General features: G+C 62.4%; 56 protein-coding genes, 1 other RNA gene and 1 pseudogene (1 of these 58 cut by a window edge). 35 read left to right on the top strand and 23 right to left on the bottom strand.

Annotated features, from left to right (window positions below):
• Nucleotides 1-63: 63 nt before the first annotated feature.
• Together AC1Q80_RS25045 and AC1Q80_RS25040 are read right to left on the bottom strand one after the other, a co-directional pair.
• The gene (locus tag AC1Q80_RS25045; RefSeq protein ID WP_077500688.1) at nt 64-888 is read right to left on the bottom strand and encodes a TIGR00282 family metallophosphoesterase; all 825 of its coding nucleotides are present in this window, start codon (nt 886-888) and stop codon (nt 64-66) included.
• Nucleotides 889-997: 109 nt separating this feature from the next.
• Nucleotides 998-1,570 carry a 5-formyltetrahydrofolate cyclo-ligase gene (locus tag AC1Q80_RS25040; protein ID WP_173423604.1) on the bottom strand — a complete coding sequence of 191 codons (573 nt, stop codon included), beginning with the start codon at nt 1,568-1,570 and terminating at the stop codon, nt 998-1,000.
• Nucleotides 1,571-1,928: 358 nt separating this feature from the next.
• Here AC1Q80_RS25040 and AC1Q80_RS25035 point away from each other — a divergent pair, with 358 nt between their 5' ends.
• Nucleotides 1,929-2,138 (top strand): helix-turn-helix domain-containing protein, encoded by a 210-nt coding sequence (locus AC1Q80_RS25035; protein ID WP_209791640.1) that lies wholly within the window; start codon nt 1,929-1,931, stop codon nt 2,136-2,138.
• Here the strand turns inward: AC1Q80_RS25035 and AC1Q80_RS25030 are convergent.
• Nucleotides 2,133-2,387, bottom strand: a complete 255-nt coding sequence (locus AC1Q80_RS25030) for a hypothetical protein (protein ID WP_173423605.1) — start codon at nt 2,385-2,387, stop codon at nt 2,133-2,135. The genes AC1Q80_RS25035 and AC1Q80_RS25030 overlap by 6 nt on opposite strands.
• A gap of 96 nt (nt 2,388-2,483) precedes the next feature.
• Here AC1Q80_RS25030 and AC1Q80_RS25025 point away from each other — a divergent pair, with 96 nt between their 5' ends.
• The gene (locus AC1Q80_RS25025; RefSeq protein WP_234903148.1) at nt 2,484-3,359 is read left to right on the top strand and encodes a LysR family transcriptional regulator; all 876 of its coding nucleotides are present in this window, start codon (nt 2,484-2,486) and stop codon (nt 3,357-3,359) included.
• A gap of 24 nt (nt 3,360-3,383) precedes the next feature.
• Here AC1Q80_RS25025 and ssrS read toward each other — a convergent pair.
• The 3 genes from ssrS to AC1Q80_RS25010 form a co-directional block, all read right to left on the bottom strand.
• Nucleotides 3,384-3,542: non-coding RNA, 6S RNA (gene ssrS, locus AC1Q80_RS25020), on the bottom strand.
• Nucleotides 3,543-3,597: 55 nt separating this feature from the next.
• Nucleotides 3,598-3,975, bottom strand: a complete 378-nt coding sequence (locus AC1Q80_RS25015; RefSeq protein WP_173423606.1) for a cell division protein ZapA — start codon at nt 3,973-3,975, stop codon at nt 3,598-3,600.
• Nucleotides 3,976-3,986: 11 nt separating this feature from the next.
• The gene (locus tag AC1Q80_RS25010) at nt 3,987-4,256 is read right to left on the bottom strand and encodes a DUF4164 domain-containing protein (RefSeq protein WP_053249644.1); all 270 of its coding nucleotides are present in this window, start codon (nt 4,254-4,256) and stop codon (nt 3,987-3,989) included.
• A 336-nt stretch (nt 4,257-4,592) separates the two neighbouring features.
• On the opposite strand from AC1Q80_RS25010, the gene tkt reads away from it, so the two are divergent.
• The 9 genes from tkt to AC1Q80_RS24965 all read left to right on the top strand — a co-directional run bounded on the left by tkt (nt 4,593) and on the right by AC1Q80_RS24965 (nt 13,611).
• Complete coding sequence (gene tkt / locus AC1Q80_RS25005) at nt 4,593-6,575, top strand: transketolase (RefSeq protein ID WP_492362174.1); 1,983 nt, start codon at nt 4,593-4,595, stop codon at nt 6,573-6,575.
• A 75-nt stretch (nt 6,576-6,650) separates the two neighbouring features.
• On the top strand, nt 6,651-7,661 hold the full coding sequence (gene gap / locus AC1Q80_RS25000) for a type I glyceraldehyde-3-phosphate dehydrogenase (protein WP_077500685.1): 1,011 nt from the start codon (nt 6,651-6,653) through the stop codon (nt 7,659-7,661).
• A gap of 5 nt (nt 7,662-7,666) precedes the next feature.
• Nucleotides 7,667-8,257, top strand: a complete 591-nt coding sequence (locus AC1Q80_RS24995) for a putative glycolipid-binding domain-containing protein (RefSeq protein WP_492362173.1) — start codon at nt 7,667-7,669, stop codon at nt 8,255-8,257.
• Nucleotides 8,257-9,456: a phosphoglycerate kinase gene (locus tag AC1Q80_RS24990; RefSeq protein ID WP_492362172.1), complete on the top strand. Its 1,200-nt coding sequence runs from the start codon at nt 8,257-8,259 to the stop codon at nt 9,454-9,456. Before AC1Q80_RS24995 ends, AC1Q80_RS24990 begins: the two co-directional genes overlap by 1 nt.
• A gap of 241 nt (nt 9,457-9,697) precedes the next feature.
• The gene (locus tag AC1Q80_RS24985; RefSeq protein ID WP_173423610.1) at nt 9,698-10,723 is read left to right on the top strand and encodes a class I fructose-bisphosphate aldolase; all 1,026 of its coding nucleotides are present in this window, start codon (nt 9,698-9,700) and stop codon (nt 10,721-10,723) included.
• Nucleotides 10,724-10,922: 199 nt separating this feature from the next.
• Complete coding sequence (locus tag AC1Q80_RS24980) at nt 10,923-11,858, top strand: PhzF family phenazine biosynthesis protein (RefSeq protein WP_492362171.1); 936 nt, start codon at nt 10,923-10,925, stop codon at nt 11,856-11,858.
• Nucleotides 11,859-11,958: 100 nt separating this feature from the next.
• The gene (locus AC1Q80_RS24975; protein WP_492362170.1) at nt 11,959-12,492 is read left to right on the top strand and encodes a MarR family winged helix-turn-helix transcriptional regulator; all 534 of its coding nucleotides are present in this window, start codon (nt 11,959-11,961) and stop codon (nt 12,490-12,492) included.
• Nucleotides 12,489-13,256 carry a DNA alkylation repair protein gene (locus AC1Q80_RS24970; protein ID WP_492362169.1) on the top strand — a complete coding sequence of 256 codons (768 nt, stop codon included), beginning with the start codon at nt 12,489-12,491 and terminating at the stop codon, nt 13,254-13,256. Before AC1Q80_RS24975 ends, AC1Q80_RS24970 begins: the two co-directional genes overlap by 4 nt.
• Nucleotides 13,257-13,266: 10 nt before the next feature.
• Nucleotides 13,267-13,611 (top strand): DUF6616 family protein, encoded by a 345-nt coding sequence (locus AC1Q80_RS24965; protein WP_173423613.1) that lies wholly within the window; start codon nt 13,267-13,269, stop codon nt 13,609-13,611.
• Between the two features lie 12 nt (nt 13,612-13,623).
• Here AC1Q80_RS24965 and AC1Q80_RS24960 read toward each other — a convergent pair whose 3' ends face one another.
• Together AC1Q80_RS24960 and AC1Q80_RS24955 are read right to left on the bottom strand one after the other, a co-directional pair.
• Nucleotides 13,624-14,127 carry a GrpB family protein gene (locus AC1Q80_RS24960; protein ID WP_492362168.1) on the bottom strand — a complete coding sequence of 168 codons (504 nt, stop codon included), beginning with the start codon at nt 14,125-14,127 and terminating at the stop codon, nt 13,624-13,626.
• Nucleotides 14,128-14,190: 63 nt separating this feature from the next.
• Entirely contained in the window at nt 14,191-14,739 is a 549-nt protein-coding gene (locus tag AC1Q80_RS24955; RefSeq protein ID WP_173423615.1) for a TetR/AcrR family transcriptional regulator, read from the bottom strand.
• 105 nt (nt 14,740-14,844) lie between these two features.
• On the opposite strand from AC1Q80_RS24955, the gene AC1Q80_RS24950 reads away from it, so the two are divergent.
• A complete protein-coding gene (locus AC1Q80_RS24950; RefSeq protein WP_492362167.1) occupies nt 14,845-16,353 on the top strand; it encodes a DHA2 family efflux MFS transporter permease subunit in 1,509 nt (502 codons plus the stop codon).
• Between the two features lie 108 nt (nt 16,354-16,461).
• On the opposite strand, the gene AC1Q80_RS24945 is transcribed toward AC1Q80_RS24950, so the two are convergent.
• The gene (locus AC1Q80_RS24945; protein ID WP_173423617.1) at nt 16,462-18,396 is read right to left on the bottom strand and encodes a TPR end-of-group domain-containing protein; all 1,935 of its coding nucleotides are present in this window, start codon (nt 18,394-18,396) and stop codon (nt 16,462-16,464) included.
• Between the two features lie 122 nt (nt 18,397-18,518).
• Nucleotides 18,519-18,674 (bottom strand): hypothetical protein, encoded by a 156-nt coding sequence (locus AC1Q80_RS24940; RefSeq protein WP_115419254.1) that lies wholly within the window; start codon nt 18,672-18,674, stop codon nt 18,519-18,521.
• A gap of 259 nt (nt 18,675-18,933) precedes the next feature.
• Between AC1Q80_RS24940 and AC1Q80_RS24935 the strand changes: the two genes are divergently transcribed.
• The 3 genes from AC1Q80_RS24935 (at nt 18,934) to rcdA (ending at nt 21,283) form a co-directional block, all read left to right on the top strand.
• Nucleotides 18,934-20,238, top strand: coding sequence for an MFS transporter (locus AC1Q80_RS24935; protein WP_173423618.1), 1,305 nt, complete (start codon nt 18,934-18,936; stop codon nt 20,236-20,238).
• Nucleotides 20,225-20,413: a DUF1192 domain-containing protein gene (locus tag AC1Q80_RS24930; protein WP_077500667.1), complete on the top strand. Its 189-nt coding sequence runs from the start codon at nt 20,225-20,227 to the stop codon at nt 20,411-20,413. Before AC1Q80_RS24935 ends, AC1Q80_RS24930 begins: the two co-directional genes overlap by 14 nt.
• Before the next feature lie 351 nt (nt 20,414-20,764).
• Nucleotides 20,765-21,283, top strand: a complete 519-nt coding sequence (gene rcdA / locus AC1Q80_RS24925) for a protease adaptor protein RcdA (protein WP_077500665.1) — start codon at nt 20,765-20,767, stop codon at nt 21,281-21,283.
• A gap of 190 nt (nt 21,284-21,473) precedes the next feature.
• On the opposite strand, the gene rpmE is transcribed toward rcdA, so the two are convergent.
• Nucleotides 21,474-21,695 (bottom strand): 50S ribosomal protein L31, encoded by a 222-nt coding sequence (gene rpmE, locus AC1Q80_RS24920; protein ID WP_053249635.1) that lies wholly within the window; start codon nt 21,693-21,695, stop codon nt 21,474-21,476.
• 209 nt (nt 21,696-21,904) lie between these two features.
• On the opposite strand from rpmE, the gene AC1Q80_RS24915 reads away from it, so the two are divergent.
• The gene (locus AC1Q80_RS24915) at nt 21,905-23,707 is read left to right on the top strand and encodes an ABC transporter transmembrane domain-containing protein (protein WP_492362166.1); all 1,803 of its coding nucleotides are present in this window, start codon (nt 21,905-21,907) and stop codon (nt 23,705-23,707) included.
• Nucleotides 23,708-23,839: 132 nt separating this feature from the next.
• Complete coding sequence (locus AC1Q80_RS24910) at nt 23,840-24,832, top strand: Bug family tripartite tricarboxylate transporter substrate binding protein (RefSeq protein ID WP_492362165.1); 993 nt, start codon at nt 23,840-23,842, stop codon at nt 24,830-24,832.
• 331 nt (nt 24,833-25,163) lie between these two features.
• Here the strand turns inward: AC1Q80_RS24910 and AC1Q80_RS24905 are convergent, their stop codons facing one another.
• The 6 genes from AC1Q80_RS24905 to AC1Q80_RS24880 form a co-directional block, all read right to left on the bottom strand.
• A complete protein-coding gene (locus AC1Q80_RS24905) occupies nt 25,164-26,813 on the bottom strand; it encodes an FAD-binding dehydrogenase (protein ID WP_492362164.1) in 1,650 nt (549 codons plus the stop codon).
• Nucleotides 26,814-27,005: 192 nt separating this feature from the next.
• Nucleotides 27,006-28,037: a peptidoglycan -binding protein gene (locus AC1Q80_RS24900; RefSeq protein ID WP_173423622.1), complete on the bottom strand. Its 1,032-nt coding sequence runs from the start codon at nt 28,035-28,037 to the stop codon at nt 27,006-27,008.
• 3 nt (nt 28,038-28,040) lie between these two features.
• The gene (locus tag AC1Q80_RS24895; RefSeq protein ID WP_173423623.1) at nt 28,041-29,144 is read right to left on the bottom strand and encodes a MotA/TolQ/ExbB proton channel family protein; all 1,104 of its coding nucleotides are present in this window, start codon (nt 29,142-29,144) and stop codon (nt 28,041-28,043) included.
• A 254-nt stretch (nt 29,145-29,398) separates the two neighbouring features.
• Nucleotides 29,399-30,199 carry an inositol monophosphatase family protein gene (locus AC1Q80_RS24890; RefSeq protein ID WP_492362163.1) on the bottom strand — a complete coding sequence of 267 codons (801 nt, stop codon included), beginning with the start codon at nt 30,197-30,199 and terminating at the stop codon, nt 29,399-29,401.
• Between the two features lie 275 nt (nt 30,200-30,474).
• On the bottom strand, nt 30,475-31,695 hold the full coding sequence (locus AC1Q80_RS24885) for a tetratricopeptide repeat protein (RefSeq protein WP_492362162.1): 1,221 nt from the start codon (nt 31,693-31,695) through the stop codon (nt 30,475-30,477).
• Between the two features lie 9 nt (nt 31,696-31,704).
• Nucleotides 31,705-32,358, bottom strand: a complete 654-nt coding sequence (locus AC1Q80_RS24880; protein WP_492362161.1) for a thiamine phosphate synthase — start codon at nt 32,356-32,358, stop codon at nt 31,705-31,707.
• Nucleotides 32,359-32,460: 102 nt separating this feature from the next.
• Here AC1Q80_RS24880 and AC1Q80_RS24875 point away from each other — a divergent pair, with 102 nt between their 5' ends.
• Complete coding sequence (locus AC1Q80_RS24875; RefSeq protein WP_492362160.1) at nt 32,461-33,240, top strand: sulfite exporter TauE/SafE family protein; 780 nt, start codon at nt 32,461-32,463, stop codon at nt 33,238-33,240.
• Between the two features lie 97 nt (nt 33,241-33,337).
• Complete coding sequence (locus tag AC1Q80_RS24870; RefSeq protein ID WP_077500648.1) at nt 33,338-33,598, top strand: ArsR/SmtB family transcription factor; 261 nt, start codon at nt 33,338-33,340, stop codon at nt 33,596-33,598.
• Between the two features lie 161 nt (nt 33,599-33,759).
• On the opposite strand, the gene AC1Q80_RS24865 is transcribed toward AC1Q80_RS24870, so the two are convergent.
• The gene (locus AC1Q80_RS24865; RefSeq protein WP_065780944.1) at nt 33,760-33,933 is read right to left on the bottom strand and encodes a YdcH family protein; all 174 of its coding nucleotides are present in this window, start codon (nt 33,931-33,933) and stop codon (nt 33,760-33,762) included.
• A gap of 212 nt (nt 33,934-34,145) precedes the next feature.
• Between AC1Q80_RS24865 and AC1Q80_RS24860 the strand changes: the two genes are divergently transcribed.
• The 6 genes from AC1Q80_RS24860 to AC1Q80_RS24835 all read left to right on the top strand — a co-directional run bounded on the left by AC1Q80_RS24860 (nt 34,146) and on the right by AC1Q80_RS24835 (nt 38,380).
• Nucleotides 34,146-34,349, top strand: a complete 204-nt coding sequence (locus tag AC1Q80_RS24860) for a YdcH family protein (RefSeq protein WP_077500646.1) — start codon at nt 34,146-34,148, stop codon at nt 34,347-34,349.
• A 53-nt stretch (nt 34,350-34,402) separates the two neighbouring features.
• A complete protein-coding gene (purE, locus tag AC1Q80_RS24855) occupies nt 34,403-34,867 on the top strand; it encodes a 5-(carboxyamino)imidazole ribonucleotide mutase (protein ID WP_038576471.1) in 465 nt (154 codons plus the stop codon).
• The gene (locus AC1Q80_RS24850; RefSeq protein ID WP_492362159.1) at nt 34,864-35,913 is read left to right on the top strand and encodes a 5-(carboxyamino)imidazole ribonucleotide synthase; all 1,050 of its coding nucleotides are present in this window, start codon (nt 34,864-34,866) and stop codon (nt 35,911-35,913) included. Before purE ends, AC1Q80_RS24850 begins: the two co-directional genes overlap by 4 nt.
• A gap of 176 nt (nt 35,914-36,089) precedes the next feature.
• A complete protein-coding gene (gene ykgO / locus AC1Q80_RS24845) occupies nt 36,090-36,215 on the top strand; it encodes a type B 50S ribosomal protein L36 (protein WP_053249625.1) in 126 nt (41 codons plus the stop codon).
• Between the two features lie 80 nt (nt 36,216-36,295).
• On the top strand, nt 36,296-36,910 hold the full coding sequence (locus AC1Q80_RS24840) for a tetratricopeptide repeat protein (protein ID WP_173423629.1): 615 nt from the start codon (nt 36,296-36,298) through the stop codon (nt 36,908-36,910).
• Nucleotides 36,911-37,363: 453 nt separating this feature from the next.
• Entirely contained in the window at nt 37,364-38,380 is a 1,017-nt protein-coding gene (locus AC1Q80_RS24835; protein ID WP_492362158.1) for an alpha/beta fold hydrolase, read from the top strand.
• On the opposite strand, the gene pyk is transcribed toward AC1Q80_RS24835, so the two are convergent.
• Together pyk and AC1Q80_RS24825 are read right to left on the bottom strand one after the other, a co-directional pair.
• On the bottom strand, nt 38,377-39,816 hold the full coding sequence (gene pyk / locus AC1Q80_RS24830) for a pyruvate kinase (RefSeq protein ID WP_492362157.1): 1,440 nt from the start codon (nt 39,814-39,816) through the stop codon (nt 38,377-38,379). The genes AC1Q80_RS24835 and pyk overlap by 4 nt on opposite strands.
• Nucleotides 39,816-40,196, bottom strand: a pseudogene (locus tag AC1Q80_RS24825) (DUF1036 domain-containing protein); the annotation flags it as partial. The pseudogene AC1Q80_RS24825 and the gene pyk, both read right to left, overlap by 1 nt.
• Nucleotides 40,197-40,484: 288 nt before the next feature.
• Here AC1Q80_RS24825 and AC1Q80_RS24820 point away from each other — a divergent pair.
• The 3 genes from AC1Q80_RS24820 (at nt 40,485) to AC1Q80_RS24810 (ending at nt 41,995) form a co-directional block, all read left to right on the top strand.
• A complete protein-coding gene (locus AC1Q80_RS24820) occupies nt 40,485-41,279 on the top strand; it encodes an N-formylglutamate amidohydrolase (RefSeq protein WP_492362156.1) in 795 nt (264 codons plus the stop codon).
• Between the two features lie 19 nt (nt 41,280-41,298).
• Nucleotides 41,299-41,604 (top strand): DUF1244 domain-containing protein, encoded by a 306-nt coding sequence (locus AC1Q80_RS24815; protein ID WP_492362155.1) that lies wholly within the window; start codon nt 41,299-41,301, stop codon nt 41,602-41,604.
• A gap of 124 nt (nt 41,605-41,728) precedes the next feature.
• Nucleotides 41,729-41,995: a DUF2312 domain-containing protein gene (locus tag AC1Q80_RS24810; protein ID WP_025424796.1), complete on the top strand. Its 267-nt coding sequence runs from the start codon at nt 41,729-41,731 to the stop codon at nt 41,993-41,995.
• A 77-nt stretch (nt 41,996-42,072) separates the two neighbouring features.
• Here the strand turns inward: AC1Q80_RS24810 and AC1Q80_RS24805 are convergent, their stop codons facing one another.
• Complete coding sequence (locus AC1Q80_RS24805; RefSeq protein ID WP_492362154.1) at nt 42,073-43,941, bottom strand: peptidoglycan L,D-endopeptidase MepK; 1,869 nt, start codon at nt 43,939-43,941, stop codon at nt 42,073-42,075.
• 180 nt (nt 43,942-44,121) lie between these two features.
• Nucleotides 44,122-45,663 carry a sigma-54-dependent transcriptional regulator gene (locus AC1Q80_RS24800; protein WP_173423635.1) on the bottom strand — a complete coding sequence of 514 codons (1,542 nt, stop codon included), beginning with the start codon at nt 45,661-45,663 and terminating at the stop codon, nt 44,122-44,124.
• Between the two features lie 187 nt (nt 45,664-45,850).
• Between AC1Q80_RS24800 and AC1Q80_RS24795 the strand changes: the two genes are divergently transcribed.
• From AC1Q80_RS24795 to AC1Q80_RS24785, 3 genes are read left to right on the top strand one after another with little or no spacing between them, the layout of a single operon-like run.
• The gene (locus AC1Q80_RS24795; RefSeq protein WP_173423636.1) at nt 45,851-47,710 is read left to right on the top strand and encodes a M3 family oligoendopeptidase; all 1,860 of its coding nucleotides are present in this window, start codon (nt 45,851-45,853) and stop codon (nt 47,708-47,710) included.
• 54 nt (nt 47,711-47,764) lie between these two features.
• Nucleotides 47,765-48,922: an aminodeoxychorismate synthase component I gene (locus AC1Q80_RS24790; RefSeq protein ID WP_492362153.1), complete on the top strand. Its 1,158-nt coding sequence runs from the start codon at nt 47,765-47,767 to the stop codon at nt 48,920-48,922.
• The gene (locus AC1Q80_RS24785) at nt 48,919-49,545 is read left to right on the top strand and encodes an aminotransferase class IV family protein (protein WP_492362152.1); all 627 of its coding nucleotides are present in this window, start codon (nt 48,919-48,921) and stop codon (nt 49,543-49,545) included. Before AC1Q80_RS24790 ends, AC1Q80_RS24785 begins: the two co-directional genes overlap by 4 nt.
• Here AC1Q80_RS24785 and AC1Q80_RS24780 read toward each other — a convergent pair.
• Nucleotides 49,510-50,460, bottom strand: coding sequence for a GGDEF domain-containing protein (locus AC1Q80_RS24780; RefSeq protein WP_492362151.1), 951 nt, complete (start codon nt 50,458-50,460; stop codon nt 49,510-49,512). The genes AC1Q80_RS24785 and AC1Q80_RS24780 overlap by 36 nt on opposite strands.
• Nucleotides 50,461-50,622: 162 nt before the next feature.
• Here AC1Q80_RS24780 and AC1Q80_RS24775 point away from each other — a divergent pair, with 162 nt between their 5' ends.
• The 4 genes from AC1Q80_RS24775 to AC1Q80_RS24760 all read left to right on the top strand — a co-directional run.
• The gene (locus AC1Q80_RS24775; protein WP_492362150.1) at nt 50,623-51,501 is read left to right on the top strand and encodes a heme-dependent oxidative N-demethylase family protein; all 879 of its coding nucleotides are present in this window, start codon (nt 50,623-50,625) and stop codon (nt 51,499-51,501) included.
• A 143-nt stretch (nt 51,502-51,644) separates the two neighbouring features.
• Nucleotides 51,645-53,096 carry a homospermidine synthase gene (locus AC1Q80_RS24770; protein WP_115419241.1) on the top strand — a complete coding sequence of 484 codons (1,452 nt, stop codon included), beginning with the start codon at nt 51,645-51,647 and terminating at the stop codon, nt 53,094-53,096.
• Between the two features lie 170 nt (nt 53,097-53,266).
• A complete protein-coding gene (omp10, locus tag AC1Q80_RS24765; RefSeq protein ID WP_173423641.1) occupies nt 53,267-53,635 on the top strand; it encodes an outer membrane lipoprotein Omp10 in 369 nt (122 codons plus the stop codon).
• Between the two features lie 231 nt (nt 53,636-53,866).
• On the top strand, nt 53,867-54,930 hold the 5' portion of the coding sequence (locus AC1Q80_RS24760; protein ID WP_209791592.1) for a bifunctional metallophosphatase/5'-nucleotidase. It continues 811 nt past the right edge of the window; the window shows 1,064 of its 1,875 coding nt (coding positions 1-1,064); its start codon is at nt 53,867-53,869; its stop codon lies beyond the right edge, outside the window.

Raw genomic sequence — 54,930 nt, 5'->3', positions numbered from 1 at the left:
CGCGCCTTGATCAGGCGCGGGAGAGAGGATCCGGCAGCGGGAAATCGTCAATCTGACGGTGGTTCAGGCCCAGAAATCCGGGATCGTCTCCGTCAGGCGCGGGCCGAGGCGGAGCGGCGCAATCTTTTCGGCAAGGCCGGTGCGGTCGGAAATTTCCACCCCGAGACCGCAGATGGTTGCCGGCCCGGACGCCGCCTCGAAGCGCCCCTTCGGCATCTTCGAAATGAAGCGGTTGAGCGGCTCTTCCTTGTCCATGCCGAGCGAGGAATCGTAGTCGCCGCACATGCCGGCATCACTCATATAGGCGGTGCCGCCATTGAGGATCTGGTGGTCGGCGGTCGGCACATGGGTGTGCGTGCCGACGACGAGGCTCGCCCGGCCATCGACGAAGTGGCCGAAGCACTGCTTCTCGCTGGTCGCTTCCGCATGGAAATCGAAAACGATGGCATCAGCCTGTTCGCCAAGCGGGCAAGCAGCGAGGATCGCCTCGGCCGACTTGAAGGGATCGTCGAGTTCGGGATGCATGAAGACCCGGCCCATCACATTGGCAACGAGCACGCGCGCGCCATTGCGGGCAAAGAACAGGTTCGATCCGCGTCCGGGCGTGCCCGCGGGGTAATTCGCCGGCCTCAGGAACTGGTCGTGCCGCTCGCAGAAGACGACCGCTTCCTTCTGGTCCCAGACATGGTTGCCGGTGGTGACGACATCGGCACCGGCATTGATCGTCTCTAAAAAGATATCCTCGGTGATGCCGAAACCGCCGGCGGCGTTCTCGCCATTGACGATGACGAAATCGAGCTTCAGGTCGCTGACCAGTCCCGGAAGGCGCTCCCAGACCGCCGTGCGGCCTGTCTTGCCAACCATATCTCCCAGAAACAAAAGCCTCATGCCCGTTCAATCCTACCAAGCCAGTTCGAGCAAAAGCGCGTGGCTGTCGAACTTGCGTAAAACAAAGTGATAGTGCGTCGCTGGCAATCCGGGGACCGCCTGGCACACTCTAGAAATGTCGAAAGCCGCTTTCCGTGAGGACGGCGTCTAGCGCGACGTCGTGCGGTTCAGCGGGCACTGATGCCACTTCCTGGCAGTCGAATGCAATCCCGATCAGCTTCGGCAGGTGGCCTTTGTTGCGCAGCTTGTCGATGGCGCGGTCGTAATAGCCGGCGCCGTAGCCGATGCGATGGCCGGTCGCGTCGAAGGCCGACAGCGGCACCAGCATGATATCCGGGTCGAGCTCCGGCGCGTCCGGTCCGGGTCCCGTCGTTCCGAAACCGGTCTCGATGACAGGCGCGCCGTTGAGCAGTTCGCGAAACACGATGGTCTTCTTGTCCATGATGACAGGCAGGCAAAGCCTTGCGCCGCGCTCCCGAAGACGCGCCAATAGCGGCCTGATGTCCACTTCGGAACGGATCGGCCAGAAACCGGAAACGATATGACCGGGATCGAGCGCAATGACGTCGCCGGCGTGATCGGCCATGGTCAGGCTCGCCTCGATGCGGATCTCCGGCGCCATCGCGTCGCGAAGCGCCAGTCTCTCCCGACGCAGGGCAGCTTTCAGATCCTTTGGTGACATCATTCCCCTCCGACAGACTGCGCGCGAACACTGGACCGGCGCCACATTCTTTTTCCCGAAATGAAACAGGACGCCGTTTTCGGATCGATTCCCGCATCGGCGCCTGTGGCATAGCGCGCTGCGGCCCTTAGCTCGAACCACGTCACCGCCTGTTTTGCAACAGTTTGCGACAGTCGAACGCGACGTTCCCGCAACGGCACAGAGTTAGGGTTCCGTTCATCATGGGCAACGGTTCCGCTTTCGCACATGCAAGGGCGCGTGCAAATACAAACATGATTTCAAATAATTAGCAGGAACTAATGCCCGCGTTCGATGTATGGACGCGCTCCTGCAGGCAGCAGTGGAAAAGCCGACGTCCATGAAGGACCAGATGAACGAACTCGAACCGTTGGAATTGCGTTGCCTGACGCTGGCCGCCCGCGGCCGCACGCGTCAGGACATGATGCGCGAGACCGATATTCCCCTCGACCGTATCGACAGGGCCTTGCAGGACGCCATGCGCAAGCTGCATGCGGGCAATCTCGCAGAAGCGATCTTTCGCGCCGCCCGGCTCGATATCATTTCATAGCAGCCAGTGTGAGCGGTAGACCGCATCCCGGCCCGCGAGTTCACGCCAGCCGGCATCCGCCCGAACATCATCGATCCCGGCATCGTGAATAACGAGCCCGGCATCGCGAAGCAGGTGCGGCTTGCCACGCGGGATCGCCGGTTGCGGCTCGACGGAAGCGGCTGCCAACAGCAGTCGACCCGTTGTTAGCAGACGACCGCGCAGCGTGACCTGAAGATCAGAGAAGAAGGCAAGAGCAAGAACGCTCATCGGGACAACCTTGGTGTCTATCGGTTGCGCCTATTGTCCTCGGACCGTTGACATCTGACAAACGAATTGCAAGCATGACTGCCATCAGAAACTCTGATGGTGAAAACAATGTCCGCTCCGCTCGACAGCGATCTCCTGAGAACCTTTCTCGCCGTTGCCGACGCCGGCAACCTGACACGGGCCGCCGACAGCATCGGCCGTACCCAATCCGCCGTCAGCATGCAGTTGAAGAAGCTCGAGGACATGCTCGGCGACCCCTTGTTCGAGCGTCACTCGCGCGGGGTGGTGCCGACAGCGCAGGGCTTGCGTCTCGTAGACAACGCCCGCCGGATCGTGGCCATGCTCGACGACACCGCGGCATCCATGCGCCTGCCGGCCCTCGCCGGCACGGTCAGGATCGGGATTTCCGAGGAATACATCAATTCCACCCTTCCGAAAGCGCTGGGCGCCTTCGCCGCCGTTCACCCCGGCGTCGAGGTGACCGTGCAGCAGGGCGTGTCGATGTCAAACGTCAATGCGCTGGCCGCTGGTGAAATCGACATCGCCGTGGTGTTCGAACCCGGCGGCCCGACGCGCAACGAGGTCCTCATGGTCGATCCCACGGTCTGGGTGACGTCGGACCAGCACGAAGCCCATCAACGCCGCCCGCTGCCGATCGCCACCTATACCTACCTGGCAGGCGGCTGGTGTGACGAGCTTGCGATGAAGGGCCTGAAGAAGCGCCGGATCGAGAGCCGGGTCGCCTATGCCAGCCGCACCAGCAATGGCCTGATCGCCGCCGTCGTCTCCGGCCTTGCCATCGCGCCGCTGTCGCGCAGCGCGATTCCCGCCGGCTGCCGCGAACTGACCGAAGACGACGGCTTCAGCGTCATCGACTTTTCCAACGTCGTGCTGCGCACCCGCCCCGGCCATCGCTCGCAGACGGTCGACGCCATGGCCGACGCCATCCGCAGCGCGTTTGCCACGGGGTGAGGCAGGCATGAAAGAGGGGAAGAGGTGCGATCCACACAACCGATGGATAGTTTACGATCCCGGGTGCCTACAAACGTAGGTGGGCGCCATATGTCCGGACCCACGAGCCCGGCCAGGGACAGCTCCCTTGAGATCGAGTATGGCCCCGGGGATTGTGTGTCCTGTCGGGAAGCGCAGACCGCATCCAATATATAGAGGCGATCCCTGCGTCGCGCCAGAGGCAGCCCGACGAAAGCGCTCAGTTTGTCGAAGAGGTTGCCCGGCCATTGAGCTTGGCCGCGATGGTGTGGATCTGCGAGGTGACTTCGGACAGCGCCGAAGCCAACAGTTCCTCGCTTCTTGCCTGGTCGGAGAGCGCGCCGTCGCGCCCTTGCTTGAGGCTGTCCACTTCGGATTCGAGCGCCTTCAGCCGGCGGTTCACTTCACTGAGTTCGTCCATGACCATAATGCCGGCCATCACGGTCAGCCTGAGATCGCCGATCTCGCCGAACTGGGTCTTCAAATGACCGACATACTGATCGAAGTTCGTGGCCAGTTCGATCAGATGATCTTCCTGTCCCTCTTCGCAGGCCATGCGATAGGCCTTGCCGTCGATCGATACTGTCACCTGCGCCATGTCGCTTAACCTCAGCGGTCGAGCACCGCTCGAATGGTTTCCATCGCCGTCACGAGGCGTCGGGAAACCTCGCGGTTGACCTCTTCAAGCCGGTTTGCCCGGAATTGGGATTGGTCGAGTTCCTGTGCCAGTCGCGACCGGTCCGTATTGACCCGCCGGACCTCGCCCTCGAACTCGCCGAGATCGCGTTCCCTGTCAAAACGGCTATCGATCGCGTTTTCCAGGGACTGAACCGCGTTCTTCAGTTCGTCGATCGCCGCTTTGACCGTCTTTGCCGGCATGTTTTTCGATACCTCGCCCGTGAGGCCGAATCGCCAGGATCCCGTCCGCCGCTTCGGCTCACTCCTTTTTAAACCTATTACGTAAATCTCAACAATGCCAACTACAGCAAAGCATTACGGAAGCTGTGGATGGATTGCATAGCCGGCTCATCCGGCCGCAGCGCAAAAACTGTGCTGCGACGCGATATCACCCCTTGAAAACCATGCTGCCAATGGCCGCGGAAGGCCTGTATTTGTTGACTCGCGCGGCGCAGATGCTATGTGTCTGCCGCTTCTTGCACGGTCTTTGGAGGATAGAGACCGTCCCCTGACCACCGAACTCAAAACGGAACAGTCATGATCTCTCGCGAAAAACACGACCGGATGGCGAATGCGATCCGTTTCCTCTCCATGGACGCCGTCGAGAAGGCAAATTCAGGTCACCCAGGCCTGCCCATGGGTGCGGCTGACATAGCGACAGTCCTCTTCACGCGCTTCCTCAGCTTCGACCCGAAGAACCCCGCCTGGCCGAACCGCGACCGCTTCGTGCTGTCGGCCGGCCACGGCTCGATGCTGCTTTATTCGCTGCTCTATTTGACGGGCTACGAAGACATCTCCATCGAAGAGATCAAGAATTTCCGCCAGCTCGGCGCCCGCACCGCCGGCCACCCGGAATACGGCCACGCGGCCGGTATCGAGACGACCACCGGTCCGCTCGGCCAGGGTATTGCCAATGCCGTCGGCATGGCGATCGCCGAGCGCAAGCTGCGCGACGAGTTCGGTTCCGACCTGATGGAGCACTATACTTATGTGCTCGCCGGTGACGGCTGCCTCATGGAAGGCATCAGCCAGGAAGCGATCTCGCTTGCCGGCCATCTCAAGCTCAACAAGCTGATCGTCTTCTGGGACGACAACAACATCTCGATCGACGGCCCGATCTCGATCGCCGACTCGACCGACCAGCACGCCCGCTTCCGCGCCTCCAACTGGAACACCATTGCCGTCGACGGCCATGATCCGGAAGCAATTGCCGCTGCGATCGAGCAGGCGCAGAAGTCCGACAAGCCGACGATGATCGCGGCTAAGACGACGATCGGCTTCGGCGCACCGAACAAGGCCGGCACGCACAAGGTTCACGGCTCGCCGCTCGGCGCCGAGGAAATCGCCGCCACCCGCAAGGCCCTTGGCTGGGAAGCGGAAGCTTTCGTCGTTCCGTCCGACGTGCTCGACGCCTGGCGCCTCGCCGGCCTGCGTTCGACCAAGACCCGCAAGGACTGGGAAGAACGCCTGGACAAGAGCGACGCCGAGAAGAAGGCGCAGTTCGTTCGCCGCTTCGCCGGTGAACTCGAAGGCCGCCTGTCGTCGGCAATCGACGACTACAAGAAGAAGCTCGCCGAGACCAAGCCGTCGCCGGCAACCCGCAAGGCTTCCGAGGACGCGCTTGAAGTCATCAACGGCGTTCTGGCCGAAACGATCGGCGGCTCGGCCGACCTGACCGGCTCGAACAACACCAAGACCAGCCAGACCAAGTCGATCACCCCGGACGATTTCTCCGGCCGCTACATCCACTGGGGTGTGCGCGAGCACGGCATGGCAGCCGCGATGAACGGCATGGCGCTGCACGGCGGCGTCATCCCCTACTCCGGCGGCTTCCTGATCTTCTCGGACTATTGCCGTCCGTCGATCCGGCTTGCGGCCCTGATGGGCATCCGCGTCATCCACGTGCTGACGCATGATTCCATCGGCCTTGGCGAAGACGGCCCGACCCACCAGCCGGTCGAGCACATGGCGGCGCTGCGCGCCATCCCGAACCTGCTGATGTTCCGTCCGGCCGACGCCACGGAGACGGCCGAGTGCTGGCAGCTGGCGCTTGAAAGCCACAACCGCCCGTCCGGCATCGCGCTCACCCGCCAGAACCTGATGGCCGTGCGCACCGAGTATGAGGAAGAAAACCTCTGCGCCCGCGGCGCCTACGACCTGATCTCGTCAAGCGACGCCAAGGTGACGATCTTCGCCACCGGCTCGGAAGTCGAAATCGCCGTCAAGGCTTGCCAGGCACTGACTGCCAAGGGCATCTCGACCCGCGTCGTCTCGGTTCCCTGCTTCGAACTCTTTGCCGAACAGAGCGAAGACTACCAGCAGGCGATCATCGGCAACTCGCCGGTCAAGATCGCCGTCGAAGCCGGCATCCGCCAGGGCTGGGATCATTTCATCGGTTCGGACGGCACCTTCATCGGCATGTCGTCGTTCGGTGCCTCCGGTCCCTACAAGGAACTCTACAAGCACTTCGGCATCACGCCCGAGGCGGTCATCGCCGCTGCGGAAGCCAAGCTTTCCTGATCAAGCCGCGGGGCGCGCTCGAAAGCGCGCCCCGCTTTTTTCCGACCATGCCATTCAGACAGGGAGAGACCCGATATGACAGTGAAAGTCGCCATTAACGGTTTTGGCCGCATCGGCCGCAACGTGCTGCGCGCCATCGTTGAATCCGGCCGCAAGGATATCGAAGTCGTTGCCATCAACGACCTCGGCCCGGTCGAGACCAACGCGCACCTCCTGCGCTTCGATTCGATCCACGGCCGTTTCCCGGCTGACGTGAAGGTCGAGGGCGATGCGATCATCATCAACGGCGGCAAGCCGATCAAGGTCACCGCGATCCGCAACCCGGCCGAACTGCCGCACAAGGAACTCGGCGTCGACGTCGCGATGGAATGCACCGGCATCTTCACTGCCCGCGACAAGGCTGCCTTGCATCTCGAAGCCGGCGCCAAGCGCGTCATCGTCTCGGCTCCGGCCGAAGGCGCTGACCTGACCGTTGTCTACGGCGTCAACCACGACAAGCTGACGAAGGATCACCTCGTCATCTCCAACGCCTCGTGCACGACCAACTGCCTTGCACCGGTTGCCAAGGTGCTGAACGATGTCATCGGCATCGACCACGGCATGATGACGACGATCCATTCCTACACCAACGACCAGCCGTCGCTCGACCAGATGCACAAGGATCTGTACCGCGCCCGCGCTGCTGCGCTCTCGATGATCCCGACCTCGACCGGTGCCGCCAAGGCCGTTGGCCTCGTCCTGCCGGAACTGAAGGGCAAGCTCGACGGCTTCGCCATGCGCGTTCCGACCCCGAACGTCTCGGTCGTCGACCTCAAGTTCGTCGCCAAGCGCGAAACCACCAAGGAAGAGATCAACGCTGCGATCAAGGCAGCCGCTGACGGCCCGCTCAAGGGCATCCTCGGTTACACGCTCGCTCCGAACGTCTCGATCGACTTCAACCACGACCCGCATTCCTCGGTCTTCCACATGGACCAGACCAAGGTGATGGAAGGCAAGTTCGTGTCGATTCTGACCTGGTACGACAACGAGTGGGGCTTCTCCAACCGCATGTCCGACACTGCGGTTGCGATCAGCAAGCTCATCTAACTCTGATGTTTCGCGCCCTTTCCCAAACGACGGTCCGCTGGCGTCCGCTGGAGGGGGAAGGGCTCGAACATCTGACGCTCACGTCAACAGATACAACCGACGGCGCGGTCATCCGCGCCGTTGGCGTTCTGATCGGCAGCCGCGGTGGCACCCCCTATGGCGTGCGCTACCGGATCGATTGCGACGCCGGATGGATCGTTCGAAAGCTCATGGTCGACACGACCGACGGACGGAGCCTGCATCTGCGCTCGGATCGTCCGGGCGAGTGGATGACCGCCAGAGGCCTGGCACTGCCCGAATTCGACGGCTGCATCGACATCGACCTTGCCGGAACGCCCTTCACCAACACGCTGCCGATCCGCCGCCTCGGTCTTGATCGCAAGGCCGACACCGTAAGGCTGAAAATGCTCTACGTGCCATTCGACACGTTCGAGCCTGTCGTGGACGGCCAGCACTATACCTGCCTCGAAGACTTCAGGCTCTATCGCTACGAGGCCGAGGACCGCAGCTTTGCCGCGGACCTGCCCGTGGACGAGGACGGCCTCGTCATCGACTACCCCACCCTTTTCCAAAGACTATCACCGGAGACGATCTGATGACTTTCAAGACCCTCGACGACCTGACCGACATTGCCGGCAAGCGCGTGCTTGTGCGTGTCGACCTCAACGTGCCGGTCAAGGACGGCGTGGTCACCGACGCGACCCGCATCGAACGCGTTGCACCGACGATCCGCGAACTGTCGGAAAAGGGCGCGAAGGTCATCCTGCTGGCGCATTTCGGCCGCCCGAAGGGTGAGCCGGTCGCCGAGATGTCGCTGAAGACCATTGCACCTGCTGTCGAAGACATTCTCGACCAGCGCGTGCACTTTGCCGCCGACTGCATCGGCGACAAGGCGGCCAACGCCATTGCCGAGATGAACGACGGCGACGTGCTGCTGCTTGAAAACACCCGCTTCCACAAGGCCGAAGAGAAGAACGAGCCCGAGTTCGTCAAGGCGCTTGCCGCCAATGGCGACATCTATGTCAACGACGCCTTCTCGGCCGCCCACCGCGCCCACGCCTCGACCGAGGGCCTTGCCCACCACTTGCCCGCCTATGCCGGCCGCACCATGCAGGCCGAGCTTGAGGCGCTGGAAAAGGGCCTCGGCCAGCCGAAGCGCCCCGTCGTTGCCATCGTCGGCGGCGCCAAGGTCTCGACCAAGATCGATCTGCTGCAGAACCTCGTCAAGAAGGTCGACGCGCTCGTCATCGGCGGTGGCATGGCCAACACCTTCATCGCCGCAAAGGGCATCAATGTCGGCAAGTCGCTGTGCGAACACGACCTTGCCGACACCGCCAAGGCGATCATCGCTGCCGCCGCTGAAGCCGGTTGCGCCATCGTCCTGCCGGAAGACGGCGTTGTCGCCCGCGAGTTCAAGGCCGGCGCTGACAACGAAGTGGTCGATGTGACGGCCATCCCGGCTGACGCGATGATGCTCGACGTCGGCCCGAAGTCGATTGCCGCGGTCAATGACTGGATCTCCAAGGCGGAAACGCTGGTTTGGAATGGCCCGCTCGGCGCCTTCGAAATCGCCCCCTTCGACAAGGCGACGGTCGCCGTTGCCAAGCATGCGGCCGCCCGTACGCGCCAGGGCTCGCTGGTATCGGTCGCCGGCGGCGGCGATACGGTTGCCGCCCTCAACCACGCCGAAGTCACCGAAGATTTCAGCTATGTCTCGACGGCCGGCGGCGCCTTCCTCGAGTGGATGGAAGGCAAGCCGCTGCCGGGCGTCGACATCCTCAAGCAGCAGAACTGAGCCAAGCACTCAGGCGCGCGGTTCACCCGCGCGCCTGAAAGCAGAAAAAACCAAGATATTTCAACCGATTAAAATAATTTAAATCGTTTCAGTCGCTTTTCCTGCCTTTTTCCCGGACAATTTCTCGCAGTTACTCGCGCCCTCGCTTGGGGCGTGGCGGTCGCTTGTGCGCCGTCGGTCCCGAAACTGTTTCAGTGGTCGCCCGATCCGTTGACGATCGGCGCCGTCTAGGGAGAAAAACATGAGCGAAAGACTGGAAGACATTGCCGTTGCCATGGTCGCCAACGGTCGCGGCCTGCTTGCCGCAGACGAGTCCACGGCGACAATCAAGAAGCGCTTCGATGGCATCGGGCTTGAATCGACCGAGACCTCGCGGCGGGACTATCGCGAGATGCTCGTTCGCGCCGACGAGGCGATGCGCAAGTATATTTCCGGCGTCATCCTCTACGAGGAAACCCTGTTCCAGAAGGCGGCTGACGGCACGCCGCTGGTCGACGTCATCCGCGCCGCTGGCTCTATTCCCGGCATCAAGGTCGATGCCGGCGCCAAGCCGATGACCAATTTTCCGGCCGAGACGATCACCGAGGGCCTCGACGGGCTGGCCCAGCGCCTAGCGAAATACCACGAAGCCGGTGCGCGCTTTGCCAAATGGCGCGGCGTGATTGCCATCTCGGACACCCTGCCGAGCCAGGGCGCCATCAGGGCAAATGCCCATGCGCTCGCGCGCTACGCCGCCCTATGCCAGGATGCCGGCATCGTTCCGATCGTCGAGCCTGAAGTGCTGATGGACGGTGCGCCCGGCGACCACTCGATCGACCGGTCCGAGGCCGTGACCGAATGGACGCTACGGCTCACCTTCGAGGCGCTCGCCGAGATGCGAGTGAAGCTCGAAGGCATGATCCTGAAGCCGAGCATGGTGATCGACGGCAAAAAGGCACGCAAGGCGTCCGTCGCCGAGGTGGCCGAACGCACGATCAAGGTGCTCCGACGCACGGTGCCATCGGCGGTGCCCGGCATCGCATTCCTTTCCGGCGGCCAGACGACGGAAGAGGCAACGGCCCATCTCTCGGCCATAAACGCGACCCACGATCTGCCCTGGAAACTCACCTTCTCCTACGGCCGTGCCCTGCAGCAGGAAGCGCTGTCCGCCTGGAACGGCAAGGCGGAAAACGTCGCCGCCGGCCAGCGTGCCTTCTCGCATCGCGCCGAAATGTGCAGCCTCGCTGCCAAGGGCAGCTGGAAGAAGGACCTTGAGAAGGCCGCCTGAGCGCGCTCGGCAGTCCGTCCAGTTCGGGCACAAGGGGCCGCTCGTCGGCCCCTTTTTCATGCTGCCCTCGTGGTCCGGAACAGAACTTGTCACCAAGACAAGTTGCCGTCTTTGCCGGCTTCGACACCTGCCTTAAGCCTTTCGCTCCAGGCCATCGGGCGGCACGGATCGCCGCCGTATCAAGTGGAAGCGAGCGCTCATGACGTCTTTTTCACCCGTGCACTCCGTCGACTATGTCACTGTCGACGTCTTCACCGCGGAACGTTTCGCCGGCAACCAGCTCGCGGTCATTCCTGACGCACGAGGTTTGAGCGATCAGCAGATGCAGGCGATCGCCACCGAGTTCGGCTACTCCGAAGTTACCTTCGTGCTGCCGCCGGAAGATCCTGAAAACACCGCACGGGTGCGCATCTTTACGCCGACGATGGAGATCCCCTTCGCCGGGCACCCGAATGTCGGCACCGCCTTCGTGCTTGGCCGGCAGGCGGAGATTTTCGGGCGTGTGCCTGGTGAGCAGCTGCGGTTCGAAGAACGGGCCGGGCTGGTCGAGGTGGCCCTGTCGCGGGAAGACGGCGCGGTGACCGGCGCTCGCATCGTCGTGCCGCGGCCCTTGAGCATCGGACCAACGATCGATGTCGAGACGATCGCTGCCTGCGCCATGGTCCCGCCCGATGCCGTCAGGACGGACAATCACACGCCGGTGCGTGTTTCCGTCGGCTTGCCCTTCGCCGTTGCCGAACTGAAGGATGTCGCTGCCCTGTCGGCGGCACGTCCCAACGTCACCGCATTCGAAGCGGCCAACAAGCGCTACAAGCCGGACGAAGACAGCTTCAGCCTGTTCCTCTATGCCCGCCCGAGTGACAATCCCTGGCGTCTTCGTGCCCGCATGTTCGCGCCGCTCGACAACGTCATCGAAGACCCGGCGACCGGCAGCGCCTCGGCCGCGCTCAGCGCCTATCTCGTCTCGCTGCTGCCCGATGACGCCATCGACGTCGACCTGACGATCGAGCAGGGCGTCGAAATGGGGCGCCGAAGCATCATCGAAGTCAGCGTCAGAAAACGCGGCGGCACTGTCGGCAGGACCAGCATCGCTGGCGCCTGCGTGACAGCGATGCGTGGTTCCATCGCACTTTAGCCAGCAGCAAGACTGGCGATCAGCGGCGCGAGCCAACCCTCCCGCGCTGATCGCAGAATTCGATTGACGTGTAATTAGGCGCCATACTATATGCTGCCTTATGGAAATTCTTGAGCAAAAACACATCGCCCTCCTCACCGAGGCCGAACGGCGCGGCGACGGCGCAACCGCCAATCTGCGTCTGTGCTTCGAAGTCATCGCCTTGGCGGCCGCGATCGACCGCGACTGCGCCGCGCGACTGGCACCCCACAATCTTTCCGAGGGAAAGTTTGTCCTGCTGTTCCTCCTGCACCAGATGGCCGAAGGTCTTTCGCCGCATGAGCTTGCCGACCGCGCCGGCGTCACCCGCGCCACCGTCACCGGGCTTCTCGACGGGCTGGAGCGAGACGGCTTTGTCACCCGGCAGCAGAGCAAGGACGATCGCCGCAAGGTGCTGGTCCGGCTGTCGCCGAAGGGCCAGGATGCGGCGCGCGAACTGTTCGACACCCATACGCGCTGGATCGCATCGCTGTTTGCCGGTTTCGATGAGAGCGACCGGCAGGCCTTGAGCGCCCTCCTCCAGCGCGCATGGCGAAATACCGACGGCGGACGAAAGGCAATGCAGCCGAAAGCCGAAAGCGAGATCACGCAATGAGCGCCGCCCCGCGGCGTATGGTGGACATCGACCCGCAGCGGCTCGCGCTGCTGAACGCGGGGTTGGTGGAAGCCTCGACGCTGACCGAATGCCTCGCAGTCGATTTTGAAACGTTGATGCGGGCGGCGGTTCCGGAGGTCGGCGACGGTGCTTTCACCGCCATCGGCGCTGCGGTCGGAAGCGGCATTTCCAAACGCATGGTGCTAGCCGCCGAACTGATCCGCGACCGGCTCGGTGACGGCGCCGTGTCGGGGCTACGGCAGCATCGCTCTGACACCGTTCGGGGCTGGGCCTGCTTCATGGTCGGCGCAAATCCTGCGCTCACGCTTGAAGATCGCCTCGCCGCAATCCGCCCGTTTGCCGACGATCCGCATTTCGGCGTTCGCGAATGGTCATGGATCGCCGTACGCCCGCAACTTGCCCAAGATATCGCAACCGCGATCACCCTTCTTGCCGGGTGGACGGGCTCGCCCTCCGATCGTCTGCGCCGATTCGCCAGCGAAGCAACGCGTCCGCGCGGGGTCTGGTGCAGCCACATCGCTTCGTTGAAACGAAATCCGGAAATGGCGCTTACCATTCTTGAACCGTTGAACGCGGATCCGTCGCGCTACGTGCAGGATTCGGTCGGAAACTGGCTGAATGACGCCGCCAAGGACCGCCCCGATTGGGTTCGTGACCTCTGTGCCTGCTGGCAACGGGAGCACGACAGCGTTGCGACTGCCCGAATCTGCAAGCGCGCCCTTCGATCACTCGATAGACCCTGAAAGAAGACGCATGCCTCATTATCTAAGCGAACTCTACACCCCGAAGCAGGCCTGGCTCGCCCTCGACCCAGCCGGCCGCCACAGGTTTTTCGAGGCCGTCGGCAGCGGTCTGGCTGACCTGTCGGACCTCGGGGTGGAGCCGATCGCCTTCGGCGAGGTTGATGCCGGTACGCTTCATGCCGCACCGCACGCCTATTTCGCCATCTGGCGGTTCTCGGATGAAGCCGCACTTCACGCGCTTGTCTCGGGCATCGCGGCATCCGGCTGGCACGACTATTTCGAGACGATCAATGCCGCTGGACGCGGGATCGACCTGCCTGGCCATCTTGGCCAGTTGGCTGCAGCCACCATCTAAAAAGCGCGGCGATCAACCCCGTTTGGCAAGCTCCACGACTTCGGCGATGAATTGCGTCTTGGCGGCGGTGTAGCTGTCTCCATCGAAGGGGAACTCGGCCGAAAGGCGTCGCTTCAACGCGGCGTAAGCAACCGCCATCTCACCGTTTTGACGCAACTGATCTCGAAAGATCAGGCGGCGGTGATGGGTATCGCTGAAAGGCGGGCAGAGATAGACGCGCTGCCCCGGTGAGCCCGTCTTGGCAAATGCCCAGACGCCATCGTCGTACCTGTTTCCCCGTGCGGCAAACCCGTCGGCAGCGAGGGCGGCGCTCCCGGCACCGATCGCTTCTGGACCGCACATCGTCACATCGATATCGATGACCGGCTTCGCGGCGAGCCCCGGAACCGCCGTGCTGCCGACATGGTCGATCGCGATGACCGCAAGGCCGAGCAGGCTCGCCAGATGCTTGGACATGGCGGCATAGGCTTGCGGCCACGCATCGTCATAGGCAACCACTTCGACCGGGGTCGGCATGCAATTCTCCCTTGCTTGCATCCCCGCAGCCGGCCGGATCTCGTGCGGCGTCCAAAGGCCCGGTCAGTCGGGTTCCTTCGGCACCAGGGCAACGATATCGGCAAAGATGTCCTGCCATTCCGCATCGTCCATTTCGGCGAAGCCGAAACTGCGCAACAAAAACGTACCTTCGGCGGCAAGAAACGCAAGGCGCGCCCGGCGCCCCGCGTCAGTCGACAGATCGAGGCTGTCGAGACGCCCGCGATACCACACGCGGTTCTGTTCCATATGATCTTCGCGCTGCAGAAGTGCCGCCATCATCCCGGATGTGCGGGCGTTCTCTGCCGTGTTCATGCGGGCCGTCACCTCCGCATGCGCGCGCATTGCCGTTACCGGATCGGTCGCGCCTCCGACTTCGTCCGCCACCGCGCTGTCGAATTCGTTGAACCGGCGTTCGATCATCGCATCGATCAGCCCATCCTTGTTGCCGAAGCAATATTGCACGCCACCCTTGGTGATGCCGGCCGCCTTGGCGACGGCGTCGATCGTCAGGCCGGCGGCACCGACGGCGCTCACCGTCGCCTCCGCCGCATCCAGCACCTTGTCGCGATCGATCGTCCGGCGTCGTCCCATTTCAGATTTCCTCTTTCAATTCCATACGTATGTATTTATATAGCGGCTCTGATGTCAACAAGGCCACAGGTACCGCAGGCAGCGGTTCGGCCACAGAGGTGTACCATGTCCCCGCATAATCGCTGGCTCATTCTGGCCATCGTGTCGAGCGCCCTGTTCCTGATCGTCGTCGATATGACCGTGCTCTACACGGCACTGCCCCGGCTCACCCACGATCTTGGCGCCTCCGCCTCGGAAAAACTCTGGATCGTCAATGCCTATGCACTGGTCGTTGCCGGCCTGCTGCCGGGGCTCGGCACGCTCGGCGACAGGCTCGGCCACAAGCGACCGTTCATTGCCGGCCTCGCCGTATTCGGCCTCGCCTCCCTGATCGCTGCCTATGCGCCGAACCCGTCGGTCCTGATCGCCGGCCGTGTGCTTTTGGCCGTCGGCGCCGCGCTGATGATGCCGGCGACGCTTTCGATCATCCGGTTGACCTTCACCGACGAGCGCGAGCGGGCGCTGGCGATCGGCATCTGGGCCGCGATCGCCTCGGGTGGTGCAGCAATCGGCCCGGTGCTCGGCGGCTTCCTGCTCGAATACTTCTGGTGGGGCTCGGTCTTTCTCATCAACGTACCGATCGTCGCCGTGGCGCTGCTGCTCGGCGTGGTCGTGCTTCCCGATAACAAGGGCAACAGGGACCACCCTTGGGACCCGCTCGGCTCCGTCCAGATCATGGTCGGCCTGGTCGGACTGGCCTATGCTATCAAGGAGATGAGCAAGCGCGAGCCATCGGCGCAGGCGGGGCTCATCGCCGCTGTGATCGGCGCCGTCGCGCTCTCCTTCTTCGTGCGCCGGCAGAGGCGCAGCGCGCACCCGATGATCGACTTCCGCCTGTTCCGCAACGCCGCCTTTTCGTCAGGCGTCGCCGCAGCCTTGGTGACATCCGGAGCGCTCGTCGGCGTCGAGCTCGTGCTCAGCCAACGGCTGCAGCTCGTTGCCGACTATTCGCCGCTTGAGGCAGGCATCTTCATCCTGCCGATCCCGCTTGCCGCCTTCGTCGCCGGCCCGCTCACAGGCATGATGCTGCCGCGTCTCGGCCCCGAGATGGTGCTGCGCACCGGCCTCATCACCGCGGCTGCCGGCCTCGGTGCGTTTCTGGCGGTGCACGGAGCCGGCATCCTCGGCCAGATCGTCAGCCTGGTGGTGCTCGGCCTCGGCGTTGGCGCGACGATGACGGCCGCCTCCAGCGCCATCATGTCCAACGCCCCACCGCAGCACGCCGGCATGGCCGCCTCCATCGAGGAGGTCTCCTTCGAACTCGGCGGCGCCATCGGGATTGCGGTGCTCGGCAGCGTCATGTCGGTGGTCTACACCGCCTTCGTCGTGCTTCCGGAAGGAGCGGGCATATCGGCGATCGCGCGCGACAGCCTGGATGAGGCTTTGATATTGGCGGAAAAACTATCGCCCGAGGCGGCTGAAAACCTCGTGGCGCTCGCCAGGGCGGCCTTCGAAAAGGCATTCGTCGCCGTTGTCCTGTTGGCAACCGGCCTGTTGGTCACGACCGGTGCGGGCATCTGGTGGTTCACGCGAGGCAAGTCACGGCAACCGGTTCAATCCTACCGCGGTCATTGATCCCTCCAGCGCCGCGCGTGAAAACTGACGCGCGACGCTGTGACACTCTCATTGCCCTGCATGATCTTACCTAGATCCATGCCGATTGAAGGCGTTAGGCAGCAGGGATCAGTGCTTGACTGCCTCGCATTGGGCGATCGCCTCCACCATGGCCTGGAAGCGCACATGGTGGCGAACCGCATCCAGATCGGAATCCTGCTTGAACCACAGCAGCTGGTAGCAGGAACTCTGCGGCAACAGGCTCTCGAGCATGTCGAGCGCCGTATCGACATCGCCGAGGATCGAATAGACGCAGGCCGTGTTGTAGCGCGCGACGATATCCTCCGGATCGATGGCGATCGCGCAGGCCGCCCATTCGCGCGCGCGGTCCGCCTCACCCATATGGGCAAGCGCCAGCGCGCCACGATGCGCAGGTCCGGAATTTTCCGGATGCGACTCCAGCGCCCGTTCCGCCCTGCTGATGCCGATCTTCGCCCAATGTCCGCGCTCGGTCTCCTGGCCGAGCGATTTATAGGCGCTCATCAGGTGGATCGGCGAAAGATAGTCGTCGGGCCGGATTTCCGCAGCCCGTTTGAAGAACTCGATGGCGGTCTCGAACTCGCCGCGCATGAAGAGAAAGCGGCCGTAGTGAAAGTTTGCCTCGTAGAGCTGCGGATCGAGCGCCAAGGCGCGTTCGAACTCGGCAACAGCCTCTTCGCTTTGCCCGTCCTGGTGCAGGACCAGGCCTCTAGAAGCATGGGCCTCGGCGAGATCAGGATCGAGCTCCAGTGCGCGCGCGCTCGTGCTTAAGATGCTTTCGAGCGGAAACTCGTGCTCATGCCAGTCACGAAGGGCGGATTCGCAATCGGCGATGCCGGCATAGGCACGGGCAAAATTCGGGTCGAGCTCGACGGCTTTCTGGAACATGCGTCGAGCAAGCAGCAGATAGGAGCGCGTCCAGGCATGCGAGAACCGCCGGCCGCGCAGATAGTAGGTATAGGCCTCGACACTCGTCGTCGGGTCCCGCTCGATCGCCTTTTTCTCTTCCGGCAAAAGCTTGATGCGCAGCTGATTGACGATGGCGTGGGTGATCTCGTCCTGAATGGCGAAGATGTCGGTGAGATCGCGATCGTAGCGGTCGGCCCACAAATGCGTACCGGTCAGCGCATCGATCAGCTGCCCGGTGATGCGAACCCGCCCGCCGGCCTTGCGCACACTGCCCTCGAGGATGAAGCGAACGCCGAGTTCCTGCGCCGCCGTTTTGACCCGCACCGACCGCCCCTTGTAGGTAAAGACCGTGTTGCGGGCGACCACATGGAGGCGCGAGATCTTCGACAGATCGGTGATGATGTCCTCGGTGATACCGTCGGAAAAATACTCCTGCTCCGGATCGTGGCTCATATTGGTGAAGGGTAAAACGGCGACGGACAGCCCATAACCGTCGTCGACGGTCACCGTATGGGTCCCGTTCACCACCTTGGCGATCTTGGTCGGCGCACCCAGCGCGACGGAATAGACGTGAACGCCGGCCGCGATATTCTTCAGTGCGTGCTGGCCCTTGTCGACAAAGCCGACATCCAGCCTGGAGCCGACATGGTCGCGCACCGAAGCAGACACGGCGATGCCGGAGGGTTCGGCCAGGCCCTCGAGCCGGGCTGCGACATTGACGCCGTCTCCGAAAATATCACCGTCTTCGACGATCACGTCGCCCAGGTGCACACCGATGCGCAGCTCGATGCGCTTCAGTTGCGGAACGTCTTCGTTGCGAATGAGCATGCCGCGCTGAATATCGACGGCGCAGGCCACCGCGTTCACGACGCTCGCGAACTCGACCAGAATGCCGTCGCCGGTCAGCTTTACGATCCGGCCTTTGTGCCGGCTGACCTTCGGGTCGACCAGCTCGTTTTTGTGCCGCTTCATGGCGGCCAGCGTACCGGTCTCGTCAGCACCTATAAGACGGCTGTAACCAACGACATCGGCAGCGAGGATGGCAGCAAGGCGGCGTTCCAAGTAACCCCCGAATTCATCTCCGTGATGAAACCGACAATCTAGCGCGTTCTTCATGATCTGTCCTGCGCACTTTTCCAGCTACTACTATTGATCGAGTAACGGCATAGCAGAGTAGATCGACCGGCACAGTTTCCAAGGGTACAACCGTGGCATCGCAGCGCTGGCGATTGAACCCGTCAGGGTCGAATAAGAACGGTGACCATCATCATGGCGATCGCGAAGACGGCGATCTTCCAGAAATCGCGGCGCTGCCTCAGACCCGGCAGGCCGATCGGCCAGATCAGCTGGATGGCCATCGCCAGAAGCAGAATGATCGCCAGCGCCTTTGACATATTCAGCCTATCCTCAGGGGAAGTTCCCCAACCCGGCGAAGCGTCACACCGCCGTCACCTTGTCGTCGCATCTAGCGCACGCTCGGTCGCGGCGCGCACCTGCTTTGATCCCGGAATTCGATACCGATTCTTGGGATGATGCATTAGAGGGCTATTGTTTCCGCCGCCGATTTGCAATGACCGGCGGGATAGAATCCGGCTGGCAATTCGGGGCACACCGCCCTAACTTGCTGACGGCAGAACGATTTTCGGATGGATGATGAGAAATAACCTGCTCCCCGTCGCCTCTCTCCTGCTGGGCACGCTGTTTCTCTTCCTGGGCAACGGCCTGCAGGGCCTGCTTCTGCCCGTCAGAGGCACGGCCGAAGGCTATCCCACCACCATCCTCGGCTTGATCGGCACCTCCTGGGCGGCCGGTTTCGTGCTTGGCTGCTTCTTCGCGCCTGCTGTCGTCAAACGCATCGGCCACGTGCGTGCCTTCAGCGTCTTTTCGTCGCTGATCGCCATCGTCGCGCTGATGACCGGTATCCTGATCGACCCCACCTGGTGGCTGATCCTGCGTGCGCTCACCGGCTTTGCCACCGCCGGCACCTCGATGATCATCGAAAGCTGGCTCAACGAACGCGCCACCAATGAGAGCCGCGGCGTCATCTTTTCCCTTTACATCGCCATCACGCTCTTCGGCGTCGTCGGCGGCCAGATGATGATCCCGTTCGGTGATACCTCCACCAGCACTCTCTTCATGATCTGCGGCATTCTCTATTGCGTCGCGATGCTGCCGACCCTTTTGTCGAAGGCCGCCACGCCGCAGCCGCTGAAGCAGGTGCAGCTCGACCTGCGCGGGCTCTACCGAAACTCCCCGGTCTCCTTCCTCGGCATCCTGCTCGTCGGCATCGCCAATGGCGCCTTCGGCACGCTCGGCGCCGTCTTCGGCCGCCAGGCGGGCCTCTCGGACAGTACGGTGGCGGCGATGATGAGCGTGGCGATCTTTGCCGGCGCAGTCATGCAGTTGCCCGCCGGACGCCTCTCCGACCGCATCGACCGGCGCTACGTGCTAGCCGCCCTTGCCGGCGTCGGCGCGCTTGCGGGTCTCCTGATCTTCCTGGTGGAACCCACCCAGGTCTGGATCGTGCTGACACTGATCGCGATCTACGGCGCCGCCGCCAATGCGCTCTACCCAATCGCCGTTTCGCATGCCAACGACTTTGCGACCGCCGAGGATTTCGTCAAGGTTTCCGGTGGTTTGCTGCTGCTTTACGGTATCGGCACCATCATCGGCCCGACCATCGGCGGCCCGGTCATGACCGCGACCGGCCCCTACGGGCTGTTCATGATCACCGCCTGCGCCCACATCCTCATCACCGCCTATGCCATCATCCGCAGCCGCATGCGCGCGCCGGTGCCCGTCGCCGAGCGTGATGCCTTCTCGCCGATCAATACCGGCACGGCTGTGACGCCCGAGAGCCTGCAGCTGTCGCCACGCGCAGCGCCGTTTGATGAAACCCACGGCGACGATGGCGATATCGACCCCGAACAGGAGGAGAAGTCGAATGGGCCTGTTTGACGAAGACCTACCGAAAAAGAAACTGGCGCACGAGATCGGCAGCGACCTGTCACTTTTGTCGGTCGACGAACTCACGCAACGCATCGCGCTGCTGAACGAGGAAATTGCCCGGCTCGAGGCCGAGCGCGAGCGCAAGTCCGCAAGCCGATCGGCAGCCGAAGGCCTGTTTCGCTGACGGCTGTGCAAGGACAATTGGCCCGAAACGGCGCTCTTTTAACGGTATATTAAGCATTCTCTGCGATTGTCTGATCATCCGGAGCTTTCCGGACTCAGACAATTTCTCCGACTGGCGAATGGGTCTGATTTTTCTCCCTGTTTTACCTTGAGAGCCGCTTTCCGCGGCTCTTTTTTTGTTTTGTCATAGGTCGCTGCAAAGAATTGTGGAGATTAACCCTTTCTTAAGAATGCTCTTGCGCGAAATGCGCTATGGCATCATTCTTCAGGCATAGAGGCCGGCAAGGAAACTTTTCCCAAAGCCGCCCGTTACCCGACTGTCGTGATGCGTTTGAACCAGGGAAAACAGGTCATGTCCGAAAGAGGATTGAATACCGTCAGTTTCGCGGGGCACGCGGCGGCGTCGGCGCAGTTCAAGGCGCTCTATTCGGAAGGCATGGGTCTGGTCGAAGAAACCGCGAGCTATCTCGACGGTCCCGGCCGCCTGGCATCCAAGGTCTTGCCGCGCATGGCATCGGTCCTCTATGCAGCAGAATCCATGCGGCTCACCACCCGCCTGATGCAGATGGCATCGTGGCTCCTGCTTCAGCGCGCCGTCAACAACGGCGAGATGAGCCGTGACCAGGTGCTTTCGGAAAAGAGCAAGGTTCGCCTCGACAGCTTCAACGTCGACCGCAGCGCGCCCGGCTGGAGCGAGCTTCCGGAATCGTTCCGTGATCTCATCGAGCGCTCTCTGCGCCTGCAGAACCGCGTCGCCCTGCTCGACCGCGAGATCTACCGCCCGCAGGAAGCCTCGACCTTCGTTCCGGACAACCAGAACGGCGTCAAGGCGCAGATCAAGCTGCTCCAGACGGCCTTCGGCACCAATTGATCTGAAGATTTTCGGCAGTCTGCTGCCAGTGAAACAGACCCGGCCTTTGAGCCGGGTTTTTTCGTGCGCCGATCAGGCACGCTCGTATGTGACTGCGATCGGAGATCTCATCCGGCATCGGAAACGGAAGTCAGAACAACAAAAAGCCCGGCAGAGCCGGGCTTCGAAAACGCGCCAAGAAAGCGTGCGATTAGAGGCCGAGGCCTTCGAAACGCTTCTTGAACTTGGAGACGCGGCCGCCGCGGTCCATGAGCTGCTGGTTGCCGCCCGTCCAGGCCGGGTGCGACTTCGGGTCGATTTCCAGGTTCATGGTGGCGCCTTCAGAACCCCAGGTCGAGCGGGTTTCGTATTCGGTGCCGTCAGTCATGACCACCTTGATCAGGTGATAGTCGGGATGGATATCTGCCTTCATAATGATCTTCCTAGAGTTCCAGGGTCCAATTGTCGCAAGGCATTGCGACTTCGAGACCGAACACGTAAATGAAGCCGCAGACCGCCTGATGGGCCACGGCTTCCCAATTCGATGCCGTGCCTATACATCAAGGTCTGCGGGATAACAAGTGCCGCGCGGAAGACTCATGGGCAAACCCGCCCCCTCCGTGATTGGCGAACGGGGGTCATGTGTCCGAACGAGAAAACCAGTCGCCAGCGCGCAAATCCATTCGCCCTCTCGCCACGCTGCTGCCCTACCTCAAGCGCTACCGTTATCTGGTCGTTGGGGCCGGAATTTCGCTCGTGACCGCGGCGATAACGACCCTGACGCTACCGCTCGCCGTCAGGCGCATGGTCGACAACGGCTTTTCCAATTCCGACAGCGGATTCATCAATACCTATTTCGCGATGCTGATGATGCTCGCCATCATCCTCGCCTTGGCGAGCGCTGCGCGCTACTACTTCGTCATTACCCTTGGCGAGCGTATCGTCGCCGATCTCCGCCGCAACGTCTTTCAGCACGTCACCCGGCTTTCAGCGTCGTTCTTCGACGTCAACCAGTCGGGCGAGATCGTCTCGCGGCTGACGGCCGACACCACGCAGCTCAAGTCCGCCGTCGGTGCGACGGCATCGGTCGCCCTTCGCAACCTGATCCTGTGTCTGGGCGCCATCGGCATGATGGTCTACACCAGCCCGAAGCTGTCGAGCCTGGTGCTGGCGGCAATTCCGGTGATCGTGTTTCCGCTGGTCGGCTTCGGCCGCTCCGTCCGCCGCCGCTCGCGCGAGGCGCAGGACACACTGGCAACGGCATCGGCCTATGCCGGCGAGGCGATTGCCGCCTCGCGCACCGTTCAGGCCTTCAACAGCGAAGACATTGCCAACAACCGCTTCGGCACGGCGGTCGAGGATGCCTTCGGCGCCGCGCGCTCGGCGATCAAGGCGCGTTCGGTGCTGACGGCCTTTGCCATTACCATGGTGTTCGGCAGCGTCGTCGCGGTCCTCTGGTTCGGGGCGCGCGACGTGCTCGCAGGCAATCTCTCGGCCGGCACACTCAGCCAGTTCCTGCTTTATTCGGTATTTGCTGCCGGCAGCCTCGGCTCGCTGTCCGAGGTCTGGGGCGAGCTTTCGCAGGCAGCCGGCGCCGCGGAGCGGCTGAACGAACTGCTAACCGAAGTCCCTGATATCAAGGCGCCGGAAAATCCTGTCGCCCTTCCGTCTCCCGCACTTGGCGCCATCAGCTTCGACGACGTCTATTTCGCCTATCCGGCACGCCCCGATTACAAGAGCCTGAACGGCCTGAGCTTTGCGATCGAACCGGGCGAAACGGTCGCAATCGTCGGCCCATCCGGCGCCGGCAAAAGCACCGTCTTTTCGATGCTGTTGCGGTTCTATGATCCGGCAAAGGGCGCGGTCACCGTCGATGGCATCGATATCCGCACCGTCGACCCGAAGGAACTGCGCGCCCGCCTGGCGATCGTGCCGCAGGACGTCACCATCTTTGCGTCCTCCGTTCACGACAACATCGCCTTCGGCGTGCCGGGCGCAAGCCGCGAGGCCGTGCGCGCTGCAGCCGTCGCCGCCCAGGCCGACGAGTTCATCGGCCGGATGGAAAAGGGCTACGACACGCTGGTCGGCGAGCGCGGCATTACGCTCTCGGGCGGCCAGCGCCAGCGCATTGCCATTGCCCGCGCCATTTTGCGCAATGCCCCGATCCTTCTGCTCGACGAGGCGACCTCTGCGCTCGACGCCGAAAGCGAAACGCTGGTCCAGAAGGCACTTGAAGGTTTGCTGCATGAGCGCACGACCATCGTCATCGCCCATCGGCTCGCAACCGTCCTGAAGGCAGACCGTATCCTGGTGATGGAACACGGCCGTGTGGTCGAAGAGGGAACCCATGCCTCGCTGATCCGCCAGGACGGGCTCTATGCGAAGCTGGCACGGTTGCAGTTCAACCACGGCGCCGAGGAGCTGTTCTTGAGCCCGAACAAGTAATACAAACACGACGATAGTCTCATGCCGGCACGCCCGGCACGCCATTGCCGCTCGAAAGCCGGACCCTATTCTATAGGTGCCGGCTTTTTTTCGGCCGCCACGCCAGTTGTGGACTGTCCAGGGAGGACCCTAATGACGTTTTCGAACTTGACCCGACGAGCGGCGCTTGCGCTCGGCTTCACTGCACTCACCGTTTTCGGAACTGGTACCCAGGCAAGCGCTCAAGGCTTTCCGGATCGCGCCGTCACTCTCGTCGTTCCCTTTGCCGCCGGCGGCTCGACCGACGTGGTGGCACGTATCGTCGCACAGAAGATGTCGGAAGATCTCGGCCAGCAGGTCATCGTCCAGAACGTCGCCGGCGCCGGCGGCAACCTCGGCGCCGACAATGTCGCGCGCGCCGATCCGGACGGCTACACCATCCTCATGGGCACGGTCGCGACCCACGCCCTCAACCCACTGATCCTCAAAACCAAACCCTATGACCCGGAAAAGGACTTCGCGCCGATCTCGCTTCTGGTCATCGTGCCAAACGTGCTGGTGGTCAATCCGGAGTTGCCGGCCAAGACCGTCGCGGAATTGCTGGCGCTCCTGAAGGCCAAGCCCGATGAATATGCCTACGCCTCTTCCGGCAACGGTACGCCGTTGCACCTCTCCGGCGAACTCTTCAAGAAGATGGCCGGCGTCAGCATGCAGCACATCCCCTACAAGGGCGCTGGCCCGGCGCTGAACGACGTCATCGGCAACCAGGTGCCGATCATGTTCGACAACCTGCCGTCCTCCTCCGGGCACATCAAGGCCGGCACCTTGCGGGCGCTGGCGGTCACCACAGCCGAACGGGCGCCATCCTTCCCCGACGTGCCGACGGTCGCTGAAGCCGGCATTCCAGGCTACGAAACCTACACTTGGAACGCGCTGTTTGCGCCGGCCAACACGCCCGAACCCGTTGTCGCCCGCCTCAATGAAGCCGCCAACAAGGCGCTTGCCGATCCGGCCGTGGTCGAACGCATGAAGGAGTTTAGCGCCACCATCGTCGGCTCGACGCCTGCGGAGCTCGGCGCCCACGTCAAGGCGGAATTGGCAAAGTGGACGCCGATCGTTCGCGACGCCAACATCCAGATGGATTGATCCCTAGCGATCGGTTTCCATCCGGCGGATCAACCCCTCATCCGGCTGCCGCCACCTTCTCCCCGCTTAGCGGGGCGAAGGGACATTGCGGCACGCGCCGACTTAACCTTGCATGCTGCGCCTGACGGCGACATGCCTCCCGCTGCCCACCCCGGAGGCGCCGAGCCTCGCGTACACATCGAGCGAAATCGCCTCACGTTCTGGCCTGGAAAGGTTCTGCCACCACAATCTGTGTACCAACCGCGGGCTGCGTCCCCTTTCCCCGCTTGGCGGGGAGATGGCTAGGGTGAGGGGCAAGTTACGCCGAGCAACGTTGGTCGGTTTGCTTTACTCAAACCGTCCCGGCGGCACCCCGGCCGGCCACGCGCCCTGAGTAGATGCAGCCGCCGAGAAACGTGCCTTCAAGCGCATTGTAGCCATGCATGCCGCCGCCTCCGAAGCCTGCGACTTCGCCCGCCGCGTAAAGTCCCGGCACCGGCTCGCCCGATTGTTCGAGCACTTGGCCGGACAGATTGGTCTGCAGACCCCCGAGCGTCTTGCGCGTCAGGATATGCAGCCGGACGGCAATCAGCGGACCGGCTTTGGGATCGAGCAGGCGGTGCGGCTTGGCGGTGCGCAACAGCCGGTCGCCGCGGTAGGAGCGTGCCCCGCGGATCGCCGTAACCTGTGCATCCTTGGAGAAGGGGTTGGTGATCTCGCGGTCGCGCGCCTCGATCTGATCGCGCAGGTGATCGACCGAGAGGCGGTTCTCGCCGGTCAGCGCATTCATCGCCGGCACGAGATCGTCGAGTCGGTCGCGCACGAGAAAATCTTCGCCCTTGTCCATGAAGGCCTGCACCGGTCCGGGCGGATTCTTGCCCAAACGCTTGAGAAGAAGCGAGATGCTCTTGCCGGTCAGATCGGGATTCTGCTCGGAACCGGAGAGCGCGAATTCCTTCTTGATAATCGCCCTTGTCAGGACGAACCAGCTGTAATCATGACCGCTGTCGCGAATGGCCTTGAGCGTGCCGAGCGTATCGAAGCCGGGCATGGCGGGTGCGGAAAAACGATTGCCGTCCGCATCGCACCAAAACGACGAAGGACCGGGCAGGATACGAATGCCGTGATCCGGCCAGATCGGGGCGAAGTTCCTAAGGCCTTCGGTATAGTGCCACATGCGATCGGAATTGATTACCGAGCCGCGGGCGCGGGAAGCGATCTCCAGCATCCGGCCATCGACATGATGCGGTACGCCGCAGACCATCGTCGCCGGCGGCTGGCCGAGCCGCTTGCGCGGCCAGTTGCGCCGCACCAGTTCAGGGTTGCCGCCGATACCGCCCGATGTGACGATCACGGCGCCCGCCGATATCTCGAAGTCTCCGTAGACGTCACGCGAGCTGCGCGCTCCCCGGCCGACAGGATCAGCCTTGAGCACCGAACCGCGCGCACCGGTGACCGCCCCATCGGTCGTTACCAGCTCATCGACGCGGTGGCGGAAACGAAAGCGCACGAGACCACGGCTTTCGGCCTCGCGCGTCAGCCGTACGAACGGCTCGAGCACAGCCGGACCCGTTCCCCACGTGACGTGGAAGCGCGGCACCGAGTTGCCGTGGCCATGGGCAAGGCCACCGCCGCGTTCGGCCCAGCCGACGACGGGAAACCAGCGCATGCCGAGCTGATACAGCCAACTGCGCTTCTCACCGGCAGCGAAATCGAGATAGGCATCCGCCCATAGTCGTGGCCAGTGATCTTCCGGACGATCGAATTGCGACGAGCCCATCCAGTCCTGGCGGGCAAGCGCTCTGCTGTCCCTGATGCCCATGCGACGCTGCTCGGGACTGTCGACGAAAAACAGACCGCCGAGCGACCAGAAGGCCTGGCCACCGAGGTTCTGCTCCCCCTCCTGGTCGAGAACGATGACCTTGCGGCCGAGTGCTACCGCCTCCGACGCCGCCACAAGACCGGCAAGGCCGGCACCGACCACCAGTACATCACAATCCATCCAAGGCGCCTCCCCGCATCCCCCTCGGAGATGCAAGTTTCACTCGCCTTCAGGAAGGCCGGCTCTCTCCAGCATCCCCGAAGATGCAAGCGTCGTGCATCCCTCGGTCGCAAGTGTTACGCGCACGTCAAGGTCAATTCAAGGGCACGGGGGCCAGGAGGTCGACGCGAACTTCGTCTCGGTCAGCGCGACCTATTTCTCGGTCAGCTTCAGCTCGATGCGACGGTTCTGCGACCGCGCCTCGACGCTGTCGCCCTCGGCGATCGGCTGATACTCGCCGAAACCGGCCGCAACCAGCCTATCGGCCGGCACGCCCTTCGAGATCAGGAACTTGACGACGGATGTGGCACGGGCGGACGAAAGCTCCCAGTTGTCGGCATAACGACCGGTACCCGAAAGCTGGACATTGTCCGTGTGCCCGTCAACGCGCAGCACCCAGTTGATCTCGGCTGGAATTTCCTTGGCAAGGTCGAGCAGGGCCGAGGCGAGCTTGGCCATTTCGACCTGCCCCTCGGGATTGAGCTCGTTGCCGCCCGAAGGGAAAAGCACCTCCGACTGGAAGACGAAGCGGTCGCCGACGATACGGATGTTTTCGCGATCGGACAGGATCTCACGCAGTCGACCGAAGAAATCCGAGCGATAGCGGTTCAGCTCCTGCACCCGCTGCGCCAGCGCGACATTCAGCCGGCGGCCGAGATCGGCGATCTTGGTTTGCGAGGACGCGTCCTTGGCTTCGGACGCCTGCAAGGCCTCCTCGATCGCCGCGATCTGGCTGCGCAACGCCGCGATCTGCTGGTTCAGAAGCTCGATCTGGCTCATGGCGCGAGCGCTGGTCTGGCGCTCGGCGTCGAGCTCGGCGCCGACGCGTCCCAGCTTCTCATTGGCGGCATCCGCGCTGCCGGCGCCCTTGTCGAGCAGGGCCTGAAGGCGGGAGCGTTCGCCTTCCGACTGGGAGAGCGAAGCCTGCAGATTGGCAAGCGAATCCTCAAGATCCTGCTTGCCGCTCTTTTCAAGCGCCAGCAGCTGCGTCAGTTCGTTGATCTGGCTGTTCAGCCGCGTCAGAACCTCGTCCTTGCCGCTGATCTCGCGGCTGAGCAGGAACTGCGCCAGCACGAAGACGCTGAGCAGGAACATGATCGACAAGAGCAGCGTCGATAGGGCATCGACGAAGCCTGGCCAATAATCGATGGTGCGCTGTGTGCGGCCTTTGCGGGCAAGCGCCATGGATCATTCCCCTCCGGTGTCGTCCGCATGGCTGTGTTTGGCCTGCGATCCGGATTTCTCGCCGTTCACCGAAATGCGCTCGGAGTGGCCGATGCGTGTCGTCAGCTTGTCCAGCGTCTTGCGCATGGCCTTGGCTTCTTCCTGCTGCGCCTCGATCCAGTCGCGCAGCATCTGCTGTTCGCCGCGCATGTTCTTGACCAGGCCCTGGATGCCCTCGGCAAGGCTCGCCATTGCCGCCGTCGTACGCTGGTTGGAGCCGCCTTCATGGTTGAGACGGACGAGCTGGTCGGTCAGCCGCTTCAACTCTTCCACCGGCGCACCGGTCGGAAGGCCACCGTCGATCGACAGTTCCGAACCGACGTCGGTGACGGAGGACAGCCAGTTTTCAAGCTCGGTATAGAAACGGTTCTGCGCCCGGCCGGCCTGCAGATCGAGAAAGCCGAGGATCAGCGAGCCGGCAAGACCGAAGAGCGACGTCGAGAAGGCCGTGCCCATGCCGGTGAGCGGCGCCGAAAGGCCCGTTTTCAGGGCGCCAAGTACATCTTCGGTGCTGCCGGAACCGGCATCCAGCGACTGGATGACGGTATTGATCGAGCCGATGGTGCCGAGCAAGCCCCAGAAGGTGCCGAGCAGGCCGAGGAAAACGAGAAGACCGGTCAGGTAGCGCGTGGTGTCGCGCGATTCATCCAGACGCGTCGCAATCGAATCCAGGATCGACCTGAGCGCCGTCGTCGAAATCGCCGTCTGGCGACCACCGATCAGCGCGCGCATCGGCGCGAGCAACACCGGGTCACGCCCGACCTTGTCTGCGCTGCCGGCGGCGCGGAACGAATTGAACCAGCGCACTTCGGGGCGAAGGCCGAGCACGTGATTGAACGCCAGGAGGATGCCGATCAGCAGCACCCCGAGGATCAGCCCGTTGAGGCCCGGATTGGCGAGAAAGGCATTGTGTGCCTGCCGAAAGAGAATCGCGCCGACGAAACCGACGATGATCAGGAAGATCACCATGGTCCAGAAAAAGTGCATGGGGCTCGAAAGCTTATGCGGATTGTAATCTGCTTCCACGCCTTCCCGACCGTCCCACCCGGACAGATGCAGTTTCGTCATGGGTATACCATTCTCCCGGTTGCATTTGGCGGAACGGTGCCGCGACGCGTCGGAGCCTACTGCATAATTCCTCAAATCGGAATCGATTTAAGGAGAAAGTTATGCTGCCGGTTTGGAGCGCGGTAGCGTCCATGGCGCGTGATGTTTGACGCGGAGCGCTGTAGGCGAACTTTGCGCCGAATTGAAGGAAAAACAAAAGCCTCCGACGCGTGGTGCACCGGAGGCTTCGCAGCCATGAAACGAATGACCGTTGATTATTTCGTCGGGATTGGACGGTGAACGACGTCGCGCAGCGCCTTGGTGATGTACTCGTTGCCGCAGACGATCGAACCTTCGTTGACCGGCTTGGAGCCGCCGTCGATATCCGTCGACCAGCCACCGGCCTCGCGGATAAGAAGCACGCCGGCCGCGATGTCCCAGGCAGCGAGGTCGCGCTCCCAGTAGCCGTCGAAACGGCCGGCGGCGACATAGGCGAGATCGAGCGAAGCCGAGCCCATGCGACGGATGCCGGCGACTTCGCCCATCACGTGACGCAGCTCGATCAGGTATTTGCCGTGATTGCCGCGACCGAGATGCGGTGTGCCGGTGGCGATCACCGCATCCGACAGGGCCTTGCGCGCTGCCACGCGCAGACGACGGTCATTGAGGAAGGCGCCGCCGCCGCGCTCGGCCGTATAGAGTTCGTCCGTCGCAGGGTTGAACACGACGGCACCGACGATCTCGCCCTGGCGTTCGAGTGCGATCGAGACAGCGAAATGCGGAATGCCGTGCAGAAAATTGGTGGTGCCGTCGAGCGGATCGACGATCCAGCGATGGGCGCCATCCGTGCCGATGATCTCTTCGCCTTCTTCGCCTAGGAAGCCATAGGTCGGACGTGCCTTCAGCAGTTCTTCGCGGATGAGCTTTTCAGCCTTGCGGTCGGCCTGCGATACGTAGTCGCTTGGCCCCTTGAGCGAGACCTGCAGGTTCTGGACTTCACCGAAATCGCGCGCGAGCGACTTGCCGGCCTTGAAGGCGGCCTGGACCATGACATTGAGAAGAGCTGAACGGGCCATCTGGCGATCCTTGTGAAGCGAAGGCCGATCGAGCCTTCTCGATCGGACATTGAACCTGTGTGACGAAACGCGAAGCGCCTGCCGTTCGGGCAAGGCTTGTCATCGAGTTCCGTCGTCAAAAAACCGAGTGAAGATCACTCCGCCCTGGGGCGTGCCGGAAGCAATGGCGCCAAGGGCTAAAATCGGGGCTTCAAGACCACAAAAGCCCCGAAAGTTCAAGAGAAATAGCGCCTGACCCCACCGAACGGTCGAGATTCAGGCGCCAGAAATGCTGGTCAGGTCGAGCGAAACTTGTTGGCCGCGCTGAGTGCCGCCTTCTGCTGCTGCTCGTTGAGACCAAGGTAAAAGTCTTCCAGCGCATCATCCTTGAGGCCGGCGCGGCGCGACAGCACATACCACTTTGCGGCTTCGACCGGATTGGGCCGGGTGCCGATGGCATTGACATAGAGATGCGACAGCCGGTTCTGCGCCACGACATTGCCGCCTTCCGCCGCCCGCTTCATCCAGCCGAAACCGTCCTCCAGGTTGCGATCGCCGGCGATGCCTTCGATCATCCAGATGGCGATGTCGAGCTGCGCCGTATCGTAACCGGCATGGGCGGCGCGAAGCAGCCACCCTCTCGCCCTTGCCCGCTTGCTCTCGTCGATGCCATCGACGTTGAGGTAGATCTGCGACAGCGCATATTGCGCGTCGGCGATCCCCTGCTCGGCCGATTTTTCGTAGTAGGGCATCGCCGCCTTGAGGCCCTTGGGCCCGGGGCTGTCGGCCACCAGCGTCTGGCCGTAGTTGAACTGGGCCGATGCATTGCCGAGATCAGCCGCCTTCTTCATCAGTTCTTCGGATTTCTTCCGGTCGCGCTTGACGTATCGCCCTTCCATCAGGATCAGCGCGTATTTGAACATCGCCGCCGGATCACCGTTTTCGGCGGCCTGGCCGTACCAGAATGCCGCCTGCTTGGCATTGCGCACGACACCGAGACCCTGCTGCAGGATTTCGGCGACAAGCGTCTGGGCCGCCGGATCGCCAAGCTGGGCCCGCGGAAGTGCCAGATCCATCGCCGTCAGATAGTAACCGCGCTGGAAAGCGCCGTAGGCTTCGTCAACCTTGCCGGCAAACGGCTTTTCCGCCGGCAAGGCCGGCAACTCCGCGCCCATGCGGTCGAAGACGTTGACGCCTTGTGACGGCACCGTGCCGTCTCCGGCCTTCTTCTTCGCTACCGGATCACCCGGCTTGCCCACAGGCTTGCCGGCGGCAGTGCCGTCTTCCGGCATCGCTGCGCCATTGAAGGGTGTGATGCGGCCGCGTTTGGCAGCGCCGCTGTCATCGCCATTGACGCCTTCACCCGGCACATCGGCCGGCTTTTCCGGCACGGGCACCGATTGCTCCTGCGCAGGAACTGGCTGTTCCTGCGCACGCACCGGCGTCGTCGCGACGGTAGCGGCGGCGGCAAGGAGGGCAACGCCCCAGCTGAGCTTTGACGACTGTCGGTACAACATCGACACGTCTTAATCTTCAAACCGTGGCGCTTTTTCGTCAAGAAGCGCGTTGACGGCGGCAACGATCGAGGGCGCCTGCTCAGGCTCGCCGAAGACGGCCAGACGAAGGGCAACGAACTCGGCCCCGGTTTCGGCAGCCGCCAGCGCCGATTGCGGATCCGTGCCGCCCATGACGATGCAGGGGATCTCGATCATCGAGGCCCACCATTCGGCCAGCGCCAGGTTTTTCGGATGCGCATCCGGCTTGATGTCGCCGTCGGTCTTGCCGAAGAACACATAATCCGGGCGCACTTCGCCGACTTCCAGCGCATGATGACGGTCGGCCGCGTTGCCACCGCCGACGATGAGTTTCGGCGTATGCTTCTCGATCGCCTCGCCGAGCACTTCGGCGTTGCCGGAAATGTGCAGGCCGTCGGCCTTGACGCGCCCGGCCACGCGGCTGTCGCCGTCGATCAGCGCGGCAGCGCCTGCCTCCTGGATGATCGGCACGAGAAGCTCGGCATGTTTCTGGAACTCGCCATCGTCGAGGCCGTATTGCGGCACGATCACCGAAGCGACGTCGCCGCCCTTCAGGGCGTCGGCAAGCACCTTGGCGCGTTCCGCCGGATCGGCGATATCGGGTGCGATCAGCACCAGGCGGCAGCGTTCACTTGTCTTGCTCATGACATCCATTTCCGGCTGTGCCCGCTTGTCGGCGGAAACCAGCGCTCGATTTCGTTTGGGAAAACCGATAGACGGAGACGTCAAAAGGATCAACCGCCACCGATGCTTCCCGACCTCGACTTCTATCTCGTCGCCATACCGGCGGTTCTTCTCGTTGGCCTCAGCAAGGGCGGCATGGGCGAGGCCCTTTCGCTGATGGGCGTGCCGATCCTGTCCATGGCCGTCTCACCGGTTCAGGCGGCAGCGCTGCTTTTGCCGATCCTGATTGCGATGGATCTCGTCTCGCTCTGGATGTGGCGCAAGCATGGCGATCGCAAGACCCTGATCATGCTCTTGCCCGGCGCCATCGCCGGCATTCTCATCGGTTGGGCGACATCGGCCTATGTCTCGCGCGACTATCTGCGGCTGATCATCGGCCTTATCACCGTGCTGTTCGTGCTGCGCTATGTCTACAATGTCTGGCGCATGCGCAATGGAATTACAATCAAGCCCAAGCAGCAACGGGCCGGGCCGGCGACGCTCTGGGGCTCGTTCGCCGGCTATGGCAGCTTCGTCGCCCATGCCGGCGGTCCGCCCTTCCAGATCTACGCGCTGCCGCTGCAGCTCGATCCGCGCGAATATACCGGCACGATCGTGCGCTTCTTCGCCATCCTCAATGCCGTCAAGCTGATCCCCTATTTTGCACTGGGCCAGCTCGACATGAGCAATCTGAAAATCTCCGCGACGTTGTTTCCGCTGGCGATCGTCGCCACCGTCTGCGGCGCCTTCATCGTTCGCCGGATGAAGCCGCAGATCTTCTATCCGTTCATGTATAGCATGGCCTTCATTGCCGGGCTCAAGCTCTTGTGGGATGGCCTCAACAGCCTGCTGGCCGGGGCCTGAGCATATCAAAGCAAACCATCATATTGCATAGCAAAATGAGGATGCCGCAATGCACAATTTTCTTGCCGCCCCACCAGAATTCGCTTAACGTCGGCTCATGACCATTGCGGACCCTTTCGATGCTATCGCGGATCCCAACCGGCGTTACCTGCTGGAGGAATTGCGGCGTGCGCCGAAAACGGTCAACGAACTGGCCGTGGGATTGCCGATCAGCCGCCCTGCGGTATCGCAGCACCTGAAGGCTCTCCTGGACTGCAATCTGGTTTCGGTCGAAGCCAACGGCACCCGGCGAATTTACGCGATCAACCGCCCCGGCTTCGACAGGCTCAACCTTTGGTTGGATCAGTTCTGGGCGTGATGCTCCTGTGGAAGCGTAACCGCCGCCTGACACAAAACGACCGGGCATCAAACCCGGTCGAGCGATCCGTATCTTCCGTTGAGGGGATTGGTTGTGAACCTTGTCGCGTCGTCTCCTTGGAGAGAACACCTCCCGTTGTTACTGGGAATTACCGTTCATAATCAGTGAGTCGAGGAGCGAAGCCTTTCGATTTCGTCCTTGATGCGCAGCTTCCTTCGCTTGATGTCGCTGATCATTTCGTCCTCGGTGGAGGGCTGGTTCATTGCTGCATGAAGCTCCTGCTCCAATGCGCCATGTTTTTTCTCAAGCGTTGCAAGATGAGCCTCAATGGTCATTGGCAGTCCCTTCCTTTTGCTTGCATCCGGCAGGTAAATGCCGGATGTTCCATGGTTGTAACCTTACTACTGTGCCACGCCATTTTTCATTTGTCGAAGGCGAAATGATGACGACGGATAACTTCCCGTTACCGCCCAAGATGTGATAGAGCGGCGCATGAAATTCCGGTTCGAGGAGGACTTCGCAACCGGGCTGATGGGGATCGCTTTGCATGCCGGACCAGGACCAGGCCGAACTCAGATTGACCGCAGCGCGGCTGAGGCAGGAACATGAAGACTATGATGCTGCCATCAACGCCATGATCCAGACCGGCTGCGATGCGCTGAGAGTTCAGCGCATGAAGAAGAAGAAGCTGGTCATCAAGGACAAGATCACCAAGATCGAAGACCAGATCATTCCCGACATCATCGCCTGAAGCGGAACCTTAAAGACGTGCTCGACACCACGACCCCACCCGTCGCCATCATCATGGGAAGCCAGTCCGACTGGGAGACGATGAAGAACGCCGCCGATACGCTCGACGCGCTCGACATTGCCTATGAAGCCCGCATCGTCTCGGCACACCGTACGCCTGACCGGCTCGTCAGCTTCGCCAAAGGCGCGCGCGACGAAGGCTTCAAGGTCATCATCGCCGGCGCCGGCGGCGCCGCCCATCTTCCGGGCATGTGCGCATCGATGACGCCGCTGCCGGTCTTCGGCGTGCCCGTGCAGTCGAAAGCGCTCTCCGGCCAGGACAGCCTTCTCTCGATCGTGCAGATGCCGGCCGGCATCCCTGTCGGAACGCTGGCGATCGGCCGTGCTGGCGCCGTCAACGCCGCACTGCTGGCCGCAGCCGTGCTGGCGCTCAGCGACAACGACCTGGCCGACCGTCTCGACGACTGGCGCGAGCAGCAGACCGTTGCCGTCGCGGAATATCCGGTAGACGACGCATGACCACCATCGGCATCATTGGCGGCGGCCAGCTCGGCCGCATGCTGGCCATGTCTGCTGCACGGCTGAACTTTCGCACCATCATCCTCGAGCCGCAGCCCGACTGTCCGGCAGCGCAGGTGGCAAACAAGCAGATCGTCGCCGCCTATGACGATGACGAAGCGCTCGATGCCCTGGCGGCCGCCTGCGACATCATCACCTACGAATTCGAAAACGTGCCGGTCGCGGCTGCCGCGAGACTTGCGCGCGCCCGGCCGGTGTTTCCGCCGCCGAAGGCACTGGAAGCCGCCCAGGATCGTCTGGTGGAAAAGCGCTTCCTCAACGACAGCGGCATCGTCACCGCCCGGTTTCACGCCGTCGACAGCCAGGCCGATCTCGAAGCCGCACTTGCCGACTTTGGCGGTTCCGGCGTCCTGAAGACCTGCCGCCTCGGCTACGACGGCAAGGGTCAGCGCGTGTTCCGCTCAGAACAGGACAGCCCGCAGGGCGCTTTCGCAGCACTCGGCTCCGTGCCCTTGATCCTCGAGAGTTTCGTGCCGTTCGAACGGGAAATCTCCATCATCGCTGCCCGCTCGGTCGATGGCGCGGTCGCCTGTTACGATCCGGCAGAAAACGTTCATCGCAACGGCATTCTTCACACCTCAACCGTGCCCGCCGCCATCAGCGCCGCGACCGCGGAAGCGGCGCGCGCTGCGGCCAAGGCGGTCCTCGATGCGCTCGGTTACGTCGGTGTCATCGGCGTTGAGTTCTTCGTGCTTGCCGACGGCAGCCTCGTCGCCAATGAAATGGCGCCGCGCGTGCACAATTCCGGCCATTGGACGGAAGCGGCCTGCATCGTCTCGCAATTCGAGCAGCACATTCGAGCCGTCGCGGGCCTGCCTCTCGGCAATCCTGTCCGCCACTCCGACTGCGTGATGCAGAACCTGATCGGCGACGACATCGACGACGTGCCGGCCTGGCTTGCCAAGGACAACGTCTTCGTCCATCTCTACGGCAAGACAGAAGCGCGGCCGGGCCGCAAGATGGGTCACATCACCCGCCTGACGTGAGCCTCAAAGCCACAGAAATGCGGGGCAAGGCGCCGAAATCCGGCCTCTTGCGGTTGACACAACTGGGGTGACACGGTATTTGCCATCCCACCTTACGGAGCGCGCTGCATGGCGCGCTTTTGATTGTTAGAAATACCGGGCGAATTTTGTTTCCCCGAAACCTGCGGATCAGGAAAATGAAGATCAAGAATTCGCTCAAGTCGCTGAAGACCCGCCACCGCGAAAACCGTCTGGTTCGTCGCAAGGGCCGTATGTATATCATCAATAAGCAGAACCCGCGCTTCAAGGCACGTCAGGGCTGAGGCCCAGACTGGTTTCTGTTGGCACTTCGCTTCGGCGATGTCCCAGAATTGATTTTGAAACTATTCCGTGGCGAGCTAACATGCTCGCCATGCGAGTTTTTGTACCCTTGATTCTGGCGTGTACCGCCCTCCTCTCCGCCTCAGTTGGAGTCGGCACCCTGGCTTTCGCCGCAGAGACGGCGCCGGAAACCGAGGCCGCCAGCCTCACCACTCCCAAGCAACGCGTGGACGCCCTGTTCTCCGACCTCAAGAAGGAACGAGACGCCGACAAGGCGCGCGAGCTCGCCAACCAGATCCGCATGGAATGGCAGGATTCCGGCAGCGCCACGGTCAACCTGCTGATGCAATGGGCCGACAAGGCGATCGCCGACAACAAGCAGCCGGCAGCGCTCGATATTCTCGATCAGGTCATTACGCTGGCCCCCAGCTACGTCGAAGGCTGGAACCGCCGGGCCACGCTTCATTACATGATGGGCAACTATCGCAAGTCGATGTCCGATATCAATCACGTCCTGTCGCTGGAGCCACGCCACTTCGGCGCGCTCACCGGCATGGCCGAAATCCTCGGCTCGGCCGGCAAGGACGAGCTGGCGCTGAGGGCGTGGGAGCAGCTCCTGGCGATCTATCCCGCCGACCGAAAGGCGCAGGAGCAATTGGGTGAGCTGACCGAAAAGCTAGCGGGCAGCAAGACGTAAGCCCGCCGGATGTCCTCCGTCGGAGCAGCGATACACCGCTGCCCTTCGCAATGGGCATGCGGACAAAAGCGCCTGTTCCTGTCGCGTGACCCGAAGGCGAAAGGCTTCGAGGCATCATGAGTGAGCGGTACGCCGCGCCTGTCTCCTGACGGCCCTGAACTCAGCCCGTTCTTCTTTTGCACCAACACCGGCTGGCAAAGCTAAGCCTGGGTCACGGCGACATCGTCATCGACATCGCAGCCGATCAATTCGCCGCACCTCCCGTATTGACCACCGATCGGTAGGATCGTCGGTACAGCAAAGGCGCCGCTGATACGGCGTTGCCGGAATTATTCTCGCCCGTCAGCGTGCCGCCGACGAAATCTGGCCACGATGGCTGTGCATGAGCCGAGTGGCATCGCCATCCGTCCCCTGAAGGTTTGACCCCGCCGAACGAGAGGATCCACCGAGACAATGGTTCTAGCCGCCCTGTTCATCGTTGCCCTCACGCTTGTCGGTATTGCCTACAGCCTGCGCAGCGCGCAGTCCATCAGCGCGCGCTTCCCGAACTCGGGCGAGCTGATCAACGTCGGCGGCTTCCGCATGAACAGCGTCCATCGGCCGGCGACGGCAACAGCCGACTTGCTGCCGCTCGTCTTCATCCACGGTGCCAGCGGTAATCTGCTCGATCAGATGCATGCCTTTGCTCCCGCCTTCGAGGGCCGCGCGGAAATGCTGTTCGTCGATCGGCCTGGCCACGGTTACTCCGAACGCGGCGGAAGGGCTAATGACCGCCCCGACGGCCAGGCGGACGCGATCGCAAAGCTGATGGAAAGAAGAGGCATGGCCCGGGCGATCATCGTCGGCCACTCCTTCGGCGGCGCAATTGCCGCAAGTTTCGCCCTTCACCATCCGGAAAAGACGGCTGGCCTCGTCTTGCTGGCGCCGGCGACCCATCCCTGGCCTGGTGGCGTCGACTGGTACTATCGGCTGACGGCCCTGCCCTATGTCGGCTGGCTGTTCGCGCACACACTCGCCGCGCCGATCGGCCTAAGAAGGATCGACAGCGGCACGCGTTCCGTCTTTTATCCCAATCCCCGGCCCGCCGACTACATCGACAAGACGGCGCCCCAGCTCGTGCTGCGGCCGCTGGCCTTTCGCAACAACGCTGTCGATGTTGCCAACCTTCATGCCTATGTCAGCGAGATCGCACCACGGTATCAGGAGATAGCCGCACCGACGATCATCGTCAGCGGCGACAGTGACGATATCGTTCTCGCCGACATCCATTCGCGCGGCCTGGCGCGCGACATTGTCGGATCGGAACTGCTGTGGATCGGCAATCTCGGCCACAAGCCCGACTACGTCGTCACCGACGTCGTCGTTGCCGCCGTGGAAAAACTCTCCGGAAGATCGATCGACCTCGACAAAATAACAAGGCGGGCCGAAGCCCGCCTTATCATGCAACCCAAGGAGGAGAGCGGCCGTTAGATGCCGCTCATGCCGTCCGAGCCGATATAGGCAATGCGCAGCATGTTGGTGGCGCCGGGCGTGCCGAGCGGCACGCCGGCCGAGATGATGACGCGTTCGCCGGGCTTGCCGAAACCCTCGTGAGCCACGATGCGGCAGGCGCGGTTGACCATGTCGTCCAGATCGGTCGCATCCTCGGTGACGACGCAATGCAGGCCCCAGACGACCGAAAGACGGCGGGCGGTCTGCACGATCGGCGAGAGCGCGATGATCGGCACCTGCGGGCGCTCGCGCGCGGCGCGAAGGCCCGTCGTGCCGGACGAGGTGTAGCAGACGATCGCCGACAGCCGGAGCGTCTCGGCGATCTGGTGGGCCGCCAGCGAAATCGCGTCGGCACCAGTTGCCTCAGGGGGCGTGCGCTGCGCGTAGATGATGCTGGAATAGTGCGGGTCGCGCTCGACGTTGCTGGCGATCGAGGCCATGGTCGAGACAGCTTCCACCGGATATTCGCCAGAGGCGGACTCTGCCGACAGCATGATGGCGTCTGCGCCTTCGAAAACAGCGGTCGCAACGTCGGAGACTTCAGCGCGCGTCGGAACCGGCGCAGAGATCATCGATTCCAGCATCTGCGTGGCGACGACCACCGGCTTGCCGGCGCGGCGACATGCGCGCGTCAGCTGCTTCTGCAGACCGGGCACGGATTCGAGCGGCATTTCGACGCCGAGGTCGCCGCGCGCCACCATCAGCGCGTCGGAGAGCTCGATGATTTCGTCGATGCGCTCGAGCGCCTGCGGCTTTTCGATCTTGGACATCAGGCCGACGCGGCCGCGGGCGATCTTGCGCACTTCGGCCAGGTCCTCGGGACGCTGGACGAAGGACAGCGCCACCCAGTCGAACTCGCCGGTTGCCAGCACCGCATCAAGGTCGGAGCGATCCTTGTCGGTCAGAACGCCGACGGCCAGCAGCGTGTCGGGCAGGCTGACGCCCTTGCGGTCGGAAATCTTGGTGCCGGCAACAACCGTCGTGACGATGCTCTTGCCGTCGGTCTTTTCAGCGCGCAGATGCAGCTTGCCGTCGTCGATCAGCAGGCGATGGCCCGGCTTGACCGCTTCGAGGATCTCCGGATGCGGCAGGAAAACGCGGGTGCTGTCGCCGGGCTCTTCCTTGTTGTCGAGGGTAAAGGTCTGGCCGACCTTGAGCTCGACCTTGCCTTCGGCAAACTTGCCGACCCGCAGCTTCGGGCCCTGCAGGTCGCCGAGAATGCCGATCGGGCGACCACAGCGCGCTTCGACGGCGCGGATGCGCTGCACCAACGTGCGCATCACGTCGTGGCTTGCATGGCTCATGTTGATGCGGAACAGATCAGCCCCTGCCTCGTGCAGCTTCTGGATCATCTGCTCGTCGGAAGACGCCGGTCCGAGCGTGGCGAGGATTTTGACTTTTCTGTTCCGCTTCATCAATTCTGGCTTTCCTGCGTGCCGGGCGTATCGGAGAGCTGAACCATCCAGCTCCCTTGCCGCCCCGTGTCGTATTCCTTGAATCCCATCCGCTGGAAGCCGCGGGCAAAGCAGTCCTGCACGCCCGAGATCTTGAATTCGTTTTCAGCGACGCACATGTTGACGTCGCCGGTCCAGCGACCACCACGGGCCGCGTCTTCCGCGTAGAGATAATAGTATCGCGATTGAAGTTCGCCCTCGATCAGGGTCGCACAGGTGGTCGCAGGAACCTGCCACCACCCCTCGGTCACCCAGCCTTCCTTGGCGCGGTAACCGATCGCCACGCCAACAAGATTTTGCGTGCCATTGCAGACGCGAAAATCGGCGCGGGCCTCGCCGGCAAATAGGAATGAGCCTGAAATCGCCAGGGAAAACAGGAGCATCGCCCCCAATGTCGACAGCCCCGACTTCGCTTTGGAAAATGGATATCTGGACACGGTTTCCAATGGAACTCCGTTTTGATTTGCGTGGCCTTTCTTGCGACGACCAGCCCGGAAAGTCAACGTAACTCTAATCGATTACATCGGGCTAATTGGGTGTCGATTGCGCAAAACAGTTGCGTTTTTCTTGTGAATGTCGCCGACGCATGCAATCAAAAAGCACAACCCCCGAAAGCAGACTGGAACGGCATGCAGTCCTATTCGCCCTATGAGATTATCGAAGCCAAGCCCACAACCGGCCTCGTGCTTCTCGCCGATCACGCCATGAACCGCCTGCCGGAAGAATATGGCAGCCTCGGCCTGCCGGAAGCGGCATTTCAGCGACATATCGCCTACGATATCGGCGTCGAGCACCTGGTCCGCCGGCTTTCGGCCATGCTTGACGCTCCGGCGGTTCTCGGGTGTTTTTCGCGGCTTCTGATCGACCCCAATCGCGGCGAAGACGACCCGACGCTGATCATGAAGATTTCCGACGGCGCGATCGTGCCGGGAAACCATCCGATGACCGACGAGGAATGGAACAGCCGGCTCAATCGTTTTCATCGCCCCTATCATCGCGCGGTGGCCGAGACGCTGGAGCGAAGTGCGGCAGCGTCGGGTGATGCGCCGCTGGTCATTTCCATCCATTCCTTCACGCCCGCCTGGAAAGGCGTTGCCCGCCCCTGGCATGCCGCCGTGCTCTGGGACAACGACCCGCGTGCCGTGCGACCGCTGATCGAGAAGCTCGAGGCGCCGGGTGACATCGTCGTCGGCAACAACGAACCCTATGACGGCGCGCTGCGCGGGGATACGATGTTCCGCCACTGCATGGCGCCGGGCATTCCCCACGCGCTGATCGAGGTCCGGCAGGACCTGATCTCCGACGAGGCCGGCATTGCCGCATGGGCCGATCGGCTTGCTCCTGTTCTTGCCGACCTCAACGCCCGCCCGGACCTGCATCGCTACGAGCGGCACCCGTCACGCACCGGCGCCTACGATACCTAAGACGAGGAAAGATTGGATCATGACCGAGCTCACCCCTAACCAGCAGACCGCCTTCGAGGCCGCCGCCTTCCGGCGGCTCGTTGCCCACCTGCGCGAACGCAGCGACGTGCAGAATATCGACCTGATGAACCTGGCCGGGTTCTGCCGCAACTGTCTGTCCAATTGGTATCGGGACGCGGCCAACGAGGCAGGCTTCGCACTCGACAAGGAGCAATCCCGCGAAATCGTCTACGGCATGCCCTATGAGGAGTGGCGGGCGCTGAACCAAAGGGAAGCATCGAGCGAACAGAAAGCCGCCTTCGAAGCCAGCCGCCCCAAGGAATAAAGCCCAGCGGCGGGCGGTCGCCACGGAAATGCCGGCGTTGTTGCGCAATGGCCCTTGACCTTGGCCGCCGTTCGCGGCACGTCACGGCACCCAAGAATTTCATTCCCCGCAAAAGGAGAAGACCATGTCAGATGCACACGGCGTCGCACGCGACCAGCTCCGCGCTTTCATCGAACGGATTGAGCGCCTGGAAGAAGAAAAGAAGACCATCGCCGACGACATCAAGGACGTCTACGGCGAAGCCAAGTCCACCGGCTTCGATGCCAAGATCTTGCGCAAGGTCATCTCCATCCGCAAGCAGGACGCCGACGAGCGCATGGAGCAGGAAGCGATCCTCGACACCTACCTGCAGGCGCTCGGCATGATCCCGGCCGCTGCCGAAGAAGAATAATTTCTTCTGCAATCTTCAACAAAAAACCCGCCGGTTCTCGCCGGCGGGTTTTTTGTTGGGTCTCGGTTGCGTGAAGCTCAGTTGGTGCTGAACTTCTTCACTTCCATGAAGTTGACGGCGTTGCCGCTGAAGCGAGCCGTATCGACCGTTGTTCCGGCTGTGCTGTTGAAACCAGCTGCATAAACTGTCGTCGGGGCGGTCCGCAGCGTCTTTGAGACGAAGCGCGGTGCCTTCACGGGCTTGGAAAGCGTGGCGACACGGCCGGCCGAAAGCGCCCATTCGGAGATGATCTTCTTCGTCAGCTTCGGCTCGGTGCGAACCGACGAACGGGTCGCAGCCTCAGCATCGTGCTTCTTCGGACGGCCACTCTTTATCGGGGCTTCCGCCTGGGTATCGAAGGCGCCGTCAAAGGCATTGGCACGACCATTCGTCGAGGCCTGCGGCGCATAGGCAGCCATTTCCACCGGCTGCCGCACCGGCTCGCGCTCGGCCGGTGTCGGGGCTGCAAGTGCGACACGTGTCGATGCCTGGGCCGCGGTATCACGCGGCGGCTCGGCAGAGGCCAGAACCGGACGCTCTGCAAAGGCAGGGACCGCAACCTTGGCGTCCGCGACAGCGGCAAGGGCCGCATCGCCAGCCGGGCGCATGGCCGGCACAGGCACGAAGCCGAGCGCCTGCATGTCGGTTGCCAGCGGATCGACCGAGGCGACAAGCGTTTCGCCGGCAGCAGCGTTCACACCACCACGATCGAGCATCTGCGGAACCGGCACCTTGACCGAAGCCAGGTCGGCAAATTCGCTCGGCATTTCAGGCGTCTGCGGCAGGGCAGCAGCCAGCGCGTCCTGCGCGGCGTTCTTCTGCGGCGCCACCAGTGCCACCGCTACGCCACCATCCGAAGGATCCTTGAAGGCCGGACGAACGGCTGGAACCGGCGCATTGATGTTCTGATCGGCAGCAACCGTCGGCTGCTGCTCGGCGGCAACGGAACCGGCGACGCCAGGCAGCGCTTCCTGAGCGGCGGGGGCCGAAGCCGTCTGCACCTTGGCCGGCGCTTCACCGCCTTCGTCGTCGGAGCCCGGACCGGCTGCGATTGCCGTGGGTTCTTCATCCTCGTCGCCGCCACCGCCAAAGAGCATGGCAAACAGGTTGCCGCGGCGCTTGCCGCTCTCGGCATCGCCCGCCTTGGCGCCGCCACCGGCAACTTCGATCGCCGAAGCGCCGACACGACGCTTGTAGTCGGCAACGGCCTGGTTATAGCCCGGCAGCGGTTTGCCGTCGGAAGGAACATGCATGGTCTTGCCGTCGGGGAAGAGACGGGCGAGTTCGTTGCGGGTCATGCGCGGCCAGGCGCGAACGCCGCCGACATCCATGTGCACGAACGGAGAACCCGACGTCGGATAGTAGCCAACGCCACCAACCTGGAACTTCATGCCGATTTCACGCACCGTCTTCAGCTTCACGTCGGGGATGTAAAAGTCCATCGCCTTGCCGAGCATGTGCTGGCTTTTCTTGGCAACGCCCTTGGAGCGCGAGCGCAGCATGCCGTTGGTGGCCGGCGAACGATAGGCTGACACAACGTGGATGTAATCGCGCGAGCCGCTCTTGGTATAGACTTCCCACACGAGGTCGAGCAGGCGCGGATCCATCTTTGTCGGCTCGTTGCGACGCCAGTCGCGCAGGAACCTGTTGATCTGCTGCAGGCCCTTCGGGTCGTAGCGACCGTTGCGCTTGAAGGTGATCTGCGCCTTTTCCTGCGTATGGATGAAATAGAGCTTGAGCGTGCGCGTCTGGCCGGCAGCCTCGACGGGAGGCGCCATGCCAGGGGTAACCAGCGATACCGCGAGGGCGATGGATGTCAGAACCTGCGGCACCTTACGGGTCATCGCCGAGCAGAGTCTGCTAGCTAAGGAGCCGAGAGGCTTCTTAAAACCGAACAAATTTGGCATTCAATCCCCGTCCGACGGACAACCGTGCTTCGCTGTCTCAGATGACTGTCAAATAAGGTGACAGCATGGCATATATGCCACAGTCGTCACCGCCCCTTATAATATAGTGAATACTTCACTAACAAGGTCTAAACGGCAGTGATCGAATTGCACGGCTAATGAATCGTGAATGCGTCGATTTTATGCCGCCTCGCGCAGGGGATTGTCGGGGTCGATGCCGTAATCCTTGAGTTTTCGGTAGAGCGTCGACCGGCCGATACCGAGTTTACGGGCCACCTGGCTCATCTGGCCCCGATAGAATTTCAGCGCAAAACGAATCAGTTCCTCCTCCACTTCGGCAAGCTTGCGCACGTCTCCACCCTCGTCGACGCTGGCAATTGCATTCTCCATACGGCCGTCGTGAGATGCATCGGCCTCCATCGATTTCGCCGCGCTGGCATAATCGGGGTAGACGTTTGCAGCCGGGTCGACAGCTGCAGGGCGCTCGGGCCCGGCATCGCCCCAGGAAAAGCCGGAGCGGTCGGAAACGACGTAGCCGGGGATCTGCGTCGCGATCTGCGGGAAGTCCTTGACGGTCAGCTCGCCGCCTTCGGCCAGAACGACCGCGCGGAAGATTGCGTTCTCCAGCTGGCGGATATTGCCCGGCCAATCATAGGCGGTGAGCAGTGCCATCGCACCGCTCGAAACGGTGAGCGGCGTGCTGAGCCTCTGCTCGGATGCGAACCGGTCGACGAACGAGCGCACAAGAACCGGAATGTCCTCCTTGCGCCGGCGCAACGCCGGAATGGTGATCGGAAAGACGTTGAGACGATAATAGAGATCCTCGCGAAACCGGCCCTCGCGCACCTCGTTGATGAGGTCCTTGTTGGTCGCCGAGATCAGCCGCACGTTGACCCGATGCGGATGGCGCGCGCCGATCGTCTCGATTTCGCCCTGCTGCACCGCACGCAACAGCTTCACCTGCACTTCGAGCGGCAGGTCGCCGATCTCGTCGAGGAACAGCGTGCCGCCATCGGCATCGACGAATTTGCCGCTGTGCTTTTCGGAGGCACCGGTAAAGGCGCCCTTCTCGTGGCCGAAGAGAATGCTCTCGACCAGATTGTGTGGGATGGCGCCGCAGTTGACGGTGATGAACGGCTTGCCCGAGCGGTCACTGGCTGCCTGGATCGCCCGCGCCACCATTTCCTTGCCGACGCCGGATTCGCCTTCGAGCACGATCGGAATGTTGGATTGCGCAGCCCGTCGGGCAAGATCGATCACCCGGATCATCGCTGGGCTCGCCGACACGACGTCATCGAAGCCGACAGCGCCGCCGCGCGGGCGGCGCGAGGTTTTGACCTTGCCGTCGCGGCTCGCCATCTTCAATGCATTGCCGAGCGCCACAGACAGCCGCTCGGGCGAAACCGGCTTGACCAGGAAGTCGAAGGCACCGGCCTGCATCGCATGGACGACGGTTTCGATGCCGCCCTGCCCGGTCTGCACGATCACGGGCGTATCGACGCCCCGTTCCGCCAGCGCATCGAGAAAGCCGTGGCCGTTCATTTCGGGCATCAGCAAGTCGAGAAGGATGACGTTGATGATGCCGCCCTTGCGCTCCAGCAGCTCCAGGCCGCTGCGGCCATTGTCGGCGAGATGCGCGACATGACCGAGACGCTCGATCATGTTCGTCAGCAACCGGCGCTGCACCGGATCGTCATCGATGACAAGAATGTGTGATGTCACGGAAGCCTCCTGCTTTGGACACGCGGTACTTTTGGCCAACGTCATGTGCCAAATCACGTCAGGCATCTGTGCCATAAAGGGCTGAACATCATCTTTTGAGAAATGCTTGCATTTTATCCATTGCCGGCGATAGCAATGGGACCCGTATCGCTTGCCTCTTCCTGCCACGAACGAGAGAAATCCGACGATGACCTTCCGCACCTTCGCCCTCGAGAAAACCGTCGTGCATGCCGCCGCCGGCCCTGCCCAGGGCGCTGCGGCCGGGCTCGGCGATCTGCCCTCCTGGCGGCTGGAGGATCTCTATCCGTCCGCAACCTCGGACGCCTTCCGCTCGGACATGAAAAAGGCCGAAGCGGATTCCATCGCGTTCGAGGCCAAGTGGAAAGGCAAGCTCGCTGCCGCCGCGGAGAAGGCAGGCAACGACGGCATCGGCGCCGCCGTCAAGGAATTCGAGGCACTGGAAGACATTATGGGACGCATCGCGTCCTTTGCCGGCCTCACCTATTTCTCCGACACCTCCAAGCCGGAAAACGGCAAGCTCTATGGCGACGTGCAGTCGAAGCTGACCGACATGTCGGCGCATCTCCTGTTCTTCTCGCTGGAACTCAACCGCATCGACGATGCCGTGATCGACGCAGCACTTACCAACGACAGCCTGGCTGCGCACTACAAGCCCTGGCTTCTCGACCTGCGCAAGGACAAGCCCTACCAGCTCGACGACAAGCTCGAGCAGCTTTTCCTCGAGAAGTCGATGACCGGACCGGCCGCCTTCAATCGCCTGTTCGACGAGACCATGGCGTCTCTGACCTTCACCATCGACGGCGAGACGATGCCGCTCGAAGTGGCGTTGAACCTGCTGCAGGATCCGTCGACCGAAGTGCGCAAGAAGGCTGCGATGGCGCTTGCCGAAACCTTCAGGGCCAACATCCGCACCTTCACGCTGATCACCAACACGCTCGCCAAGGACAAGGAAATCTCGGATCGCTGGCGCGGCTTCGAAGATATCGCCGACAGCCGGCATCTGGCCAATCGGGTCGAACGCGAGGTCGTCGATGCGCTCGCAGAAGCGGTGAAGACAGCCTATCCGCGCCTTTCGCATCGCTACTACGCCATGAAGGCCAAGTGGCTCGGCATGGAACAGATGGATTTCTGGGACCGCAACGCACCGCTGCCGGAAACGCCGAACGCGCTGATCTCCTGGAACGAGGCAAAGGACACGGTGCTTTCTGCCTATCACGCCTTCGATCCCGAAATGGCCGCGATCGCCCGCCGCTTCTTCGACGACAGCTGGATCGATGCGCCGGTTCGCCCCGGCAAGGCGCCCGGCGCCTTCGCCCACCCGACCGTTCCGTCGGCGCACCCCTACGTGCTCGTCAACTACATGGGCAAGCCGCGCGACGTGATGACGCTCGCCCACGAGCTTGGCCACGGCGTGCACCAGGTGCTCGCCGGCGAACAGGGCGCATTGATGGCTTCGACGCCCCTGACCCTTGCCGAGACCGCGTCAGTCTTTGGCGAAATGCTGACCTTCCGCGCGCTTCTCGACCAGACCAAGGACAAGCGCGAGCGCAAGGCCATGCTCGCCCAGAAGGTCGAGGACATGATCAATACGGTCGTGCGCCAGATCGCCTTCTACGAATTCGAGCGCAAGCTGCATACGGCGCGAAAGGAAGGCGAACTGACCGCCGAGGATATCGGCAATCTGTGGATTTCGGTGCAGGCGGAAAGCCTCGGGCCGGCGATCCGGATTTCCGAGGGCTACGAGACCTATTGGGCCTATATCCCGCATTTCATCCACTCGCCCTTCTATGTTTATGCCTATGCCTTCGGCGATTGCCTGGTGAACTCGCTCTATGCCGTCTACCAGAACGCCGAAAAGGGCTTCCAGGCGAAGTACTTCGAGCTTCTGAAGGCCGGCGGCACCAAGCACCATTCGGAGTTGCTGGCTCCCTTTGGCCTCGACGCCACCGATCCGTCGTTCTGGGCACAGGGTCTGTCGATGATCGAAGGGCTGATCGACGAACTCGAGGCGCTTGATAAGGCGTGATCCGCGGCGAACCCGTGGTCGACCACTGAATAGGCTGTCAGCAAAGCGGCATCGATGAACGAAAATGCACCCTATGTGCTTTTCCGGGACGACAGTGAAAACCGGACCACGGTTTTCACTGATCCGGAGCGCATCGTCACGGCGCGAACCAAGGCCGAATTCCACCGTGGCCTTGCCGAGCTCGAACGTGCCCACGCGGCCGGCAAATGGATTGCCGGCTTCATGGCCTACGAGGCCGGCCATCTGTTCGAGGAGAAGCTCACCCCCTTTGCCGAGGAGGGTCGCGAAACGCCGTTGATGTCCTTCGGCATCTTCGACGCACCGAGCGACGACCATCCGCTCGCCGAACCGCAACGCCGGATCGAGAACGAGCCTTTTCTTGCCGAACCGCGTGCCGCCTGGGATTTTCCCACCTATCGCGAGCGGTTCGGGCGCCTGCATCAGCACCTGCGCCAGGGCGATTGTTATCAGGCGAACCTGACCATGCCGATCCGCGCCCGCTGGTCCGGCGACCCGCGGGCCGCCTTCTGGTCGCTCATCGAGCGTCAGCCGGTCAAGTACGGAGCCCTCGTGGCGCTGGATGGCCCGATCCTCGTCTCGCGCTCACCCGAGCTTTTCTTCCGCGTTGATGCTGAGCGATGGATCGAAACGCATCCGATGAAGGGCACGGCGAAACGTGGTGCTTCGGCAGAGGAAGATGCCGAAATCATCGCCGCGATGCGCGCGGACGAGAAGACGCAGGCCGAGAACCGCATGATCGTCGACCTCCTGCGCAATGACATCTCGCGCATCACCGAGGTCGGAACGCTCGACGTGCCGAAACTCTTCGACATCGAGACCTATCCGACCGTTCATCAGATGGTCAGCCATGTCCGGGCGAAACTGCGACCTGATGTCGGCATCACCGATATCTTCACGGCGCTCTTTCCCTGCGGCTCGATCACCGGCGCGCCGAAGATGCGGGCAATGGAAATCCTGCACGATCTCGAAGACGGCCCGCGTGATGCCTATTGCGGTGCGATCGGTTTCATCGCGCCGAACGGCGTCATGCGCTTCAGCGTCGCGATCCGCACCATCTCGCTGTTTGCCGACGGCGAGGCCGTGTTCAATGTCGGCGGCGGCATCGTCTTTGATTCCAGCGCCCAGTCCGAATATGACGAATGCCTGCTCAAGGCGCGCTTCGCCATCGGCGATGCCGAGATCGCCCGATGACGGAGTTCTCGCTGATCGAGACGTTGCGCTACGAGCCCGATGACGGCTTCGTCCGGTTGAGATTGCATCTCGCCCGCCTGAAGCGGTCGGCACGCAGACTGGGTTTTTCCGGCCACGACCGGACGCAGGCAGAGCTGCAGAAGGCCGTCGAGGGCGCGACTGTTCCCCTGCGCATAAGGTTGACGCTCGACCGGCATGGCGCAATCGCCGTGACCACGGCAGCTTTCACGCCTCTTGCTGCAGACACAGTCTGGCGCGTGCGTCTTGCTGAGACGCGGCTCTCGTCCGAAGACAAGCTCCTGCGGGTCAAGACCACGCGGCGTGGCGTCTATGAGGCGGCGCGCGGCGAGTATCCGGTATCGGAGGTCGACGAAGTTCTCCTTCTCAACGAGAAGGGCGAGGTGTGCGAGGGGACGATCACCTCGATCTTCCTCGACGACGGCAGCGGCACGCTGAAAACGCCGCCGATCGCCTGCGGGCTCCTGGCCGGCGTGCTCAGGACCGAACTCATCTGCCAGCGGCAGGCGCGCGTCGCCCGCCTGTCACCAGACGATCTGGCACGCGGCCAACTCTATGTCGGCAATTCGCTACGGGGCCTGATCCGGGCGAAGCTCGGGGTCTGAGCCCGGCAGGGTATAGCGCTTCACCCGGTCGCGCCCGTCGCGCTTGGCGAGGTAAAGCGCCTCGTCGGCGCGCGCATAGATATCCTTGACGCCGTCGCCTTCCCGGTACTCGGCCAACCCCACCGAACAGGTGTAGTAGAACTCCGGAATGCTCGCGAGCGGCCTGGCGCTGCGCACCTTGTCGAGCAGGCGGTCGAGGATCATGTTGCCTTCGCTGATCGTGGTGTCGGGCAGGATCAGCATGAACTCTTCGCCGCCGATGCGGCCGAAGCAATCGGAGCGGCGCACGAATTCCTGCATCTGGCGGGCAAAATCGAGCAGCACCTCGTCACCCTGATGGTGGCCGTAGCGGTCGTTGATCGCCTTGAAATAGTCGATGTCGATGATGGCGACGCAGCCCCACATATGCGGGTTCTGGGCGCAATTGGCGATGAACTCGCCGAGCCGCCCCATGGTGTGGCGCCGGTTGGGAACATTGGTCAGTTCGTCGACCTGCGAGGCCCTGAGCGCGAAATCGCGGTCCTGGCGCAAGGCACGCTCCTCAACGCGGACGGTCGTGATGTCGACGGCAACGCACAGCATGTGTCCCTTGGCATCGACGGTTTCCGTCATCCACAGCCAGCGGCCGTCATGCAGGTCGGTCTCCATCGCCCGAAACGGAACCTTGCCGCGCCGATGCATTGTCGATGCTATCCAGCCTTCGATGTCGTTGGTCGAAAGAACCGTGCCGCGACTGGCCGCGTGGTTGCGCCGCATGATGTCGGCCCAGGTCGGCGTCTCCTCCGCGTCGACGAAAAAGGCGGCGCGAAAAGCCTCGTTGGCAAATTGCAGCCTGTCGTGCTGATCGTAGAGAGCCATCAGCACGGGCGTTTGGGCCTGCAGGCCCATGAGAGTCTTGATGTGGTCGCCGGTCACGTTCAGTCTGCAACGCCTCCAGGTCGGGCAAGGAAACAACAATCATGGCGCGTAGCGGATGATTGTATGAAAGCTATAGCACGAAGTGCTTGTGACAAGCTTCGGCCCATGCGAAACGAAAGGGAATATGGTTAAATCGCGAGAATGATCCGGTCATCGCGCATGAAGCACACGCCCTACGACGGTTCCTCCAAGCCCTTTACCATCGGCCTCACCCAACTTGATCCCGATCGCTGGATCGAGCCGGACGACCAGCTACAGCACTATCTCGACCAGAAAGCCCAGTTGCTCGCGCAGTCGCGCGATACCGTTTTCGTTGCCGAAAACGGGACGCAGGAAGCGCAGGAGGAGTTGCTGCAAACCCTTTCCGACTATCTGCCGCCGCGATATCCCGGCCTCTACCGTCAAAATGGCGATGCCATGATGGTCGGCGGGCGACGGGTGGCGCTGTCGGGCGACGACCCGCTTGTGATTGCGGGCTCGCTCATTCAGGACGATCTGGCGATCATGCAGCGCGGCGATCGCGGCTGGCGCCTGGGCGCTGCCTATATCGCTTTCCCCTCATCCTGGTCGCTCGCGGAAAAGTTCGGGCGCACGATGGATGAGATCCACGCCCCGGTTCCCGGTTTCGAGCACGGCACGCGCAATGCCGAACTCATTGCCCGTATGTTCGACAACCTGCCGCCCGGCCGTTTCGTCGAGCGCTTCAACTGGGCTGTCAATGTCGATGGTTCCCTGCATCTGCCCAAGTCGAAATCCGAAAGCCACTCGGCAACCGCCATCGGCCTGACCGAAGAAAGCGCGTTCATCCGCATCGAGCGCCAGACGCTCAGAAAACTGCCCCAGACCGGCGCAATCGTCTTCACCATCCGCATCTATTCCGACCCTCTGGCTCTTTTGCGACAGAGGGATGATGCCGCCACGCTGGCCATTTCCTTCGTCGAACAATTGCGCGCGCTCGACCTGCCGCAGGCGGCCTACAAGGGCCTCGTCAGCAAGCGCGACGCCCTGATTTCGGCCCTACTGTCCATCGCTGGTTAAACAATATCGCAGATCAGCGTTGACCCGCCGGCCCTTTATTGTGACAGCAAACTGTGCTCTAGGGCCTATCACACGGCGCGAGCCTCATTTTCAGACACTTTCAACACCGTCTCAGGGAAAGTTTCCTCAGGAGTAAGACCAAAATGGCAGACACCACCTATCCGGTTTACGGCGAGATCACCGGCCCGATCGTCATGATCGGCTTCGGTTCGATCGGCCGCGGCACCTTGCCGTTGATCGAGCGCCACTTCAAATACGACAAGAACCGGTTGATCGTGATCGAGCCCCGTGAGGATGCTGCCGACAACGAGATCTTCGAGCGCCACGGCGTGCGCCACGTTCGCGCGCATGTGACGAAGGACAACTACAAGGAGCTGCTGAAGCCGCTTCTGACCGAAGGCGAAGGCCAGGGCTTCTGCGTCAACCTGTCGGTGGACACCGGTTCGGTCGACCTGATCAAGATGTGCCGCAAGCTCGACGTTCTCTACATCGACACGGTCGTCGAGCCGTGGCTCGGCTTCTACTTCGATGCCGAAATGGACAATGCCTCGCGCACCAACTACGCCCTGCGCGAAACGCTGCGCAAGGAAAAAGAAAAGAATCCGGGCGGCACCACGGCCGTTTCGACCTGCGGCGCCAACCCGGGCATGGTCTCGTGGTTCGTCAAGCAGGGCCTCTTGAACCTCGCCAACGATCTCGGCGTGAAGTTCGACGAGCCGCATCAGGATGACCGCGAAGGCTGGGCCAAGCTGATGAAGAAGGTCGGCGTCAAAGGCATTCACATCGCCGAGCGCGACACCCAGCTGACCAAGAAGCCGAAGCCGCTCAACGTCTTCTGGAACACCTGGTCGGTCGAAGGCTTCATCTCCGAAGGTCTGCAGCCGGCCGAACTCGGCTGGGGCACCCACGAGAACTGGATGCCGAAGAACGCCAAGAAGCACAAGAAGGGCTGCAAGGCCGCCATCTATCTGGAGCAGCCGGGCGCCAACACACGCGTGCGCAGCTGGTGCCCGACGCCGGGCCCGCAGTATGGCTTCCTCGTCACCCACAACGAGTCGATCTCGATCGCCGACTTCTTCACCGTGCGCGACAAGGACGGCGAAGTCACCTACCGCCCGACCTGCCACTATGCCTACCACCCGGCCAACGATGCCGTGCTGTCGCTGCACGAAATGTTCGGCAATGGCGGCAATGCGCAGCCGGTCCATCACGTTCTCGACGAGAAGGAACTCGTTGAAGGCGTCGACGAACTGGGCGTGCTGCTCTACGGCCACGACAAGAATGCCTACTGGTTCGGCTCGCGCCTGTCTCTGGAAGAGACCCGCCGCATCGCCCCCTACCAGAACGCCACCGGTCTGCAGGTCACCTCTGCGGTTCTGGCCGGCATGGTCTGGGCGATCGAGAACCCGAAGGCCGGTATCGTCGAAGCCGACGAGGTGGACTACAAGCGCTGCCTCGAAGTGCAGCTGCCCTATCTCGGCCCGGTCGAAGGCCACTACACCGACTGGACCCCGCTCGACGGTCGCCCGGGCCTGTTCCCGGAAGACATCGACACCAAGGATCCCTGGCAGTTCAAGAACATCCTCGTTCGCTAAACCGCTGACATTACGAAGCATACGGCCCGGGGCATTTTCGCCCCGGGCTTTTTTTGTCCATATGGGAAAAGCCCGGCACGCCGGCCCGACCGCTCTTGCTTTCAACTCTTGATCGCGGCATGGTTCGGCGAAATGAAACGACGCTCGGCACCAAGCGAGGGAAATCGCCAATGAAGCCATTCGCAATTCTGACCCTTCTCGCGACCGCCGCGGCCCTGGCATCCTGCCAGTCGTCGCCCCGGGAAGTTGGAGGGGCACCGCCCGCTCGCCAGGCATCGGGTGTCGAAGGCTCATGGACGGATCCGAATGGCATCGTGTCGACCTTTGCAGGCGGCACCTTCTCGACCCGCACGACCGACAGCAACCAGTTGCTGGCTTCCGGCAACTACGTAAAGCTCAGCCCGACGCTCGTCGAGATCAACATGACCTCGCTGGTGCGCAACACCCAATCCAAGGTCAATTGCGCGCTGGTCACCCAGAGCCAGCTCAACTGCACCACCGATGCCGGCGCCCAGTTTTCGCTGGCGCGACGCGGCTGAGACTGTCTTCGGTACACAAATCAAAGCCTCCGCAAGGGGGCTTTTTTTGTTGCTATTGTATGACTTAACCCTAGTTGCAGATCCGGCAACCGGAGGATGGCTTTAACGCTTGAACTCGCCCCGAAGTGATGAAAACATCCGCCCCGGCAAAGCCACCCCGGCTGTGGGGACCAGATCCGTAACCCGGATCCGCGATCGGCCGGAAGACAACAGGCAAAACAGGAGAACATCATGATCAGACACATGCGGACCGGCCTGATGACCGCGTCCATTTTTGCCCTCTCCTCGGGCGCAGCCTTCGCCGATTATGAACTGAACATCCTGCACATCAACGATCTCCACTCGCGCATCGAATCGATCAACAAGTTCGATTCGACCTGCTCGGCTGAGGAGGAAGGCAAGAACGAGTGCTTCGGCGGTGTTGCGCGCCTGAAGTCCCTGATCGACCAGAAGCGCCAGGACCTGTCGGGCAAGAACGTCTTGCTCCTGAACGCCGGCGACAACTTCCAGGGTTCGCTGTTCTTCACCACCTACAAGGGGCTGGCTGAAGCCGAATTCCTCAACCTGATGAAGTTCGACGCCATGACCGTCGGCAACCATGAGTTTGACGAGAGCGAGGATGGCCTTGTCGGCTTCCTCGAAAAGGTCGAATTCCCCGTCGTCACCGCCAACGTGCTGCCGAGCTACAAGTCGAAGATCGGCGACCGGATCAAGCCGTCGATCGTTCTGGAAGTGGGTGGTCAGAAGGTCGGCATCGTCGGCGCCGTGGCCAACGACACGCCTGAGCTTTCCTCACCCGGCCCGGACATCCTGATCGGCGACGACGTCGCCACCACAACCGCCGCGGTCGAGGAGTTGAAGAAACAGGGCGTCGACAAGATCATCGCGCTCACCCACGTCGGCTACCCGCGCGACCTCGCGGCGATCGCCAAAATCCCCGATGTCGACGTCGTTGTCGGCGGCCACTCGCACAGCCTGCTCTCGAACACCGACGAAAAGGCCGAAGGCCCCTACCCGACGATGGTCGACAACCCCGGCGGCTACAAGGTCCCCGTCGTCCAGGCCGCCTCCTATTCGAAGTATCTCGGCGACCTCGTCGTCACCTTCGACGACAAGGGCGTGGTGAAGGCCGCCAAGGGCGACCCAATCCTGGTCGACAGCTCGATCAAGCCGGATCAGTCGGTACTGACCCGCGTCGCCGAACTCGCCAAGCCAATCGAGGAGCTCCGCTCCAAGATCATCGGCAAGACCGAAGCGCCGATCGATGGTTCGCGTGACAATTGCCGCGCCAAGGA

It is taken from the genome of Ensifer sp. GW823-FHT05D09 (genome assembly GCF_058795755.1).
Note: the sequence above shows the minus strand (reverse complement) of the source record. Positions and strands in the feature narration are given on the sequence as shown.

Excerpts from the sequence above, each read along its gene's own strand:
- AC1Q80_RS24810 (WP_025424796.1), top strand. The coding sequence starts at position 41,729 with ATGTCAGATGCACACGGCGTCGCACGCGACCAGCTCCGCGCTTTCATC.
- AC1Q80_RS24960 (WP_492362168.1), bottom strand. The coding sequence starts at position 14,127 with ATGCCGACCCCGGTCGAAGTGGTTGCCTATGACGATGCGTGGCCGCAA.
- AC1Q80_RS24900 (WP_173423622.1), bottom strand. The coding sequence starts at position 28,037 with ATGGCGCTTGCCCGCAAAGGCCGCACACAGCGCACCATCGATTATTGG.
- AC1Q80_RS24940 (WP_115419254.1), bottom strand. The coding sequence starts at position 18,674 with ATGTCAAAGGCGCTGGCGATCATTCTGCTTCTGGCGATGGCCATCCAG.
- AC1Q80_RS24785 (WP_492362152.1), top strand. The coding sequence starts at position 48,919 with ATGACGGAGTTCTCGCTGATCGAGACGTTGCGCTACGAGCCCGATGAC.
- AC1Q80_RS24945 (WP_173423617.1), bottom strand. The coding sequence starts at position 18,396 with ATGAAGAACGCGCTAGATTGTCGGTTTCATCACGGAGATGAATTCGGG.
- AC1Q80_RS24985 (WP_173423610.1), top strand. The coding sequence starts at position 9,698 with ATGAGCGAAAGACTGGAAGACATTGCCGTTGCCATGGTCGCCAACGGT.
- AC1Q80_RS24955 (WP_173423615.1), bottom strand. The coding sequence starts at position 14,739 with ATGGGACGACGCCGGACGATCGATCGCGACAAGGTGCTGGATGCGGCG.
- AC1Q80_RS24875 (WP_492362160.1), top strand. The coding sequence starts at position 32,461 with ATGCTTCCCGACCTCGACTTCTATCTCGTCGCCATACCGGCGGTTCTT.
- AC1Q80_RS25045 (WP_077500688.1), bottom strand. The coding sequence starts at position 888 with ATGAGGCTTTTGTTTCTGGGAGATATGGTTGGCAAGACAGGCCGCACG.
- AC1Q80_RS24835 (WP_492362158.1), top strand. The coding sequence starts at position 37,364 with ATGGTTCTAGCCGCCCTGTTCATCGTTGCCCTCACGCTTGTCGGTATT.
- AC1Q80_RS24775 (WP_492362150.1), top strand. The coding sequence starts at position 50,623 with ATGAAGCACACGCCCTACGACGGTTCCTCCAAGCCCTTTACCATCGGC.
- AC1Q80_RS25035 (WP_209791640.1), top strand. The coding sequence starts at position 1,929 with ATGAAGGACCAGATGAACGAACTCGAACCGTTGGAATTGCGTTGCCTG.
- AC1Q80_RS24840 (WP_173423629.1), top strand. The coding sequence starts at position 36,296 with ATGCTCGCCATGCGAGTTTTTGTACCCTTGATTCTGGCGTGTACCGCC.
- AC1Q80_RS24770 (WP_115419241.1), top strand. The coding sequence starts at position 51,645 with ATGGCAGACACCACCTATCCGGTTTACGGCGAGATCACCGGCCCGATC.
- gap (WP_077500685.1), top strand. The coding sequence starts at position 6,651 with ATGACAGTGAAAGTCGCCATTAACGGTTTTGGCCGCATCGGCCGCAAC.
- AC1Q80_RS24935 (WP_173423618.1), top strand. The coding sequence starts at position 18,934 with ATGAGAAATAACCTGCTCCCCGTCGCCTCTCTCCTGCTGGGCACGCTG.
- rcdA (WP_077500665.1), top strand. The coding sequence starts at position 20,765 with ATGTCCGAAAGAGGATTGAATACCGTCAGTTTCGCGGGGCACGCGGCG.
- AC1Q80_RS24870 (WP_077500648.1), top strand. The coding sequence starts at position 33,338 with ATGACCATTGCGGACCCTTTCGATGCTATCGCGGATCCCAACCGGCGT.
- AC1Q80_RS25025 (WP_234903148.1), top strand. The coding sequence starts at position 2,484 with ATGGTGAAAACAATGTCCGCTCCGCTCGACAGCGATCTCCTGAGAACC.
- AC1Q80_RS24885 (WP_492362162.1), bottom strand. The coding sequence starts at position 31,695 with ATGTTGTACCGACAGTCGTCAAAGCTCAGCTGGGGCGTTGCCCTCCTT.
- AC1Q80_RS24795 (WP_173423636.1), top strand. The coding sequence starts at position 45,851 with ATGACCTTCCGCACCTTCGCCCTCGAGAAAACCGTCGTGCATGCCGCC.
- AC1Q80_RS24965 (WP_173423613.1), top strand. The coding sequence starts at position 13,267 with ATGCCTCATTATCTAAGCGAACTCTACACCCCGAAGCAGGCCTGGCTC.
- AC1Q80_RS24860 (WP_077500646.1), top strand. The coding sequence starts at position 34,146 with ATGCCGGACCAGGACCAGGCCGAACTCAGATTGACCGCAGCGCGGCTG.
- tkt (WP_492362174.1), top strand. The coding sequence starts at position 4,593 with ATGATCTCTCGCGAAAAACACGACCGGATGGCGAATGCGATCCGTTTC.
- AC1Q80_RS24950 (WP_492362167.1), top strand. The coding sequence starts at position 14,845 with ATGTCCCCGCATAATCGCTGGCTCATTCTGGCCATCGTGTCGAGCGCC.
- AC1Q80_RS24865 (WP_065780944.1), bottom strand. The coding sequence starts at position 33,933 with ATGACCATTGAGGCTCATCTTGCAACGCTTGAGAAAAAACATGGCGCA.
- AC1Q80_RS24990 (WP_492362172.1), top strand. The coding sequence starts at position 8,257 with ATGACTTTCAAGACCCTCGACGACCTGACCGACATTGCCGGCAAGCGC.
- AC1Q80_RS24815 (WP_492362155.1), top strand. The coding sequence starts at position 41,299 with ATGACCGAGCTCACCCCTAACCAGCAGACCGCCTTCGAGGCCGCCGCC.
- AC1Q80_RS24905 (WP_492362164.1), bottom strand. The coding sequence starts at position 26,813 with ATGGATTGTGATGTACTGGTGGTCGGTGCCGGCCTTGCCGGTCTTGTG.
- AC1Q80_RS24980 (WP_492362171.1), top strand. The coding sequence starts at position 10,923 with ATGACGTCTTTTTCACCCGTGCACTCCGTCGACTATGTCACTGTCGAC.
- AC1Q80_RS24970 (WP_492362169.1), top strand. The coding sequence starts at position 12,489 with ATGAGCGCCGCCCCGCGGCGTATGGTGGACATCGACCCGCAGCGGCTC.
- AC1Q80_RS25015 (WP_173423606.1), bottom strand. The coding sequence starts at position 3,975 with ATGGCGCAGGTGACAGTATCGATCGACGGCAAGGCCTATCGCATGGCC.
- AC1Q80_RS24930 (WP_077500667.1), top strand. The coding sequence starts at position 20,225 with ATGGGCCTGTTTGACGAAGACCTACCGAAAAAGAAACTGGCGCACGAG.
- AC1Q80_RS24895 (WP_173423623.1), bottom strand. The coding sequence starts at position 29,144 with ATGACGAAACTGCATCTGTCCGGGTGGGACGGTCGGGAAGGCGTGGAA.
- AC1Q80_RS24995 (WP_492362173.1), top strand. The coding sequence starts at position 7,667 with ATGTTTCGCGCCCTTTCCCAAACGACGGTCCGCTGGCGTCCGCTGGAG.
- AC1Q80_RS24975 (WP_492362170.1), top strand. The coding sequence starts at position 11,959 with ATGGAAATTCTTGAGCAAAAACACATCGCCCTCCTCACCGAGGCCGAA.
- pyk (WP_492362157.1), bottom strand. The coding sequence starts at position 39,816 with ATGAAGCGGAACAGAAAAGTCAAAATCCTCGCCACGCTCGGACCGGCG.
- purE (WP_038576471.1), top strand. The coding sequence starts at position 34,403 with ATGGGAAGCCAGTCCGACTGGGAGACGATGAAGAACGCCGCCGATACG.
- AC1Q80_RS24820 (WP_492362156.1), top strand. The coding sequence starts at position 40,485 with ATGCAGTCCTATTCGCCCTATGAGATTATCGAAGCCAAGCCCACAACC.
- ykgO (WP_053249625.1), top strand. The coding sequence starts at position 36,090 with ATGAAGATCAAGAATTCGCTCAAGTCGCTGAAGACCCGCCACCGCGAA.
- AC1Q80_RS25010 (WP_053249644.1), bottom strand. The coding sequence starts at position 4,256 with ATGCCGGCAAAGACGGTCAAAGCGGCGATCGACGAACTGAAGAACGCG.
- AC1Q80_RS24890 (WP_492362163.1), bottom strand. The coding sequence starts at position 30,199 with ATGGCCCGTTCAGCTCTTCTCAATGTCATGGTCCAGGCCGCCTTCAAG.
- rpmE (WP_053249635.1), bottom strand. The coding sequence starts at position 21,695 with ATGAAGGCAGATATCCATCCCGACTATCACCTGATCAAGGTGGTCATG.
- omp10 (WP_173423641.1), top strand. The coding sequence starts at position 53,267 with ATGAAGCCATTCGCAATTCTGACCCTTCTCGCGACCGCCGCGGCCCTG.
- AC1Q80_RS24790 (WP_492362153.1), top strand. The coding sequence starts at position 47,765 with ATGAACGAAAATGCACCCTATGTGCTTTTCCGGGACGACAGTGAAAAC.
- AC1Q80_RS25030 (WP_173423605.1), bottom strand. The coding sequence starts at position 2,387 with ATGAGCGTTCTTGCTCTTGCCTTCTTCTCTGATCTTCAGGTCACGCTG.
- AC1Q80_RS24880 (WP_492362161.1), bottom strand. The coding sequence starts at position 32,358 with ATGAGCAAGACAAGTGAACGCTGCCGCCTGGTGCTGATCGCACCCGAT.
- AC1Q80_RS24805 (WP_492362154.1), bottom strand. The coding sequence starts at position 43,941 with ATGCCAAATTTGTTCGGTTTTAAGAAGCCTCTCGGCTCCTTAGCTAGC.
- AC1Q80_RS24910 (WP_492362165.1), top strand. The coding sequence starts at position 23,840 with ATGACGTTTTCGAACTTGACCCGACGAGCGGCGCTTGCGCTCGGCTTC.
- AC1Q80_RS25040 (WP_173423604.1), bottom strand. The coding sequence starts at position 1,570 with ATGTCACCAAAGGATCTGAAAGCTGCCCTGCGTCGGGAGAGACTGGCG.
- AC1Q80_RS24850 (WP_492362159.1), top strand. The coding sequence starts at position 34,864 with ATGACCACCATCGGCATCATTGGCGGCGGCCAGCTCGGCCGCATGCTG.